Source organism: Dyella kyungheensis (assembly GCF_016905005.1).
Taxonomy (GTDB): domain Bacteria; phylum Pseudomonadota; class Gammaproteobacteria; order Xanthomonadales; family Rhodanobacteraceae; genus Dyella; species Dyella kyungheensis.
In genome coordinates this window covers 166,241-223,144 of record NZ_JADIKC010000002.1, presented here as the reverse complement: position 1 = coordinate 223,144, position 56,904 = coordinate 166,241, and the positions used below count along the sequence as shown (strand labels likewise).

At 64.6% G+C, this 56,904-nt stretch carries 50 protein-coding genes and 2 pseudogenes; 27 read left to right on the top strand and 25 right to left on the bottom strand.

Going from position 1 to position 56,904, the window contains the following annotated elements; genetic code table 11:
• Positions 1-162: 162 nt before the first annotated feature.
• Positions 163-837 (top strand): response regulator transcription factor, encoded by a 675-nt coding sequence (locus ISP20_RS04200; protein ID WP_204634821.1) that lies wholly within the window; start codon positions 163-165, stop codon positions 835-837.
• 205 nt (positions 838-1,042) lie between these two features.
• Here the strand turns inward: ISP20_RS04200 and ISP20_RS04195 are convergent, their stop codons facing one another.
• The gene (locus ISP20_RS04195) at positions 1,043-4,510 is read right to left on the bottom strand and encodes a hybrid sensor histidine kinase/response regulator (RefSeq protein ID WP_204634820.1); all 3,468 of its coding nucleotides are present in this window, start codon (positions 4,508-4,510) and stop codon (positions 1,043-1,045) included.
• Between the two features lie 114 nt (positions 4,511-4,624).
• On the opposite strand from ISP20_RS04195, the gene ISP20_RS04190 reads away from it, so the two are divergent.
• The gene (locus ISP20_RS04190; RefSeq protein WP_204634819.1) at positions 4,625-5,266 is read left to right on the top strand and encodes a 4'-phosphopantetheinyl transferase family protein; all 642 of its coding nucleotides are present in this window, start codon (positions 4,625-4,627) and stop codon (positions 5,264-5,266) included.
• Positions 5,267-5,338: 72 nt separating this feature from the next.
• Positions 5,339-6,082 (top strand): pyridoxine 5'-phosphate synthase, encoded by a 744-nt coding sequence (locus tag ISP20_RS04185; RefSeq protein ID WP_204634817.1) that lies wholly within the window; start codon positions 5,339-5,341, stop codon positions 6,080-6,082.
• A gap of 183 nt (positions 6,083-6,265) precedes the next feature.
• Here the strand turns inward: ISP20_RS04185 and ISP20_RS04180 are convergent, their stop codons facing one another.
• The 9 genes from ISP20_RS04180 to dnaA form a co-directional block, all read right to left on the bottom strand.
• Complete coding sequence (locus ISP20_RS04180; protein WP_204634816.1) at positions 6,266-6,682, bottom strand: ExbD/TolR family protein; 417 nt, start codon at positions 6,680-6,682, stop codon at positions 6,266-6,268.
• A gap of 5 nt (positions 6,683-6,687) precedes the next feature.
• Positions 6,688-7,101 carry an ExbD/TolR family protein gene (locus ISP20_RS04175; RefSeq protein ID WP_204634815.1) on the bottom strand — a complete coding sequence of 138 codons (414 nt, stop codon included), beginning with the start codon at positions 7,099-7,101 and terminating at the stop codon, positions 6,688-6,690.
• An 11-nt stretch (positions 7,102-7,112) separates the two neighbouring features.
• Complete coding sequence (locus ISP20_RS04170) at positions 7,113-7,859, bottom strand: MotA/TolQ/ExbB proton channel family protein (RefSeq protein ID WP_046972825.1); 747 nt, start codon at positions 7,857-7,859, stop codon at positions 7,113-7,115.
• A 49-nt stretch (positions 7,860-7,908) separates the two neighbouring features.
• Positions 7,909-8,454, bottom strand: coding sequence for an energy transducer TonB (locus ISP20_RS04165; protein ID WP_425490766.1), 546 nt, complete (start codon positions 8,452-8,454; stop codon positions 7,909-7,911).
• A gap of 312 nt (positions 8,455-8,766) precedes the next feature.
• Complete coding sequence (locus tag ISP20_RS04160) at positions 8,767-10,056, bottom strand: tetratricopeptide repeat protein (RefSeq protein WP_204634813.1); 1,290 nt, start codon at positions 10,054-10,056, stop codon at positions 8,767-8,769.
• Between the two features lie 313 nt (positions 10,057-10,369).
• A complete protein-coding gene (gyrB, locus tag ISP20_RS04155; RefSeq protein WP_204634812.1) occupies positions 10,370-12,784 on the bottom strand; it encodes a DNA topoisomerase (ATP-hydrolyzing) subunit B in 2,415 nt (804 codons plus the stop codon).
• A 75-nt stretch (positions 12,785-12,859) separates the two neighbouring features.
• Positions 12,860-13,939, bottom strand: coding sequence for a DNA replication/repair protein RecF (gene recF, locus ISP20_RS04150; RefSeq protein ID WP_204634811.1), 1,080 nt, complete (start codon positions 13,937-13,939; stop codon positions 12,860-12,862).
• A gap of 96 nt (positions 13,940-14,035) precedes the next feature.
• A complete protein-coding gene (gene dnaN, locus ISP20_RS04145; RefSeq protein WP_204634810.1) occupies positions 14,036-15,136 on the bottom strand; it encodes a DNA polymerase III subunit beta in 1,101 nt (366 codons plus the stop codon).
• 251 nt (positions 15,137-15,387) lie between these two features.
• Positions 15,388-16,734 (bottom strand): chromosomal replication initiator protein DnaA, encoded by a 1,347-nt coding sequence (gene dnaA / locus ISP20_RS04140; protein ID WP_204634809.1) that lies wholly within the window; start codon positions 16,732-16,734, stop codon positions 15,388-15,390.
• Positions 16,735-16,946: 212 nt separating this feature from the next.
• On the opposite strand from dnaA, the gene rpmH reads away from it, so the two are divergent.
• The 7 genes and pseudogenes from rpmH to ISP20_RS21520 all read left to right on the top strand — a co-directional run.
• The gene (gene rpmH / locus ISP20_RS04135) at positions 16,947-17,084 is read left to right on the top strand and encodes a 50S ribosomal protein L34 (RefSeq protein WP_019464789.1); all 138 of its coding nucleotides are present in this window, start codon (positions 16,947-16,949) and stop codon (positions 17,082-17,084) included.
• Between the two features lie 13 nt (positions 17,085-17,097).
• A complete protein-coding gene (gene rnpA / locus ISP20_RS04130) occupies positions 17,098-17,496 on the top strand; it encodes a ribonuclease P protein component (protein WP_204634808.1) in 399 nt (132 codons plus the stop codon).
• 58 nt (positions 17,497-17,554) lie between these two features.
• Positions 17,555-19,252, top strand: a complete 1,698-nt coding sequence (gene yidC / locus ISP20_RS04125) for a membrane protein insertase YidC (RefSeq protein ID WP_204634807.1) — start codon at positions 17,555-17,557, stop codon at positions 19,250-19,252.
• Positions 19,253-19,475: 223 nt separating this feature from the next.
• Positions 19,476-20,816 carry a tRNA uridine-5-carboxymethylaminomethyl(34) synthesis GTPase MnmE gene (mnmE, locus tag ISP20_RS04120; RefSeq protein WP_239535306.1) on the top strand — a complete coding sequence of 447 codons (1,341 nt, stop codon included), beginning with the start codon at positions 19,476-19,478 and terminating at the stop codon, positions 20,814-20,816.
• Between the two features lie 136 nt (positions 20,817-20,952).
• Positions 20,953-21,297 carry a DUF805 domain-containing protein gene (locus tag ISP20_RS04115; protein ID WP_204634806.1) on the top strand — a complete coding sequence of 115 codons (345 nt, stop codon included), beginning with the start codon at positions 20,953-20,955 and terminating at the stop codon, positions 21,295-21,297.
• 151 nt (positions 21,298-21,448) lie between these two features.
• Positions 21,449-21,742 (top strand): annotated as a pseudogene (locus ISP20_RS21525) (DNA translocase FtsK 4TM domain-containing protein); the annotation flags it as partial.
• 612 nt (positions 21,743-22,354) lie between these two features.
• Positions 22,355-24,001: pseudogene (locus tag ISP20_RS21520) on the top strand (DNA translocase FtsK); the annotation flags it as partial.
• Positions 24,002-24,136: 135 nt separating this feature from the next.
• On the opposite strand, the gene rbsK reads toward ISP20_RS21520, so the two are convergent.
• Both rbsK and ISP20_RS04100 read right to left on the bottom strand, forming a co-directional pair.
• Complete coding sequence (gene rbsK / locus ISP20_RS04105; protein ID WP_204634800.1) at positions 24,137-25,018, bottom strand: ribokinase; 882 nt, start codon at positions 25,016-25,018, stop codon at positions 24,137-24,139.
• A gap of 91 nt (positions 25,019-25,109) precedes the next feature.
• The gene (locus ISP20_RS04100) at positions 25,110-25,556 is read right to left on the bottom strand and encodes a hypothetical protein (RefSeq protein ID WP_204634798.1); all 447 of its coding nucleotides are present in this window, start codon (positions 25,554-25,556) and stop codon (positions 25,110-25,112) included.
• 120 nt (positions 25,557-25,676) lie between these two features.
• On the opposite strand from ISP20_RS04100, the gene ISP20_RS04095 reads away from it, so the two are divergent.
• Together ISP20_RS04095 and ISP20_RS04090 are read left to right on the top strand one after the other, a co-directional pair.
• Positions 25,677-26,375: a glutathione binding-like protein gene (locus ISP20_RS04095; RefSeq protein ID WP_204634797.1), complete on the top strand. Its 699-nt coding sequence runs from the start codon at positions 25,677-25,679 to the stop codon at positions 26,373-26,375.
• A gap of 124 nt (positions 26,376-26,499) precedes the next feature.
• A complete protein-coding gene (locus ISP20_RS04090) occupies positions 26,500-28,770 on the top strand; it encodes a S9 family peptidase (protein WP_204634796.1) in 2,271 nt (756 codons plus the stop codon).
• A 161-nt stretch (positions 28,771-28,931) separates the two neighbouring features.
• Here ISP20_RS04090 and ISP20_RS04085 read toward each other — a convergent pair whose 3' ends face one another.
• From ISP20_RS04085 to lptM, 7 genes are all read right to left on the bottom strand, one after another.
• On the bottom strand, positions 28,932-29,546 hold the full coding sequence (locus ISP20_RS04085) for a hypothetical protein (protein WP_204634795.1): 615 nt from the start codon (positions 29,544-29,546) through the stop codon (positions 28,932-28,934).
• A gap of 36 nt (positions 29,547-29,582) precedes the next feature.
• Positions 29,583-30,920: an ATP-dependent protease ATPase subunit HslU gene (gene hslU / locus ISP20_RS04080; RefSeq protein WP_204634794.1), complete on the bottom strand. Its 1,338-nt coding sequence runs from the start codon at positions 30,918-30,920 to the stop codon at positions 29,583-29,585.
• Positions 30,921-31,000: 80 nt separating this feature from the next.
• A complete protein-coding gene (gene hslV, locus ISP20_RS04075) occupies positions 31,001-31,534 on the bottom strand; it encodes an ATP-dependent protease subunit HslV (protein ID WP_046972849.1) in 534 nt (177 codons plus the stop codon).
• A 74-nt stretch (positions 31,535-31,608) separates the two neighbouring features.
• Positions 31,609-32,496 (bottom strand): tyrosine recombinase XerC, encoded by an 888-nt coding sequence (gene xerC, locus ISP20_RS04070; protein ID WP_204634793.1) that lies wholly within the window; start codon positions 32,494-32,496, stop codon positions 31,609-31,611.
• A 4-nt stretch (positions 32,497-32,500) separates the two neighbouring features.
• Positions 32,501-33,184: a DUF484 family protein gene (locus tag ISP20_RS04065; RefSeq protein ID WP_204634792.1), complete on the bottom strand. Its 684-nt coding sequence runs from the start codon at positions 33,182-33,184 to the stop codon at positions 32,501-32,503.
• 84 nt (positions 33,185-33,268) lie between these two features.
• Complete coding sequence (dapF, locus tag ISP20_RS04060; protein WP_204634791.1) at positions 33,269-34,102, bottom strand: diaminopimelate epimerase; 834 nt, start codon at positions 34,100-34,102, stop codon at positions 33,269-33,271.
• Positions 34,102-34,473, bottom strand: coding sequence for an LPS translocon maturation chaperone LptM (gene lptM / locus ISP20_RS04055; protein ID WP_204634790.1), 372 nt, complete (start codon positions 34,471-34,473; stop codon positions 34,102-34,104). Before lptM ends, dapF begins: the two co-directional genes overlap by 1 nt.
• Positions 34,474-34,628: 155 nt before the next feature.
• Here lptM and ISP20_RS04050 point away from each other — a divergent pair, with 155 nt between their 5' ends.
• On the top strand, positions 34,629-35,312 hold the full coding sequence (locus tag ISP20_RS04050) for a hypothetical protein (protein ID WP_204634789.1): 684 nt from the start codon (positions 34,629-34,631) through the stop codon (positions 35,310-35,312).
• A 131-nt stretch (positions 35,313-35,443) separates the two neighbouring features.
• Here the strand turns inward: ISP20_RS04050 and ISP20_RS04045 are convergent, their stop codons facing one another.
• The gene (locus ISP20_RS04045) at positions 35,444-35,908 is read right to left on the bottom strand and encodes a GNAT family N-acetyltransferase (protein ID WP_425490765.1); all 465 of its coding nucleotides are present in this window, start codon (positions 35,906-35,908) and stop codon (positions 35,444-35,446) included.
• 356 nt (positions 35,909-36,264) lie between these two features.
• On the opposite strand from ISP20_RS04045, the gene ISP20_RS04040 reads away from it, so the two are divergent.
• Positions 36,265-37,749: a RimK family protein gene (locus ISP20_RS04040; RefSeq protein ID WP_204634787.1), complete on the top strand. Its 1,485-nt coding sequence runs from the start codon at positions 36,265-36,267 to the stop codon at positions 37,747-37,749.
• 308 nt (positions 37,750-38,057) lie between these two features.
• Here the strand turns inward: ISP20_RS04040 and ISP20_RS04035 are convergent, their stop codons facing one another.
• Positions 38,058-38,315, bottom strand: coding sequence for a hypothetical protein (locus ISP20_RS04035; protein WP_204634786.1), 258 nt, complete (start codon positions 38,313-38,315; stop codon positions 38,058-38,060).
• Between the two features lie 155 nt (positions 38,316-38,470).
• Here ISP20_RS04035 and aroE point away from each other — a divergent pair, with 155 nt between their 5' ends.
• The 5 genes from aroE to ISP20_RS04010 all read left to right on the top strand — a co-directional run bounded on the left by aroE (position 38,471) and on the right by ISP20_RS04010 (position 43,430).
• Positions 38,471-39,301, top strand: coding sequence for a shikimate dehydrogenase (gene aroE, locus ISP20_RS04030; RefSeq protein ID WP_204634785.1), 831 nt, complete (start codon positions 38,471-38,473; stop codon positions 39,299-39,301).
• A 138-nt stretch (positions 39,302-39,439) separates the two neighbouring features.
• Positions 39,440-41,206: a peptide-N4-asparagine amidase gene (locus tag ISP20_RS04025; RefSeq protein WP_204634784.1), complete on the top strand. Its 1,767-nt coding sequence runs from the start codon at positions 39,440-39,442 to the stop codon at positions 41,204-41,206.
• Positions 41,207-41,358: 152 nt separating this feature from the next.
• A complete protein-coding gene (locus ISP20_RS04020) occupies positions 41,359-42,399 on the top strand; it encodes an energy transducer TonB (protein WP_204634783.1) in 1,041 nt (346 codons plus the stop codon).
• Between the two features lie 58 nt (positions 42,400-42,457).
• Positions 42,458-42,748, top strand: coding sequence for a hypothetical protein (locus tag ISP20_RS04015; protein WP_204634782.1), 291 nt, complete (start codon positions 42,458-42,460; stop codon positions 42,746-42,748).
• Positions 42,749-42,881: 133 nt separating this feature from the next.
• Positions 42,882-43,430, top strand: a complete 549-nt coding sequence (locus tag ISP20_RS04010) for a hypothetical protein (RefSeq protein WP_204634781.1) — start codon at positions 42,882-42,884, stop codon at positions 43,428-43,430.
• Between the two features lie 6 nt (positions 43,431-43,436).
• On the opposite strand, the gene ISP20_RS04005 is transcribed toward ISP20_RS04010, so the two are convergent.
• The 3 genes from ISP20_RS04005 to ISP20_RS03995 form a co-directional block, all read right to left on the bottom strand.
• Entirely contained in the window at positions 43,437-43,769 is a 333-nt protein-coding gene (locus ISP20_RS04005; RefSeq protein WP_204634780.1) for a low molecular weight protein tyrosine phosphatase family protein, read from the bottom strand.
• Positions 43,766-44,302 carry a gamma carbonic anhydrase family protein gene (locus tag ISP20_RS04000; RefSeq protein WP_204634779.1) on the bottom strand — a complete coding sequence of 179 codons (537 nt, stop codon included), beginning with the start codon at positions 44,300-44,302 and terminating at the stop codon, positions 43,766-43,768. Before ISP20_RS04000 ends, ISP20_RS04005 begins: the two co-directional genes overlap by 4 nt.
• A 118-nt stretch (positions 44,303-44,420) precedes the next feature.
• A complete protein-coding gene (locus ISP20_RS03995) occupies positions 44,421-46,136 on the bottom strand; it encodes a patatin-like phospholipase family protein (RefSeq protein WP_204634778.1) in 1,716 nt (571 codons plus the stop codon).
• Between the two features lie 130 nt (positions 46,137-46,266).
• On the opposite strand from ISP20_RS03995, the gene ISP20_RS03990 reads away from it, so the two are divergent.
• From ISP20_RS03990 to ISP20_RS03955, 8 genes are all read left to right on the top strand, one after another.
• On the top strand, positions 46,267-48,309 hold the full coding sequence (locus ISP20_RS03990) for a M3 family metallopeptidase (RefSeq protein ID WP_204634777.1): 2,043 nt from the start codon (positions 46,267-46,269) through the stop codon (positions 48,307-48,309).
• Between the two features lie 59 nt (positions 48,310-48,368).
• Entirely contained in the window at positions 48,369-49,148 is a 780-nt protein-coding gene (xth, locus tag ISP20_RS03985; protein ID WP_204634776.1) for an exodeoxyribonuclease III, read from the top strand.
• Positions 49,149-49,171: 23 nt separating this feature from the next.
• On the top strand, positions 49,172-49,849 hold the full coding sequence (locus ISP20_RS03980; protein ID WP_204634775.1) for a YecA/YgfB family protein: 678 nt from the start codon (positions 49,172-49,174) through the stop codon (positions 49,847-49,849).
• Positions 49,850-49,972: 123 nt separating this feature from the next.
• Positions 49,973-50,806, top strand: coding sequence for a pirin family protein (locus ISP20_RS03975; RefSeq protein ID WP_204634774.1), 834 nt, complete (start codon positions 49,973-49,975; stop codon positions 50,804-50,806).
• A 325-nt stretch (positions 50,807-51,131) separates the two neighbouring features.
• The gene (locus tag ISP20_RS03970; RefSeq protein ID WP_204634773.1) at positions 51,132-51,590 is read left to right on the top strand and encodes an SPFH domain-containing protein; all 459 of its coding nucleotides are present in this window, start codon (positions 51,132-51,134) and stop codon (positions 51,588-51,590) included.
• Positions 51,591-51,797: 207 nt separating this feature from the next.
• The gene (gene rsmG / locus ISP20_RS03965; protein WP_204634772.1) at positions 51,798-52,433 is read left to right on the top strand and encodes a 16S rRNA (guanine(527)-N(7))-methyltransferase RsmG; all 636 of its coding nucleotides are present in this window, start codon (positions 51,798-51,800) and stop codon (positions 52,431-52,433) included.
• A 52-nt stretch (positions 52,434-52,485) separates the two neighbouring features.
• Positions 52,486-53,349 (top strand): ParA family protein, encoded by an 864-nt coding sequence (locus ISP20_RS03960; protein WP_204634771.1) that lies wholly within the window; start codon positions 52,486-52,488, stop codon positions 53,347-53,349.
• A 2-nt stretch (positions 53,350-53,351) separates the two neighbouring features.
• On the top strand, positions 53,352-54,224 hold the full coding sequence (locus ISP20_RS03955) for a ParB/RepB/Spo0J family partition protein (RefSeq protein WP_204634770.1): 873 nt from the start codon (positions 53,352-53,354) through the stop codon (positions 54,222-54,224).
• A gap of 163 nt (positions 54,225-54,387) precedes the next feature.
• Here ISP20_RS03955 and ISP20_RS03950 read toward each other — a convergent pair whose 3' ends face one another.
• Positions 54,388-56,823, bottom strand: coding sequence for a S9 family peptidase (locus ISP20_RS03950; protein ID WP_204634769.1), 2,436 nt, complete (start codon positions 56,821-56,823; stop codon positions 54,388-54,390).
• Positions 56,824-56,904: the final 81 nt, after the last annotated feature.

Below are 56,904 nucleotides of genomic sequence, written 5' to 3'. Positions count from 1 at the left end.
CAGTAAATGGAAAAGGGTGAATGGTGAATAGATCGCTTTGTTGGATGTTCTCCATTTCTCGGATCTCCTGCTTTGTTGGACGGATCGCCGGCAGGGACACGGCATCACGTCTTACCTCGCGCGGCCCTCTCTATTCACCATTCACTACTAACTGACTCTCCAATGCCCGATGTATTGATCGCTGACGATCACCCGCTGTTCCGCGACGCGCTGCAACGCGCCGTGGTCGCCGCCATTCCCGATGCCAGCGTGCACAGCGCGGACAGCGTGTATTCCCTGCTGGGCCTGATCGAGCAGTACCCCGATGCCGAACTGTTGCTGCTCGACCTGCACATGCCGGGTGCGCGCGGCTATTCGGCGCTGGCGCATATCCGCGGTCAGTTCCCGGGCTTGCCGACCATCGTTGTCTCGGGCCACGAAGACGTGCAGGTGGCGCGCCGCGCGCTCGCGCACGGCGCCTCGGCTTATATTCCCAAGTCGACGCCCGGCGAAGACATCATCACCGCCATCCGCAAAGTGCTCGATGGCGATGTGTGGCTGCCGCACCAACTGGTCGGTGGCGGCGTGTCCCTTAAGCCCGACGAGGCAGCCGTGGCCCATCGCATCGCCACCCTGACTCCGCAGCAATTCCGCGTGCTCACCATGATTGCCGAAGGCCTGCTCAACAAGCAGATTGCCTATGACCTGGGCGTCTCGGAAGCCACCGTCAAGGCGCACATGACGGCCATCATGCGCAAGCTCGGGGTGAACAACCGCACGCAAGTTGCGCTCGCCGCCAGTCATCTGGCCATCGATCAGGAAGCGATGCCGTCGTTGCCTGCGGATGAAGAGAGCTAAAACGCCTCCGGCAGCGACGGCGTGCTTCGAACAGCGGATGGGCCGCATCGGGGTGAGAAACTACTGTGGGAGCGCACTTGTGCGCGACAAGCCGACGAAGCGACACATCCCAGCGTGACTGTCGCGCCCAAGGGCGCTCCCACAAGGAAAACGCAAGGGTGAATTCACCGCGCTGACAACAAGCGATGCGCAGCAGGCGACGTTTTCAGGCCGTTGTCTGCCTGCGCACAAGCGCACTCAACAATGCCCTCAGCGCCGCCGGCCTGACCGGCTTATGCAAAATCGGATACCCCAACACGCGCGCCCGCTGCTTCAACTCACTGCTGCCGTCCGCGGTAATCATCGCAATCGGCGGCAGTTCGCCCAGCACACTGCGCAACGCTTCAAGCGCCTGCAGGCCATCCATGTCGTCGGTGAGATGGTAGTCGGCAAGGATCAAGTCCACGCCGCCGCGTCGCAACTCCTGCTCCGCCTGCGCCACATCGATGGCCGTGCGGCAATCCACGCCCCAGCGCTGCAACAACGCGCACATGCCGTCGAGAATCGCCGTGTCGTTGTCCAGGCACAGCACCGTGAGCGGCAGTTGTTCGTTCGACACCGGATGAACATTGGTCCGGCGCCTCGGTACGGCACTCTCCGCGCGCGGCACGCGGATCGCGAAACGGCTTCCCTTGGCCTCGCGCGAAACCAGCTCCAGCTTGTGGTTGAGAATGCCGGCAATGCGCTCGCAAATCGAGAGGCCGAGACCCAGTCCCTTCTCGCCCCAGGGCGACGGGCGGTCCAGCCGCTGGAATTCGCCGAAGATGCGCGCCCGTTGCTCCGCGGCGATGCCGGGCCCGGTATCCCACACCTCGAGGCGAACCTCGTCGCCCATGCGGCGCGCACCGAGCAGGACGCCACCCTCGCGGGTATAGCGAAGCGCGTTGGAGATGAAGTTCTGCAGCACGCGGCGCAGCAACTGGGGATCGCTTCGCACGGCGAGTTTCGTAGGCACCACGCATAGCCGCAATCCGCGCTGTTGCGCAATCACGGCAAACTGCGCCTTCAGCGATTCGAACAGGTCCGACAGTGCGACATTGCTGATATCGGCCCGATAGCTGCCGGCGTCGAGGCGCGACGTATCCAGCAATGCATCCAGCAGGTCTTCCGCCGCACGGAACGATGCGTCGATACGTTCCGCCAGCAAGCTCGCTTCGCCGTCGAGCCCCGGATGTTGACGCAAGGCTGCCGTGAACAGGCGCGCCGCGTTCAAGGGCTGCAGCAGGTCATGGCTTGCTGCAGCAAGGAAGCGTGTCTTCGATGCGTTGGCCATTTCCGCTTCGCGGCGTGCATGCGCCGCGGAGTTGAGCGCCTCGCTCAACTCCGACGTGCGCTGGTCGACGCGCTGCTCCAGGTTCTCGTTCGCTTCGATCAGTGCCTGCTCGGCATTCTTGTACGCGGTCACGTCGGTATAGGTGGTCACGTAGCCGCCACCCGGCAGCGCGCGGCCACGCATTTCGATCACCGAGCCGTCGGGGCGGATGCGTTGGAATACATGCGGCGAACCGGCATGCATGTGCGCGATGCGCTTGGCCACGTGTGCCTCGACTTCACCGGGCCCGAGTTCGCCATGATCCGCATTCCAGCGGATCAGGTCCGCCACGGGCACGCCGACATAGACCATGCCGTCCGGATAATCGAACAACTCCAGGTAGCGGCGATTCCACGCCACCAGGCGCATGTTGGCATCGACCACGCTGATGCCTTGCGACACGTTCTCCAGCGTCGTCGACAGCAGTTCGCGATTGAAGCGCAGCTCCTGCGAGGCCTCGTCCATCAACGCCATGGCTTCGGCGATGTCCAGGCCCGAGCCGGACAGCGCACCCATCAGGATGCGGCGCGCACTGGCGGCGCCCACAGCCGAGGCGAGCAAGCGTTCGGTGTACTGGATCAGCGCGCGATCGGCCGCTTCGGTCGGTTGCAGCGGTTTGCCGCGACGCTCGGCATAGTCCTCGAACGCGCGCTGGCTGCTGCGTTCGCCCACGATGCGTTCGGCAATGGTGCGAAGGTCCGCCACTGCAACGCGACCGCGCCAGTCGCCTGCACCGCGGCTGTCGATCGCATAGGGATCGATGAACATCGCCGCGTGCAGACGCTCTTCCAGATTGGGCCGGAAGCGCAACGAGACGAAGATGAGGCACGACACATTCACCAGCAGCGACCAGAACGTGCCGTGCATCACCGGGTCCCAGCCGCTCAGATGGAACAGCGCTTGCGGCTGCAGCCAGCTCAGCTGCATCGGGCCGGTATCCAGCCAGTCGGCCGTGCGGTTCATCCCAGGCAGCAGCATGGTATAGGCCCACACCAGGAAGCCCGCGGCAAGACCCGTGGCAACGCCCTTGCGGCTCGCACCTCGCCAATACAGCGCGGCGACGATACCCGGCGCAAATTGCGCCACCGCGGCGAAAGCCAGCAAACCCGTGGCTGCCAGGTTGGTGCTGTCTGCCGCCACGCGATAGTAGACGTAGGCCATCGCGGCGAGCGCGATGATCGCGATGCGTCGAACCAGCAGCACCAGCTGCGAGAGATCGGCGCGCTGTTCGAGCTTGAATGCGTGGATACGCAACAGCATCGGCATCACGATGTCGTTGCTGATCATGGTGGACAACGCCACGCAGGCCACGATCACCATACCGGTCGCGGCGGAAAAGCCGCCGATGAAGGCGAGCAAGGCCATACCGCGATCGCCGTATGCCATCGGCAGCGTAAGTACCCAAGCGTCCTTGTTGCCGCCCTGCAGTTGCGGCAGGTGCAAGCCCGCGGCCACGATGGGCAGCACGGCGAGGCTCACGATCACCATGTAGATCGGGAACAACCAGCGCGCACGCGACACATCGGCCGGGTCTTCGCATTCAACCACGCCGATCTGGAATTGGCGCGGCAGGCAGAACATCGCGCAGAACGCGAGCAGGGTCTGCGCGAGGAAACCGGGCGAGACGCCTTCGGTCAGTTCATTGACCGGCAATTGCGCGGTCACGGCAAGGCCCGGGCCGCGCCACAGCGCGTAACCCGCCAACACGATGAATACCACGAGCTTGATCAGCGACTCCACCGCGATGGCGAGCATCATGCCGTGATGATGCTCGGTCGCATCGATGGTGCGCGTGCCGAACAGGATCGAGAACGTCGCCAGCAGGATGGCGCACCACAATGCGCTATCGCTGAACTGCGAGGTGCCTGGCGGCGACGGGCTGCCGAGCACGGCATACGACATCGCCACGGCCTTGAACTGCAGGGCGAGGTACGGCACCACGGCGATCACCGCGATCACCGCCACCAGCGCAGCCAGTCCGTGCGATTTGCCGAAGCGGGCACCGATGAAGTCGGCGATCGAAGTGATGTTGCGCTGGCGCGCAAGCAGCACCAACCGGCGCAGCAGGCCGAAGCCGAACACGAACAGAAGGATCGGGCCGAGATAGATCGGCAGATAGCTCAGGCCTTCGCGTGCGGCCGTACCTACCGCACCGTAGAACGTCCACGACGAGCAGTACACGGCAAGCGCAAGGCTATAGACCAGCGGGCGCAGCCGCGGCTGGCGCGGATAGAGCGGCCGGCGATCGCCCGCATAAGCGACGACGAACAGCAGTCCGACGTATAGCAGCGAAACCAGCAGCAGTAGCCATCCGGCAATCAAGCGGTGCTCTCCGACGTGTAGGCATGCCTACGGTGGCCGCGATCGGCGGTGCGCGCCAGTCCACTGCATCCGCCATGCTTGTAAGTATCGCCTCTTGGGCGGCAACATGCGCGGATGATCACGACTGACGGCCAGACGCCGGCGGCTTTGGCGGCGGAGCTGGGCGAGGACATCCACGTCTGGCGGCTCGCCTACGACCATCACCAGGGGCGTGCGCCACTGCTCGCCATGCTAGGTGCCTATCTGGGCGTGCCGGCGGTTGAGGTGCACTTGGAGGTGTCCGAGTTCGGCCGTCCCGCCCTGGCGGGCAGCCAGACCGGAGCGTTCTCGTTCAATTGGTCGCACAGCCATGACCAGGCATTGATAGCGATTGCGCGCGGGGCGTTGCCGGGGATCGACCTCGAACGGCTGCGCCCGCATCCGAAAGCGATACCCATTGCGCGCCGATATTTCAATCCGGACGAGACGGCCGCACTGGAGGCGCTCCCCGCCGACCAGCGCGATCGCGCATTCCTCGAGCTGTGGACCGCCAAGGAAGCCGTGCTCAAGGCGCTGGGCCGCGGCCTGGCGTTCGGTCTGCATCGCCTGACGATTGCCGGGCCGTCCGATCTTCCCGTGCTGCACCGGCTGGAGGGCTACGAAGCCGAGCAATGGCAGCTGCACCGCCTGATCCTGGACGACGCCCACGTCGGCACGCTGGCATGGCAGGGCCTGCCGCGTCGCATACGTCAGTGGACACTTGCCGGTACGGATTGAACGGGGCAATGTGTTCAACCCGCCGTCATCGCGGCGCTTTGCTACGCCTTGTCAGCGCGTATTAGCCAACCTATGACCCTGCTTAGCGTCAACGTCAACAAGATCGCCGTGCTGCGCAATTCGCGCGGCGGCAGCGAACCGGACATTCTTCGCGCCGCGCATACCTGCATCGATGCCGGTTGCGGTGGCATCACCGTCCATCCGCGCCCCGATCAGCGGCATATCCGTCCCGACGATGTGCGTGCATTGGCCGCCATCACGCGCGGCCGCGTCGAATACAACATCGAAGGCAACCCGTTTGCCGGTGCGCGCGGCAGTTATCCCGGCCTGATCGAACTGGCGCGTGAGACGAAACCCACGCAGGTGACGCTGGTACCGGATGGCGATGGCCAGATCACCTCCGACCACGGCTTTGACCTGACGCGCGACATCGACACGCTGAAGCCACTGGTGGCTGCGCTGCGCGACATCGGTTGCCGGGTCAGCCTGTTCGTGGATTCCGGTGCGACCGGCTTTGAAGCGGCGGTCGCCATCGGCGTCCAGCGCATCGAGATCTATACCGGTCCCTATGCCCAGGCGTTTGAAGAAGGGCGCGTGCAGGAAGAACTCGAGCGTTGCGCCGATACGGCGCGGCGCGCGCAATACGCCGGCCTGGCGGTCAATGCGGGGCACGATCTGAGCCAGGCGAACCTGGGTACGTTCAAGGCCGCCATCCCGGGACTGGCGGAAGTGTCCATCGGGCACGCACTCATCGGTGAGGCCTTGTACGAAGGCATGGCCACCACGGTGCGAAACTACCTGCAGATCCTGCGCTGAGGCCTCGGCGAGGCCTTCGCTTTGCGCATCGCGCGTTTAGCCGTCCATACGGCTAAGCGCCTTTGCCGCGCAAGACGCCTGCACTTCTGGCGGGCACTTTTCCGAAGCCCAAAAAAAGAACCCCCGCACAAGGCGGGGGCTCAAAGGGTAGTGTTACGGTAATGCCTTGCGGTACTACTGAAATTACTGACCTTCGGTAAAGCCGATCTTGGTGAGCCCGTAGCTCTTCGCATCGGACAGCACACGAGCGACATGCTCGTAAGCCACGCCGTCATCCGCGTTGATCTGCACTTCCGGCTGCTTGGCCGGATCGCCCAGACCACCGATCACCGCGAGCTGCGCCTTGAGGCCCAGCTCATCCACCGGCGTATCGTTCCAGTACAGCGCACCGGACTGGTCGATCTTCAGGCGGACGGGTTCCGGCGGATTTTCCGGCTGAACCACGTTCGGATTGGGCTGCGGCAGGTCGATCTTCACTTTATGGGTAAGCATCGGCGCCGTGATCATGAAGATGATCAGCAGCACCAGCATCACGTCGACCAGCGGCGTGACGTTGATGTCAGCCATCGGCCCCTTACCACTTCCAGAACTGAATGCCATGACCCTTACTCCTTGCCGGTCGTCATGAAGCCGACATGCACCATGCCTGCTTCCTTGGCGTCCGCGAGGACCTTCTTCACGATCTTGTATTCCGTGGTCTTGTCCGCGCGGATCTGAAGCTCAGGCTGCGGCGTCAGCGTCGCCTTCACCGCAAACTGGGCTTTCAGTTCCGCCTCGGTAACTTCGACGTCATCGAGATACAGCGTGCCATCAGGCTTCACGGCCAAGTCCATCGGCGTCACCTGCTCGGTATCCGGAACTTTCGGATTAGCAGTCGGCAGATCGACGGTGATTCGATGGGACATCAGCGGCGCGGTGATCATGAAGATGATCAGCAGCACCAGCATTACGTCGACGAGCGGCGTAACGTTGATCTCCGACATCGGGCCGCCGGAATCGCCTCCGGTACTCATTGCCATGGGTCAGATCCTCACTTGCCTTCGACGCGAGCGCCGGTGGCGAAGAAGTCGTGCAGATCGTGCGCAAACTCGTCGAACTGGGCGTACGTCAGACGGTTGGAGCGGTTGAAGAAGTTGTAGGCGAGCACGGCCGGGATAGCGGTGAACAGACCGAAGGCGGTCATGATCAGAGCTTCACCCACCGGACCGGCCACGGCTTCCATCGAAGCATTGCCCGACGCGGAGATCTTGATCAGCGCGTGGTAGATGCCCCACACGGTACCAAGCAGACCGATGAACGGTGCCGACGAACCGACCGTGGCGAGCAGGGTCAGGCCGCCTTCCAGACGCAGGCTCTCGCGAGCCACGGCCTGGCGCAGGGCGCGATCGATGAACTCGGAGCGGCTCAGCGACTCGGCGAGGCGACCACCACCGGCCGAAGCCTGCTGGTGATGCGCGACGGCCGAAGCGGCGTCGAGAGCGATCTTCGAGAACGGTTCGCCCTTGGGCTGGGCTTCGAGTTCGCGAATGGCGTCCTGAGTGGAGCCATTGGCCCAGAAGCCGTTGATGACTTTGTCAGCGCGGCCGCGAACCATGGAGTTGCGGATGGCGTTGGCGACAATGAAGTACCAGGAAGAGAAGGACATCACCACCAGCACCACGAACACGATCCAGCCAAGCGGATCGAAGTTGTGGATAAGGTGATCGAAGCCCATCGACTTCATGGCTTCGGCGTTGGTGGTACCGCCCGCGGGGGCCGGAGAAGTTTGCAGGAACATAACGCTACCCTTGGAAAGTCAAGCGTGAACTGATTGACCGTAACCGAAGTTACAGCTGATTGAGATTGAAATTGACAGGCACGCGGACGAAAGCTTCCACCTTTTGTCCGTTCTTCGTCTGCGGATTGAAGCGCCACTTGCGTGCCGTTTCAATCGCAGCCTGATCCAGCTCGCGATACCCGCTGCTCGCTTCGACCTTGATGTCCTTCGGCGTTCCATCCACCGCGACCAGAATCATCAGCGTGACCGTGCCCTCGTGACGCTGACGGATAGCCTGCGGCGGATACTTGGGCTGGATACGGCTGTTATAGCTGACGTCCTGACTTGCAGTGATATCCGCTGGCGGAGCCGGAGGAGCAGGCGGAGCAGGCGGTTGCGCAGCTACGGCGTTTGCCGAACGCTCTTCCACAGCCGGCGGCGGAGCCGGCGGCGGCGGTGTCGGCGGCGGCTTAACCTGCTGAATGATCTTCGGCGGCGGCTGCTTCGGCGGCTCCGGCGGCGGCGGCGGCGGTGGCGGTGGCGGCGGCGGAGGCTCGATAAAGTTGACCTGGACCGTGCGTTCTTTTTCTTTCTGTACCTGCTTCGGCGGTGCCATGGGCGCCACCAGCAACAGGAACGCGAACGCATGAAGCGCAATGGCTACGGCCAGCGCCCAGGTACGCCTCCAATTGAACGGCCCTTGGCCGGTTGCATCGTTACTTGAGGCCATCTGTCACTATCTGGAGCTAATTGATCGGTGAGACGTGGTCACGAAACCCTGCGGCAAATCGATCCAAACGGATGACATTTGCCACTGGACGGGAACACGGAAGGGTTTCAACGGTACAACAGCACATGGCATTTGTATAGCACTTGTGAAGCATGCAAATGGACGTCTATCTGCTTCGCAAATGCTACACATCACCACTTACTTGCTTACGGTCGGCGACTTCAGCCAAGCCTTGGCTTTTGCTGCAGTTTCAGGGTCCTGCGCCGCTTTCTCCATGGCCGCAGTCGCGCCCTTTTGGTCTTTCAGGCCGATGCACGCCTGGGCGAGCAACAGATAGGCTGTGCCCTTCTTCTGCACGCCCTTGTCGATGCCCTGCTGGATGACGCCCTTGGCCTCGCTGTACTTGTTGTCCTGAATGAGCAACTGACCAGCGCGGATGTTGGCTTCGCCGTCCTTCGCGAGCGGGATGGCTTTCTGGTAGGCCGCCAGCGCGCCCGACATGTTCTCGGACATGATGTTGGCCGCACCGAGCAGCTGGTAGTTCTCAGCCGTCGCGGTGATCACGTTCTTGCCGAAACCTTCCTGAAGCACCGCGAGCGCCTTGGTCGCCGGTTCCTTCTGCTCGCTGCTCTGCTGGCCCGAGATCAGGTACAGCTTGGCGAGGAGGATGTAGTCCTTCTCGGTCTTGAGCTGACCGCCGGCACGCGCCTTCTCCATCAGGGCAATCGCTTCCGGATACTTCTGCGCCTGCATCAGCACGGACACGGCGTTGTTCAGCGCATTCGGATCGTTCGGGTTGGCGGCAAGCTGCTGCTGCGCCACCTGGGCGGCCTGGTCGCCCTGGCCGGACTCGGAGTAGCTGGCCATCAGGATCTGGTTCCAGCCGTCGTTCGGCTTGTCGGTCATCGACTGCGCCTTCTTGATCGCGGCAATCGCTTCCGGGTACTTCTGGAGACGGTAATAGGCGTTGCCTTCGAGACCGTACGATTCGGCGGTTTCCTTCTTGCCTTCCGCACGCCACTTCTCGATGGTGTCGATGCTCTGCTGGTACTGCTCGTCGGCCAGGTAGAACTGGGCGAGCATGTATTCCAGCGAGAAGAAGGTGTCGTTCGGCATCACGCCGTTGTCGAGCGCCTTCTTGAGCAGGTCGATGCCGCCCTTCACGTCGCCGTCGTTGTAATGCACGCTTGCCAGGCCCTGCAGGGCCAGCGCCTGTGCGTACTTGCTCTTGCTGTTGTCGACGATCGGCTGAAGCAGCTGGACCGCCTTTTCCTTGTCCTGGTTGTTGACCGCGTCGAGGCCTTCGTTGATGGCCTTCTGATCCTTCTCGCTGGTCAGGTCGAGCTTCGGTTCCTTGCGCGTCGCATTCGGGTACTGCACTTCCTTCTTGTCTTTGGAAGAGCTATCGCTCGCGATGACCGGGGTGCTCACCACGGCCAGGGCCAGCGCCGATCCGACAAGCAACTTGATCAGGGGAACACGCTTCATGGCAGTCCTCAATGTAGGTTTCACGTAACTAGGACGCGGGGGATCGCTGAGCGTACCCTGACTAGGCGCCAGATAACAAGTCGCAGCGCGACAACAAAGATTGTTAAAAATCAATAAGTTGAACCATACGCCGACGACTGGACATGATTTCGGGGCGCAAGCTCGCTCTCGCCTATGACTTTTAGGCCTGGAAACACGCTATCGGCATCAGCCTTCGCCGACTTTAGCCAATGTACTAATGCATTAGTACACGCTGTGAAAAGAAAAGGCCGAGGCGATGCGAAGACGGCTCGCATCGCCCCGGCCCGGGTCGTCAGACGTCGAGGTTGGCGACCTTCAGTGCATTGGCTTCGATGAAGTCGCGACGCGGTTCCACCGCCTCGCCCATCAGCATGGAGAACATCTGGTCCGCGGCGAAGGCATCCTCGATGCCCACCTGCAGCATGCGGCGGGTTTCCGGGTTCACGGTGGTTTCCCACAGCTGTTCCGGATTCATTTCGCCCAGGCCCTTGAAGCGCTGGATCATGCGGCCCTTCTTGCCCTCTTCCAGCAGCCAGTGGCGCGCATCGGCGAAGCTCAGTACGCCACGCGAACCGTTGCCTCGGCGAACCACCGCGTCGGCCTGCACCAGACCGGCGAGCTGCTGGCTGGCCTGCAGGATCGGGCGGAATTCCGCGCCGCTGAAGAACGGCTGCGGCAACAGCCAGGTGTGGCTGAGGCCATGCTGGTCGCGCACCACTTCGATCGCGGCGGGCTGCTCACCCACCGCCGGGCGCAGGGCCAGGCGGTAGCGGGGCTTGCCCAGGCCGCTGGCAGCGAGGCGCAATTCCACGCCGGCCAGCCAGGCCTGCATGGCGCTGGCATCGTTCCACAGCGCCGGTTCCATCGGGGTGTGCTCGAGCATCGCCCGGAACATGGCGACATCGAAGCGGTGGCCGAGGCGTTCGATCTGGTCGAGCGCCGCCTGGTAGTCGCGCAGCAGCTTCTCCAGGGCTTCGCCGGAGACGCCCGGCGCATCGGCCGAATACTGCAGCTCGGCGCCATCCAGGGCGCTGGAAACCAGGTAGGCGTTGAGGGCCGCGTCGTCCTTCAGATACAGCTCCTGCTTGCCCTGCTTGATCTTGTAGAGCGGCGGCAGGCCGATGTAGATGTGACCGCGCTCGATCAGCTCCGGCATCTGGCGATAGAAGAACGTGAGCAGCAGTGTGCGGATGTGCGAGCCGTCCACGTCCGCGTCGGTCATGATGACGATGCGGTGGTAGCGCAGCTTGTCCGGGTTGTACTCCTCCTTGCCGATGCCCGTGCCGAGCGCGGTGATCAGCGTGCCGACTTCGGCCGAGGCCAGCATCTTGTCGAAGCGGGCCTTCTCCACGTTGAGGATCTTGCCCTTCAACGGCAGCACGGCCTGGGTCTTGCGGTTGCGGCCCTGCTTGGCGGAACCGCCTGCGGAGTCACCCTCGACCAGGAACAGTTCGCACAACGCCGGATCCTTCTCCTGGCAGTCGGCCAGCTTGCCCGGCAGGCCGGCGATATCCAGGGCGCCCTTGCGGCGAGTCATCTCGCGCGCCTTGCGGGCGGCCTCGCGGGCACGCGCGGCATCGACCACCTTGGACGCGATGGCCTTGGCTTCGCTCGGGTGTTCCAGCAGGAATTCGCCCAGCTTTTCGTTGACGGCCTGCTCCACCGCGGTCTTCACCTCGGAGGAAACCAGCTTGTCCTTGGTCTGCGAGGAGAACTTCGGGTCAGGCACCTTCACCGAGAGCACGGCGATCAGGCCTTCGCGCATGTCGTCGCCGGACAGCGCGACCTTGGCGTTCTTGGCCAGTCCTTCCTTCTCGATGTAACCCTGCAGCGAGCGCGTCAGCGCGGCGCGGAAGCCCGTAAGGTGGGTGCCGCCGTCGCGCTGCGGGATGTTGTTGGTGAAGCAGAACATCGTCTCCTGGTAGGAGTCGGTCCACTGCATCGCCAATTCCACCGAGATCCCGTCCTGCTGGGCGCTGAGGCTGATCACGTTCGGGTGCAGCGCGGTCTTGAGCTGGGCCAGGTGCTGCACGAACGAACGGATACCCCCCTCATAGGCGAAACGATCGCTGCGCCCTTCGCCACGCTCATCCTTCAGGTCGATGGTGACGCCCGAATTGAGGAACGCCAGCTCACGCAGGCGCTTGGCCAGGATGTCGTAATGGAACTCGACATTGGTGAACGTGCCGGTGCTGGGCAGGAAGCGCACGGTGGTGCCGGTCTTGCTGGAATCGCCGACCGGCTTGATCGGGTACAGCGGCTCGCCATGGGCGTATTCCTGCTGGTACTCCTTGCCCTCGCGGTAGATGGTCAGCCACAGGTGCGAGCTGAGCGCATTCACCACGGACACGCCCACGCCGTGCAGGCCGCCGGAAACCTTGTAGGAATTGGCGTCGAACTTGCCGCCCGCGTGCAGCACGGTCATCACCACTTCCGCGGTGGACCGGCCTTCTTCCGGGTGGGTATCGACGGGGATGCCACGGCCGTTGTCGGTAACGCTGACCGAGCCATCATCGAGGATCGTGACCGTCACATGGTCGCAGTAGCCGGCGAGGGCTTCGTCGATCGAGTTGTCGACGACTTCGAACACCATGTGATGCAGGCCGGTGCCGTCATCGGTATCGCCGATGTACATGCCGGGGCGCTTGCGCACCGCTTCCAGACCTTTCAGAACCTTGATGTTGCTCGAATCGTAGGATGCGTTCATTCGTCGACCGTTTCCTGGGCGCCTATTCCCGCCCGGACGGCGCCTAGAGGCCGGGCTGGGGACACAATCGGGTGATTATAGCAGGGGGCTGATACTTCCCTGTTCCACGTGGAACACTTGCGCTGGACCGGCCTGGAGCGCTTCAGGAACCTCGGTTCCGGTGACAAAGACCTGGGCACCGGCTGACCTCAGCTGCTCGACCACGGCGGCCTGGTGAGGCCTGTCGAGCTCGGAAGCCAAATCGTCCAGGCAGACAATCGGCCATTCGCCCCGCCTCTCGGCGTAAAGGGCGGCTTGCGCCAGTACACACCCCAGAGCCGTCAACTTTTCCTGCCCTCGCGACAAATGTTCGCGTTGTGGCGCGTGTTCGAAGGCGATCTGCCAATCCGCCCGGTGCGAACCCATCGTCGTGTGGCCCCGAGCCAGGTCTCTGGGGCGCTGACTGGCCAGAAGCTCCCCCAAGTCGGCGTCATCCGCCCAACCCCGGCGGTACTTCATCTCCACGGCCCCCAGCTCGGGCAGCAAACCCGCCATCGCCTGTTCTATATGGGGTCGAAGGGTTGCCAAGTACAGGGCGCGGAGATGATCGATGACGGCTGCCGTCGTATCCAGTTCAGCCTCCCAGGGCAAGAAGAGCGCCTCGGGAACGGTGGATGTCGCCCTCAGGAGCGAGTTTCGCTGCTTCAGGGCGCGCTGGTAGCGCCGCCATGCCCCGATGAACTCATGTTCCACGTGGAACACGCCCCAATCCAGGTAGCGGCGTCGTTCCTCCGCGCCTCCCGCGATCAAGGCATGGGACCCGGGCTCGAAGCAAACGACAGCGCACTCCCCCACCAGCTCACTCAGGCTGACGGATTCGCCATCCATGCGGGCTTCCCAACGAGCGCCCTGGCGACCCAGGCCAAGGCGGCGAACCTGACCGTCCTCATGCCTCAGCTCGGCAAACACAGACAAAGCGTCGGCACCACGCTGCAACAGGGCGTCCTTGGCCCCGGAACGGAAGGAACGGGCGTGCGACAGCAGGAAGGCAGCCTCGAGAATGCTGGTCTTCCCTGCCCCGTTGGCGCCGGCGAATACACTGACGCCGGGTTGCAAAGGCACCACCACGTCTTCCAGGCAGCGCAAACCCCGGATGCGCAGGCTTTCCAGCCGCATCTCAGCAAATCTCCGAAGCAAGAACGCCGGAGCGTCTTTCGACGGCTCCGGCGTTCGCGTTCTGCTTGCCCGTTTCAGGCAAACGAATGATGGCCATCAGAGACGAAGTGGCATGATCACGTGGCGCGCCTGGTCGTTGTCGTCTTCCTGCACCAGGCAGCTCGACTGCGCGTCGCGCAGGTTCAAGCGGGCACGCTCGCCGCGCAAGGCCGCCAACGCATCGAGCAGGTAGCCGACGTTGAAGCCGACAGCCAGATCGGAAACCACGGTCTCCGCTTCCAGCTCTTCCACGGCCTCTTCCTGCTCCGGGTTGTGGGCCACGATGCGCAGCTTGCCCGGCGACAGTTCCAGCTTCACGCCGCGGTACTTTTCGTTGGAAAGAATCGCCGCACGCTGCAGGGCTCCACGAAGCACTTCGCGATCGAGCGTGGCGTGCTTGTCGGCGCCCAGCGGGATCACTGCTTCGTAATCCGGGAAACGGCCGTCGATCAGCTTGGACGTGAACACCACGTCGCCACGGCGAACGCGCAGGTGATTGCGACCGAACTCAAGCTCGACCTCGCCATCACCTGTTTCGAACAAACCGATCAACTCGTTCACGCCCTTGCGCGGAATGATGATCTGGCGACGCACGGAAACCTTGCTTTCCAGCTTGGTTTCCTTGAGAGCCAGGCGGTGGCCGTCGGTAGCCACGCAGCGCAGCGTGTGCTCCTGCAGGTCCAGCAACATGCCGTTCAAGTAGTAGCGCACGTCCTGATTGGCCATGGCGAAAGCCGTGCGCTCCATCAGGTCGCGCAGAACTTCTTCCGGTAGCGCTACCCGCTCAACCAGCTCTATTTCATCGATGGTCGGGAATTCGGTCGCGGGCAGCGTAGCCAGGGTGAACCGGCTCCGTCCTGCATTCATGGCCACGCGATCGCCATTGAGCTTCAACTCGATCTGGGCGCCGTCGGGCAGCGCACGAACGATGTCGAACAGCTTGCGCGCAGGAATGGTGATCTCACCGTCGACCAGCTTGTCGGCTGCCGTGGTGGCGATCATTTCCACTTCGAGATCCGTGCCGGTCATCGACACTTTGCCGTCGGCGACCTTTACCAGCAGGTTGGCCAAAACCGGCAGTGTCTGTCGGCGTTCGACGACGCCAACGACCTGCTGCAACGGTTTGAGCAGAGCTTCTCGTTGAATGCTGAATTGCATGTATGCGCTTCCCCAATCCTGCTTTTCTGTTTTTAAAAGAAGTTCTGTAGTGGTGGTAGGGGCCGTGGATAACTCAAAAATCTGAAATTACCCAAAATAATCAGTGATTTAGCTGATTATCACATTGTGTTCCCAAGTGCCGGAAGACTGTGGGCCAATTGTGGATAACTTTCCAGTCCAAATCGTCCACCTATTATCCACAGGTTGCCACCGTACTTTTCAAGCGATCCGTGCACAGCCGCCCCGATCGATCAGCCGGTGAGGATGCGGATGAGCTGTTCCCAATCCTGCCGCATGCGTGTGTCGGTCTCGCAATGCTTCTTGATGGTCCGGCAGGCGTGCAGCACCGTAGTGTGGTCGCGGCCGCCGAACGCCTCGCCGATCTCCGGCAGGCTGTGCTCGGTGAGTTCCTTGGACAGCGCCATCGCGATCTGGCGCGGGCGGGCCAGCGAACGCACGCGACGCTTGGACAGCAGGTCCTGCAGGCGCACCTGGTAGTAATCGGCCACGATCTTCTGGATGTTCGGCACCGTCACCGCCTGCGCATGCGTGGCGAGCAGGTCGCGCAGGGTCTCTTCGGCAAAGTCGATGGTGATCGGCTTGCCGTAGAAGTTCGCCCGCGCCGCCAACGTGTTGAGCGCGCCTTCGAGGTCGCGCACGTTGGAGCGGATGCGCTTGGCCAGCAACATCGCCACGTTCTCGCTCACCGCCACGCCCTTGTCGTGGGCCTTGGACAGCAAGATCGCCGCGCGCGTCTCGAAGTCCGGCGGCTCGATCGCCACCGAAAGACCCCAGCCCAGGCGCGACTTCAGCCGCGGCTCGAGCTTGTCCACTTCCTTCGGATAGCGGTCGCAGGTGAGGATGATCTGCTGCTTGGACTCGAACAACGCGTTGAAGGTGTGGAAGAACTCCTCCTGCGTGGTGTCCTTGCCGGCGAAGAACTGGATGTCGTCGATCAGCAGCGCGTCCACCGAACGGAAGCGGCGCTTGAACTCGTCCATGCTCTTGGTGCGCAGCGCTTCGATCATGGAGCCGACGAACTGCTCCGAACGCAGATACAGCACCTTGAAATCGGGGTTGCGCTCGCGCATCAGGTTGCCCGAGGCGTGCATCAAGTGCGTTTTGCCGAGACCGGTGCCGCCGTACAGCAGCAGCGGGTTGTAGGCGCGGCCCGGGTTCATGGCCACCTGCATGGCGGCCGCCTTGCCGAGCTGGTTCGACTTGCCTTCGACAAAGGTTTCGAAGGTGTAGTGCGGGTCCAGGTTGTGGTTGAAGGTCGGCGCCGGCGCTTCGATCACCGTGGGAGCCACCTTTACCGGCGCCGGCGCGGCCACCTTGCCGCTCGCCGTGGCGCGCGGCGAACTGGAGCCCACCTCGAGGCGGACCGTCAGCTCATGGCCGGTCAGCTGGCTGATCACCGTTTCGATGCGCGCCAGGTAGCGCTCGCGCACGGTTTCCAGTGTGTACGGATTGGGCGCAAACAACTGCAAACCATGGGTGTCGTCGCGTGCCTGCAGGGGCATCAGCCACGTATGCAGGTCTTCGGCGTTCAATTCGCCCTCGAGGCGCTCGAGACAGCGCCGCCACAGGTCACTCATGGGAAGTCTTCAACCACTGGAAGGAGCGCTTACGCGCGGGGTGGACCGGCAAGTCTAGCAGCACGAACCCTCCTTCATGGCGCGGATATCCACATGGATATCCACAGGAAGTAAACAGCCTTTTGTCAACCCGCAAAATACCCCTATTTGACAAGGGCCAAGATTCCCTCGCATAATTTCCAACCTTTTTACCACCTTAACCGGAGGAAGCCATGTCCAAGCGGACCTTCCAGCCCAGCAAGCTCAAGCGTGCCCGCACCCACGGCTTCCGTGCTCGTATGGCAACGGCCGATGGCCGCAAGATCCTGAACGCACGTCGCGCGAAGGGTCGCAAGCGCCTGATCCCGTAAGCGGCTCGCCACGATGCGTGCCGCCGGCCTGCCGCGCGAAGCGCGGCTTCGAAGCGCCGGTGACTTTGCAGCGTTGCGACATACCAGCGGCCGCCTCGGCGGCCGCTGTTTTTCTGTGCGCTATCGGGTCAACGAACTCGGCCACCCGCGCATGGGCCTGGCCATTTCCAAACGCGTCTCCAAGCGCGCGGTCGATCGCAACCGCATCAAGCGCCTGGTCCGCGAATCTTTCCGACGTGCCCGCCTTGACCTTCCAGCGGTCGACCTCATGGTGATGGCACGCGAGCAGGCCTGTGGCCTGCCCGGCCCGGAGTTGCTCGCCGAATTGCAGCAGCTGTGGAAGAAACTGCGTTCCGCGAAAGTCGAGGCCACATTGAAGCCGGGCGAACCGACCGGCACAATCGAGCGTTGACCTTCTCCATTCCTTTCCGCGGCACGGCGCCGCGGGCATGCACCGGATCTGCTCCGCGATGAATCAAACGCGCACGTTCCTCATCTTTGCCCTGCTGGCTGTGGCCTACCTCTTGTTCCAGGCCTGGGAGAAGGATTACGGCCCGCAACCGCCGGTGGCGGCTGCGACCGCGGCCGGTGCCAGCACCAGCACTGACAACAGCGTGCCGGGCGCCAGCTCGTCCACCGCGCCGGCCGCCGTGCCCGGCACCGTCAGCGAGGCATCCGCGCAATTGATCACGGTCAGCACCGATGTGCTGCGCCTGACCATCGATACGCGCGGCGGCAGCGTGGTGCGCTCTGAGCTGCTCAACTATCCGGCGGTGCCGCGTACCAAGAAGGATCCCGATCCGGCGCCGGTGCGCATGCTCGACGACGATCGCGCGCAGTACTTCGTGGCGCAGAGCGGCATCGTCAGCAACCAGGGCGACGCGCCCGACCATCGCGCCGTGTTCTCGGCCGCGCAGACCAGCTATGCGCTCACCCAGGGCCAGGACGATCTGAAGGTCGACCTCACCTGGCAGAACGCCGCCGGCCTCAAGGTCACCAAGACCTTCGCGCTCAAGCGCGGTAGCTACGTGGTCACGGTCGACCAGAAGATCGACAACGGCGGCAGCACCGCCTGGGCCGGCAACACCTATGAACAGCTGCAGCGCGTGGCGCCGGCGCAGCAGAAGAGCTGGTGGCAGAACTTCAGCGACCCGGCTTCGCACAGCTTCTATGGCGCTGCCTGGTACAGCCCGGAAGACAAGATGACCACCCTGCCGTTCACCGACTTCGCCAAGAAGCCGCTGAACCACGCCATCACCGGCGGCTGGGCATCGATGCTGCAGCATTACTTCTTCGTGGCGTGGATTCCGTCCGCGCAGGACGCCAGCAGCTACAGCACCAGCGTGATCAATCCGGACACCGCCCAGCCGGTGTACCTGATCCGCGCGGTGGGCCCGTCCATCAGCGTGGCGCCGGGCCAGAGCGCGACCAGTGCGGCGCGCCTGTATATCGGTCCGAAGCTGCAGGGCACGCTCGACCAGGTGGCGCCGGGTCTGGACCTCACCACCAACTACGGTTGGCTCACGGTGGTTGCGCAGCCGCTGCACTGGTTGCTCTCGCAGCTGCACGCGATCGCCGGCAACTGGGGCGTGGCGATCATCCTGCTGGTGCTGCTGCTGAAGGGCGCGCTGTGGAAGCTCACGGCCGCGCAGTTCCGCTCCGGCGCCCGCATGCGCAAGCTGCAGCCGCGCGTGAACGCTCTCAAGGAGCGTTACGGCGACGACAAGATGAAGATGCAGCAGGCCATGATGGAGCTGTACAAGAAGGAAAAGGTCAACCCGATGTCGGGCTGCCTGCCGGTGCTGATCACCATGCCGGTGTTCTTCGGCCTGTATCGCGTGCTGATGGAGAGCGTGGAGCTGCGCCACGCGCCGTTCTTCGGCTGGGTGCACGACCTTTCCGCGCCCGATCCGTTCTTCGTGCTGCCGGTGATCTACATCCTGGTGATGCTGGCCACGCAATGGCTCACGCCGGCGGCGGCGGGCATGGACCCGGCGCAGCAGAAGATGATGAAGGTGATGCCGGTGGTGTTCGGCTTCATGTTCCTGTTCTTCCCGGCGGGCCTGGTGCTGTACTGGGTGATCAACGGTCTCACCAGCCTTACCCAGCAGTGGCTGATCACGCGCAGTGTCGACCGCGCGGATGAAAAGGCCAAGGCGACGGCCTGATCAACCTGAAACGTTCAAAGAAAAGGCCGCGCGAGCGGCCTTTTTCTTGCACGACAAACCTCCCGCTCGTCATCCCGGCGCAGGCCGGGATCCAGTAGCGTCGATGGCTGGTCTTCGCGACAACCAGATGCTGTCGCCACTGGATCCCGGCCTGCGCCGGGATGACGGAGAGGATGGCTATATCGTTATCGCATTCCCCTTCGCAAACCGCATAATTCCCACCATGACTCACACCGGCACCATTGCCGCCATTGCCAGCGCTCCGGGTGCCGCCGGCGTCGGTGTGTTGCGCGTGTCGGGGCCTGCCGTTCCCGGCATCGCCGCGGAACTGTTCGGTCGCGAGCCCGAGCCGCGGCGCGCGCACTTCACCGCGTTCCGTGAGCGCGACGGCGAACTGATCGATCGCGGTCTGCTGCTCTACTTTCCCGCGCCCGCTTCCTACACCGGCGAGCACGTGCTGGAACTGCAGGGCCACGGCAGTCCCGTGTTGCTCGATGCCTTGTTGCGACGCGTGTGCGCGATGGGTGCGCGACTGGCGCGACCGGGCGAATTCACCGAGCGCGCATTTCTCAACGGCAAGCTCGATCTGGCCCAGGCAGAAGCCGTCGCCGATCTGATTGCGGCGCGTTCGCAGGCCGGCGCGCGGGCAGCGTTGCAGTCGATGGAAGGCGTGTTTTCGCGCAAGGTGCACGATCTGCTGCAATCGCTGATTGCGCTGCGTGTGCATATCGAAGCGGCGATCGATTTTCCCGAAGAGGAAATCGATTTCCTCGCCGACCCGGCGATTGCGCGCCAGTTGCATGCGTTGCGCGCCGAACTCGATGATCTCTTGCGCGAAGCGCAACGAGGCGTGCGTCTGAACGATGGCCTGCGCGTGGCCATCATCGGACGTCCAAACGCCGGCAAGTCCAGCTTGCTCAATGCACTGGCCGGCAGCGACCGCGCCATTGTCACCGACATCGCCGGTACCACCCGCGACGTGCTGCGTGAACAGCTCAATCTCGACGGCATCTCGCTGGAACTGGCTGACACGGCGGGACTGCGTGAAACCGACGATCCGGTCGAACGCGAAGGCGTGCGGCGCGCGCATGGCGAGCTGGCGCGCGCGGATGTCGCATTGCTGGTCACCGATGCGGCGCAGGCCGAGCACGATCTGGCTTTGCTGGCCGACCTCCCGGCCCGCGTCGAACGGATCGTTTTCATCAACAAGATCGACCTGGGCGAGCATGCGGCGGGAGTCGAGGTTCGCTCCAATGCGATCTGGATGTGGGCTTCCGCAAAGACCGGAGCCGGCCTGGAAACGCTGCGCAGCCATCTCAAACAGCTTGCCGGCGCAGGCGGCGGCGAAGGTGCCTTCAGCGCTCGTCGGCGCCATGTGTTGGCGCTGGAACAAGTAGCCACGCACCTGGCGCGCGCCGACGACGTGCTGCACGCGACCCGTGCCGGTGAACTGGCGGCCGAGGAGTTGCGGCAAGCACAACACGCCTTGGGCGAGATCACCGGCACCTATACCAGCGATGACCTGCTGGGTGCGATCTTCAGCTCGTTCTGCATCGGCAAGTAGCCGCCGACCGTCCGTTCGCAGTGCTTTCGGAGTCGTCCGATAGATTGCTTCGGCACGCTGCTGGCAGCATGCAAGGACCTGCCCGGAGCCCCGATGGCTCCGCGCTTCAACGTCAGCGCACAGTGGAGTGCTCGCCATGGAATGGTATTTGAAGGTCCTCAAGCAGCACTATTTTGATTTCAATGGCCGCGCACGCCGCAAGGAGTACTGGATGTACACCTTGGTGAACATCATCGTCATTGTGGCGCTGCAGATCCTCGCTCACATGGTGCCCGCGCTGGCTATCGTTGGTGGTATTTACGGACTGGCCGTGCTGCTGCCGGGTCTTGGCGTGACGGCTCGCCGCCTGCACGACGTCGGCAAATCCGGCTGGTTCATGCTGCTCGCTTTTGTTCCGATCGTTGGCCTTTACCTGATTTATCTGCTGGTGCAAGACAGCGAAGCGGGTAGCAACGCTTACGGCGCCAACCCGAAGGCTTAGTCCAGGATGCGGAAGGCGGATCGCAGCCGGCTTCCGCAGCGACGGCGGTAAGGCGTTCCAGTCCAGTGGGTTAAGGGCGCGCTTTGCTGACGGGGCCGACGGGTGGCGCTAACATGCTGAGTTTGCGCGCGGTCGTACCGAACACTCAGGCATGCTCTCTTTCTTCTTCGGCGCCTTCGGGCTCTCCACTTTCTGGTTGATTCCCCTGTTCTGGCGCGCCGGCAGCCGTCTGCTGAAGCGGCAGCGGCGTGTTGCCGGCGGTGAAGGCTCGATTCGGTTCGGCTTGGGTGCCCTGCTTGTGCTGCTGGCGAGCGCCACGCTCGAAGGCCTGCTGATCGACCAGTACACCGACGATGCAAACGCTGGTGGCACCGTGTGCCGTGCACTGTCGCATGCCATCGGCGGCCTGCTTGGCGGATGGCTGACCACGCTGGTGATGCTGGTTGCCCTGGCTGTCGCGCTGCCGTGGTATCTGGGTATCGGTTGGCGCTCGATGTTCAAACATGTGGCGGCTGGCGTGGATGTCCTTGCCGCGCTGATTCAGCGCGTGATCGAAGCGGTTGCCGCGCGTCGCGGTTCATCGACGGGCCATCGAGCTGGCGGTGCCGTGCGTCGTCCCAAACAAGCGACCACCACTGCTCGACGCGCGAAAGCGGGAGCGACCCGCCGAACACCGGCCGAGGCCTCGACAGCTCCTCCGCCGACGCTTACGCCTGCGCCCCCGACCGAAGTGCGGCCCGCATCCGTGTCCATGTCGCGCGTTCGCCAGGCCGCCCAGCACGAGAAGGTGATACGCGAGCCGTGGCTGGTGCCCAAACATGGCCAGCCTGCTTCAACTGGGCCGAGACTGGGCACGGGGCGTTCCGCGACGGTCGTGCCGCTGGGGACAAGGGCGACCGCAGCGAGCACGCGCGAGTCCGCCGATGCCGCGAATCATCAACCAGCCAATGTCGCCACCAGTTCGGCGCCGTCGTTGCCCGCCGCCGAATCGCCGATCGAAGCGGTGCTCGCCGTGCCCGAAGTACAGCCTGCACCGCTGCCGGCCGAACCGATAACCGTCGAACCTCCGGTCGAAGCCGAGATCGATCTGGCGACCGTCAGCCCGCCGCCCATGCACACACCGGCCGTATCGTCGCGCTGGTCGGCAGCCAATGACGAAGTGGCGACTCAGGCTCCCGTGCACGTCACCCCGGTGCAAACCGGCGCGTCGACGCGCCAGCGCAGCTCCGCCATGTTGCCGCCGCTGTCGCTGCTGGCCGCTCCGCGACAGGAGATCGCCTCCATCGACGAGCAGCAGCTCGCTGACACGGGCGAGTTGATCGAGCAGCGACTGCGCGAGTTCAAGGTGCCGGTCACGGTCGTCGGTGCGTCCGCCGGTCCCGTCATCACTCGCTTCGAGGTGGAACCCGCGGTCGGTGTGCGCGGCAACCAGATCGTCGCGCTGATGAAGGATCTGGCGCGCGGACTCGGCCGCTCGTCCATTCGTGTGGTCGAAACCATCCCCGGCAAGACCTGCATGGGCCTGGAGTTGCCGAACGAGCAGCGCCAGATGATCGCGTTGTCCGAAATTCTCGACTCGCCCGCCTACCGCGATGCCGATTCGTTGTTGACGCTGGCGATGGGCAAGGGCATCACGGGCGAACCGGTAGTGGCCGATCTGGCCAAGGCCCCGCACATGCTGGTGGCCGGCACCACCGGCTCGGGCAAGTCCGTGGCGGTGAACGCGATGATCCTGTCGATGTTGTACAAGGCCACGCCCGACGACGTGCGCATGATCATGATCGATCCGAAGATGCTGGAGCTTTCCGTCTACGAAGGCATCCCACATCTGCTGGCACCGGTCGTCACCGACATGAAGCTTGCTGCGAACGCGCTCGCGTGGTGCGTGGCGGAGATGGAAAACCGCTATCGCGTGATGTCGGATCTGCGAGTGCGAAATCTGGCCAGCTTCAACCAAAAAGTGCGCGAGGCGCGTGCGGTTGGCCGGCCATTGATGAATCCGTTCCCCGCGCATCCCGAAGTGCCCGAGTTGCTGGACACCTTGCCGATGATCGTGGTGGTGATCGACGAGCTGGCCGACCTGATGATGGTGGCCGGCAAGAAGATCGAAGAGCTGATCGCCAGGCTTGCACAGAAGGCACGCGCCGCCGGCATTCATTTGATTCTTGCCACGCAGCGTCCGTCGGTGGATGTGATCACCGGCCTGATCAAGGCGAACATTCCCACGCGCGTCGCTTTCCAGGTCTCGTCCAAGATCGACTCGCGCACCATCCTCGACCAGATGGGTGCGGAAAGCCTGCTCGGCCAGGGCGACATGCTGTTCCTGCCGCCGGGTTCCGGCTATCCGCAACGCATCCACGGCGCCTTCGTGGCCGACGAGGAAGTGCACCGCATCGTGGCCCACCTCAAGCTTTACGGCGAGCCCGATTACAAGGATGAAATCCTGGCCGGCCCGCCAAGCGAAGGCTCCGGCGAACTGTTCGGCGAAGAAGGTGCCGACGCCGAACTCGATCCGCTGTACGACGAAGCCGCCGCGTTCGTGTTGCGCTCGCGCCGCGCATCGATCTCGTTCGTGCAACGCCAGTTCCGTATCGGCTACAACCGCGCGGCGCGTTTGGTCGAAGCGATGGAGGCCGCGGGGCTCGTCTCGTCGATGGGCATCAACGGGCAGCGCGATGTGTTGGCGCCGGGACCGTCAGACTAAGAGTAACCACCACTGTGGGAGCGCACCCTGTGCGCGACACGTCCGAAGCGATGCATGGCATTCGCCTCATTGCAGTCATTGGCCAGCGTGCTGTCGCGCACAGGGTGCGCTCCCACCATGGTGAAGGCGCAGCACTTAGAGGAACGCTTCGAGCTCCGCCCGGGTCGGCATGCCGCCTTGCGCACCCAGCTTGGTCACCGATAGCGCCGCCGCTGCGCAGGCTTTGCGCACGGCAGGCGCGATTCCTTCATGCAGGAATACCGCCAGCGCAGCGTTGAAGGTGTCGCCAGCGCCGGTGGTATCGACCGCGTCGACCTTGAAGCCCGGCTGATGCTGCGGCTCCCCGCCATCGCGAAACCAGGCGCCATCCCCGCCACGCGTCAGCACTACCGGTGCGGGCGCGCGCTGCATCAACGCAACGAAATCCTCATCGCTATCCGCACCCAGCAGTATCGCCAGCTCATGCTGGTTGGGCGTGAGATAGCGCGCGAGCTTCAGCCATTCCGTGGGAAGCTTTTGCGCCGGCGCCGGATTGAGAATCACCGGCTTGCCGAGCTTGTGGCCAAGGCGAAGCGTGGCTTCAACGGATTCGAGTGGAATTTCCATCTGCACCAGGATGGCGTCCGCACTGGCCAGCGTGGATTGCGCTCCCTCGATCTGCGCGGGAGTGACGCGCGCATTGGCGGCGGGCACCACGATGATGTGGTTCTCGCCTTCGGCGACGGTGATCGAGGCGGTGCCGCTGCCGCAGTCGGCAATGCGCGCGACGTGATCGAGCGAGACGCCTTCGCGCACGAGGCCTTCGTGCAGTTGCGCGCCGAAGGCGTCGTCACCGACGGCGCCCACCAGCGCGACCTCGGCACCCAGGCGCGCGGCAGCCACGGCCTGGTTGGCGCCCTTGCCGCCATGCACGGTCAGGAAGCGTTCGCCAAGAATGGTTTCGCCGGGCTTGGCAAAGCGCGAGGCCAGCGTCACCAGGTCCATGTTGATGCTGCCGACCACGACGACGCGTGCCATAGCTGTTCCTTCCGACCCTCATGCGGGAGGGAAAGGATAAGCGATGGCCGCAGCGAGCGTCACAACACCCTGCTGCGCGAAGCGCCGGACATCAGCCGCCGCTGCTGCCCGCCGTCGACGGCACGTTCTGGCCGCGTTTCTCCTGCATGCGTTCCATCGCCTTTTCGCGCATGGCCTTCCATTTGTCGCGCTGGTCCTGGGTCAGCACGCCGCCGATCTGGCTTTCGCTGTCCTGCATGATCGACATGGCCTTGGCGCGCCGATCGGCCGGCTTGAGGCTGCTGTCGCCGTGCAGCGACTGCAGCTGTTGCTCGCGCTGCTGCAGCATGGGGCCGATCTTGGCCTGCTGATCCGGCGTCAACTGCAACTGCTTGCTCAGACGCTGCAGCTGGGTCTGCGCATCGAAGGCGTGCATGTTGTGGCTGCCCGCAGCCGGCGGATGGTCGCTGTCGCCGGTGGGTGCGTTCTGCTGGGCGAAGGCGTGGCCGCACAGCGTGGCGGCGAGCGCGAACGCGACGAAGGTGGGAAGACGATGCATGGGCGGTTCTCCTGGGGCGTACCAGCGGGAACGCGAGCACGCCACGGCGGTTGACGGTGCTGGCTTGAATCCCAGCCTAGCGCCCCGAACATCAACAGATCGTCCGCCCGAGGTTACGTCATGATCGAGCTGCACTACTGGCCCACCCCCAACGGCCACAAAATCACGCTGTTTCTCGAAGAAACGGGGGTCCCCTACACCATCAAGCCGGTGAACATCGGCAAGGGCGAGCAGTTCCAGCCCGCGTTCCTGGCCATCGCGCCCAACAACCGCATGCCGGCCATCGTGGATACCGCCCCCGTGGACGGCGGCGAGCCGGTCAGCGTGTTCGAGTCGGGCGCGATCCTGCAGTACCTCGCTGAGAAGACCGGCCGTTTCCTGCCCACCGATCTGCGCGGCAAATACACGGTGCTGGAATGGTTGTTCTGGCAGATGGGCGGGCTCGGCCCGATGCTCGGCCAGAACCATCATTTCAACCGCTATGCGCCGGAAAAGATTCCCTACGCCATCGACCGCTACGTCAACGAGACGCGCCGCCTGTACGGCGTGCTGGACAAGCGCCTGCACGGTCGTGCCTTCATCGCCGGCAACGACTACAGCATTGCCGACATGGCGGCGTATCCGTGGATCGTGCCGCACGAGAACCAGGGCATGACGCTGGACGATTTCCCGCATCTGAAGGCCTGGTTCGAATCGATCCGCGAACGCCCCGCCACCCAGCGGGCCTATGCCCTGGGCGAGCAGATCAAGGGCAGGTTCGACCTCAGCACGGACGAGGAAGCGCGCAAGGTCCTGTTCGGACAAGGGGCGAAGAACTGATCCATCGCGCGGCATTCGGCAACGAATGTCGCGCATTTCACGGGAAATCGCTGGCTTCCATGCGCGCTACGCGGTCTAATCGCCGCTTGTTCTTACGTACGACGCGTCGCCCAAGGAAGTATTCATGCGCGCCCTCCTTTTTGCCGCCCTGACGATGGTGGCCTTGCCGACCATGGCCGAAAAACTCACGATCGAACGCATCTTCGACGGTGGAAACCTCGCTGGTGCCGCGCCGCGCGGGCTGGAAATTTCCCCTGACGGCAGCCGCGTCACCTTCCTGCGTGCCCGCGCGGACGACCAGTTCCAGCTGGACCTGTGGGAATACCAGCTCAAGGACAATAAGACGCGCCTGCTGGTGGATTCGAAGAAACTCGAACCCAATGGCGAGCAGCTGTCGGACGCGGAAAAGGCGCGCCGCGAGCGCGAACGCACCGCCGGCCTGCACGGCATCGTGAGCTATCAGTGGTCGCCCGACGGCAAGCAGTTGCTGTTCCCGATCAACGGCAAGCTCTACGTCTATTCGCTGGCCACGCCGGACGCGACGCCGATCCCGCTCGACACCGGCGACAACGTGATCGATCCCAGGATCTCGCCCAAAGGCCGCTACGTGTCCTATGTGCGCGACCAGAACCTGTGGGTGATCGACCTGACCACGGGTGAGGCGAAGCAGCTCACCCACGATGGCGGCGGCACCGTGCACAACGGCGAAGCCGAATTCGTGGCGCAGGAGGAAATGGATCGCAGCGCCGGCTACTGGTGGGCGCCCGACGATTCGGCCATCGCGTTCGAGCGCTACGACGAAGCCAAGGTGCCGGTGACCAAGCGCACCGAGCTGTTTGCCGACCACACCGACGTGATCGACCAGCGCTATCCCGCGGCCGGTGCGCCCAATGTGGCGGTGAAGCTGGGTCTGGTGTCGCCTGCCGGCGGGCCATCGCGCTGGATCGACCTGGGCAAGGACGCGGACATCTATCTCACCCGCGTGAACTGGCTGCCGGACGGCAAGCGCCTCAGCTATCAGCGCATGCCGCGCAGCCAGCAGAAAGTGGAGTTGCGCCTGGTCGATGCGAAGACGCTGGCGCAGCGCACGTTGCTCACCGAGATCAGCGATACCTGGATCAACCTCAACAACGATCTCACCTTCCTCAAGGACGGCAAGAGCTTCCTGTGGGGCAGCGAGCGCAGCGGCTACCACCATCTCTATCTCTACGCGCTGGACGGCACGCTCAAACATGCGGTGAGCGAAGGCGACTGGCCGATCGACGGACTGCTGGCGGTGAATGAGCACACGGGCACCGTGTTCGTCGCCTCCAATAAAGATGCGGTGCCGGAAAAGCAGATCTACTCGCTGAAGCTCGATGGCAGCACCGCGAAAGCCCCCGCGCGCGTCAGCCAGGGGGCGGGCACGCATGCCGCCACGTTCGCGCCGGACGGCAGCTTCTATCTCGACAATTTTTCCAGCGTGGACACGCCGCCACAGGTCAGCCTGCACAGGGCCGACGGTAGCCTCGTCAGCTGGATCGAGCCGAACAAGTTCGATGAAAAGCATCCGTTCTGGAATTACCGCGACAGCCTGATCAAGCCGGAATTCGGCACGCTGAAGGCTGCCGATGGTCAGACGTTGTATTACCGCCTGTACAAGCCGGCCGGGTTCGATCCAACCAAGAAATACCCGGTGTTCGACACGTACTACGGTGGCCCGCACGCGCAGATGGTCAGCAATGTGTGGGGCGATTACTTCAACCAGTACATGGCCAACCAGGGCTTCGTGGTGTTCACGCTCGACAATCGCGGCATGGCCCGCCGGGGTCGCCAGTTCGAGAATGCGATCTACCAGCAGCTGGGCGCCGCCGAAGTGGACGACCAGCTGGTCGGCATCCATTGGCTGAAATCGCAGCCATGGATCGACGGCAAGCATATCGGCGTGTTCGGCTGGAGCTACGGCGGCTACATGACCACCATGCTGCTGGCGAAGGCTTCCGACGAACTGGCCGGCGGCGTGGCCGTGGCGCCGGTGACCAACTGGCGTCTCTACGACACCTTTTACACGGAGCGTTATCTCGGTCGTCCGCAGGACAACGACTCGGGCTATACGCGCAGCTCGCCGATGGCATGGCTCGATGGCCTCACCTCGAAGCTGTATCTGGTGCACGGCATGGCCGACGACAACGTGCTGTTCCTCAACTCGACCGAACTGATGGCCGAGTTGCAGAAGCGCGGCACGCAATTCCAGTTCATGGCGTATCCCGGGGCGAAACACGGGCTCAATCTGCCGGGCCAGCGCAGCCATGTGTATCACCTGATCGATAATTTCTTTCAGCAGCAGGTGAAGGGGGCGGCGGCAGTGGTGGCAAAGCCAGTGGTGCAGCCGGCTGCGGCCTCGACGGTTCGATAACTCCGCTCGTCATTCCGGCGTACGCCGGAATCCAGTGACGGTGCAGCAGGCTTTCGCGACAACCCTTCCTGCTCGCTACTGGATTCCGGCCTGCGCCGGAATGACGAGCAAAAAAAGGCCGCCCTCTAGGCGGCCTTTTCATATCCGAATCAGCAAAAACCTTACTGCGCGTGCTCCACACCCGAGTCGCCCTGCTCCAGCGGCGGCGGCGTACCGGCTACAGCCAGCAGCGACGTCGCGTAGCCGTCCTCGATGCTCACCGTGGATACCTCATCCCACGAGAAGAACGACGCCTCGCGCAGCCATTCCGCGTCGGGCGAAATCTCCTGCATGTTGAAGCCGTCTTCTTCCACGCTGATCAGCCGGCCGATGTAACAAACCTCGGCCTCATCCTCGCTGTCCACGTGCACGCCGATCACCGGCGCCTGCGCGGCAGCGGCCTGGATGACGCTGCGGATGTCGTCCAGCGGGAAGCCCCGCGGCGTGCGCGGCATCAGGTGCTTGAGCACCAGGGCCTTTTCCATGAAGGGCGCGTGTTTGTCCGGTGCTTCCAATTCGGAAACATCGCGGTGACGCATCACATACATGCCGTCATAAGTGATGCCGTCGCCGACGACCCACAGCAGAAAGAATTCACGGCCAACCCCGCCCACGTAACCACAGAAGCTGCCGTGTTCGAGTTCGCCGCGCCATAACCGGATCAGCTGATGCTGTTGCTGCGCTTCACGCAGCTGGGCTCGCTGGCCGGTGGTCTTCAGTTCAATCACATTTCCCATGGTCAAAATTTTACCAGCCCGGGGCTTTCCCCTTGTTTACAGGATGTAACGCGACAAATCTTCGTCCTGGACCAGCACGCCGAGGTTTTTATCTACATATTCGGCGTCGATCGTGTAGTTTTCGCCGGATTTGTCAGCAGCTTCGTAGGAGATCTTCTCCAAAAGGCGCTCGATCACCGTGTGCAGGCGGCGGGCGCCGATGTTCTCGGTCCGCTCATTGACCTGGAAAGCGACCTCGGCCAGTCGGTCGATGCCCTCCTCGGTGAAATGGATCGTCACGCCCTCCGTGCCCAGCAGCGCGATGTACTGCTTGGTCAAGGCGTTATGCGGCTCGCGCAGGATGCGCTTGAAGTCGCCGACCGACAGCGCCGATAGCTCCACGCGGATCGGCAGGCGGCCCTGCAGCTCCGGAATCAGGTCCGAGGGCTTGGCCAGCGAGAACGCGCCGGAGGCGATGAACAGCATGTGGTCGGTCTTGATCGGGCCGTACTTGGTCGACACGGTCGAGCCTTCCACCAGCGGCAGCAGGTCGCGCTGCACGCCTTCGCGGCTGACGCCGGCACCGCCCCACTCGGAGCGCTGGGCGATCTTGTCGATCTCGTCGATGAAGACGATGCCGTTCTGCTCGGCCGACTGCATGGCCTGGGCGCGCACTTCTTCCTCGTTGAGCAGCTTGGCGGCTTCTTCTTCCACCAGCATGGGGCGCGCGGCCTTGATCGCGACCTTGCGCTGCTGGGTCTTGGCGCCGCCCATGTTCTGGAACATCTGGCGCAGCTGCTGACCCATTTCCTCCATGCCCGGCGGCGACATGATTTCCACACCGACGTTGGTGGCGAAATCCAGCTCGATCTCGCGGTCGTCCAGGGCTCCCTCGCGCAGCTGCTTGCGCAGTTTCTGCCGCGTATCGCTCTGTTCGTTGTTGGGCGCGGCATCGTGCGACCAGTCGGAGGGCGACTGGCGGCGCGGCAGCAGTGCGTCGAGGATGCGATCTTCGGCGCGGTCTTCGGCCTGGGTGCGCACGCGCTTCATGGCCTGCTCGCGGGTGAGCTTGTAGGCCACGTCGGCGAGGTCGCGCACGATCGATTCGACATCCTTGCCCACATAGCCCACCTCGGTGAACTTGGTGGCTTCCACCTTCACGAACGGCGCATTGGCCAGCGTGGCGAGGCGGCGGGCGATTTCGGTCTTGCCCACGCCGGTGGGACCGATCATCAGGATGTTCTTGGGCGTCACTTCGTCGCGCAGGCCCGGTTCCAGCTGCATGCGGCGCCAGCGGTTGCGCAGGGCAATGGCCACGGCGCGCTTGGCGTCGTGCTGGCCGATGATGTAGCGGTCGAGTTCGTTGACGATTTCGCGGGGAGTAAGTTCGGACATGAGTTCACCGGAAAGATGAGTTTTCGCCGTCGTTCCGCATCGGCGGGAACGACCGGACCAAGAGCCGTCGCGCCGTGCGCTTACAGCTCCTCGATCGTGGTGTTGTGGTTGGTATAGATGCAGATGTCGCCGGCGATCTTCAGCGCACGCTCGACGATGGCGCGCGAATCCATCTCGGTGTTTTCCAGCAGCGCCAGTGCAGCGGATTGCGCATACGGGCCGCCCGAACCGATGGCGATCAGGCCATGTTCGGGTTCCAGCACGTCACCGTTGCCGGAGATCAGCAGCGAGGCTTCCTTGTCGGCCACGGCGAGCATGGCTTCCAGGCGGCCCAGGCGGCGGTCGGTGCGCCACTCCTTGGCCAGTTCCACCGCGGCGCGGGTGAGGTTGCCGCCGTGCTTGTCCAGCTTCTGCTCGAACAGCTCGAACAGGGTGAAGGCGTCGGCGGTGGCGCCGGCGAAACCGGCGATGACATTGCCTTTGCCGAGGCGGCGGATCTTGCGGGCGTTGGCCTTCATCACCGTGTTGCCGAGGGTGACCTGGCCGTCGCCGCCGATCACGACCTGTCCGTTGCGGCGCACCGAGACGATGGTGGTGGCGTGAAAGGATTCCATGGGGACTCCGTAAAGAGTGAATTCGCCAGAGGTGGGGCCGGGGCAGCGGAAACCAAGCCGCGGGGCCCGGTTCGTCACTTCCGCTTGGCGCGCGGGTGTGCCGCGTCGTAGACCTTGGCCAGGTACTGGAAATCCAGGTGCGTGTAGATCTGGGTGGTAGCGATGTCGGCGTGGCCCAGCAATTCCTGCACCGCACGCAGGTCGCCGGAGGATTCCAGCATGTGGCTGGCAAAGGTATGCCGCAGCAAGTGCGGATGGATGCGCTTGGCCATGCCCTGCTGCATGGCCAGCGTCTTCAGCCGCAACTGCACGGTGCGCGGATTGATCGGCGCCCCGCCCCGGCCTTTGAATACGGGCTGTTCGGGCACCACGCCTTCCGCTTCGCCCAGCGCGCGCAGCGCGGCTATCGCGTGGCGACCCACCGGCACGATGCGTGTCTTGTTGCCCTTGCCGAGTACGCGTACTTCGCCGGCATGCACATCCAGATCGATCCAGCGCAGGCAGGTCAGCTCGGACAGGCGCAGGCCCGAGGAATAGAACAGTTCCAGCATCGCGCGGTCGCGCAGGTTCAGCGCGCCTTCGCTTTGCGTTTCCACCAGCGCGGTGGCTTCATCGACGTCGAGCACCTGCGGCAGCTTGCGGTGCACCTTCGGACCGCGCACGCCGGCCAGCGGATCGTGATCGAGCAGGCCTTCGCGGGTGAGCTGGCGGAACAGGCTGCGACAGGACGACAACAGGCGCTGCAGGCTCTTCGGCGATAGACCTGCACGATGCTCGGCAGCGACGAAGCCGCGCATGCGGTTGGATTCGAGTGCACTGAAGCCGGCGATGCCCTGCGCCTCCATCCAACGCAGCAATTTGGCCAGATCGCGGCGGTAACCGTCCACCGTATGCGCCGACGCCTGCCGTTCTCCCGCGAGTCGCGAAAGCCAGGCATCGACCTGGGCCTGCGGGTTGGACATGCTGTTACATGACTTCTTGGGCGCGGCGCAGCGCAGCAGTGACGGTGCCCGCGATCATCTTCAGGAACACCGTGCCCATGCCCGGCTGGAAATGGTCGGCATCGCCGCTGCCGATGGCCAGGATGCCGAACTCGCCCAGCGGCATCATCGCGGCGGAGCGGATCTCCGGCGCGTGATCGCCGAACAGGCGGTACAGCCGCTCGGCCGAGAGACGGCCAGCCACCGGCTCGTGATGGGCCAGGAAATCCGAAAACTCCGGCACCTGCGAGCGCCCGCCCGGAATATGCACCAGCCAATCGGCCGGCGGCAGGCCAATCGGGCCGAACAGCATCAGCCGGACCTGGTCGGTCTGGAAATCCTCGGACAGTCGCGCCACCACGCTGCGCGCGGCCACGGCGGGCGTGCCGGCGCGCAGCACGGCGAGATTGAGTTCGTGCACGCGCTGCATCAACCGCTCGTTGTCGGCGGCAATGTCGATGAGTCCGGCGAGCTGCTTTTCCAGCTCCGCGTTCTTCTCGCGCAGGCTTTGCAGCTGATAGACGGCCAGCGAGGCCACCCGTCCCTGCTCGCGCGGCAGCGTGAGCTGGGCGGCGATGTCGGGATAGTCGGTCAGGAACTCCGGATGGTGCCGCAGGAAAGCCGCGACGTCGCTGGCGGAAAGCGTGTCGACAATGGCGGTTTCGGACATGACTACCTCGGAGGAGTGATGCGTTGCGGCCCGAGTGTGCGGTGTTCGGCAACCGGCTTCAACCGACGCGGACAGGAAACCGCGTCAGCCCAGCCATTCCCCTTCGAAAACGAAGGTGGCCGGTCCGGTCATCCACAGGGTGTGGCCCGGCCCCACCCACTCGATGGTCAAGGTGCCCCCGGGCAGCGTCACCTGTACTTTCTCGTCGACCTCGCCGCGCAGGCGCAGCACCGCCATCGCGGCGCAGGCGCCGGTGCCGCAGGCCAGCGTCCAGCCGCTGCCGCGTTCATGCACGCGCAGGCGCACCTGGCCGCGGTCGATCGGCTGTACGAAGCCGCTGTTGGCGCCCTTGGGGAACCGGCTGTGGCTGGTGAGCAGGGGGCCGATGCGATACAGCAAGGGTGCCTGCAGATCCGCCACCACCATCACGGCGTGCGGATTGCCCATCGACACCGCGCCGATCTCCAGCACGTCGCCGCCCACGTCGATGGAGTAACGCTCCGCCTGCGCGTCCGCGCGGAACGGAATGCGCTCGGGCTCCAGCGTCGGCACGCCCATGTCGACCGTCACTTCGCCGGGGCCGCTGAGCCGGACCGTCACCGGGCCGGACGGGCTCTCCAGCCGCACGGTGTCGCCGATCGAGAGCTCGCCGGCGCGATGCAGCCATGCCGCCACGCAGCGCACGCCGTTGCCGCATTGGCCCGACGGCGTGCCATCGGCGTTCCAGATGCCGTAGTAGAAGGCACACGAGGTGTCGCGCGGCCGCTCGATGCTGATCAGCTGGTCGAAGCCGACGCCGGTGCGGCGATCGGCAATCGCGCGGATCTGCTCTTCATTGAGCGGAAACGCGCGCTGGCGGCAATCGACCATCACGAAGTCGTTGCCGATGCCGTGCATCTTGGAGAACGAAAGCTTCATTACATGAACTTGCCGCCGGTGATCCGGCCGTTGGCGTCCAGTTCGGCGAAATAACGGCTGTTGTCGCTGCGCATCTCACGCGTGGCAATGGTGCCGGGCAGCACCAGCAGCACATCCGGATACGCCGCCTTGAACTGCTCGGGCGTGGGATGCGTGGCGATGAATGCATCGAACGCCGTCATCTCGGTGACGAAGCCGTGCACCGGCGCAGGCGCGGCGACGGCGGGTGCCGCAACGGCCGGCTTCGCCGGCGCCGGGTGCACGGTGGCCGCCGGTGTGGCCTTGGGCATATAGAGCGGGCCCTTGTTGCCGCATCCGGCGAGCAAGGCAAAAACGGTGCACAGCGGAAGCAGCAGGAGTGATCGGCGCATGTCGGGGTATCCGGCGGGAACCCCGGCAGTATAGGCAAGCCCCGAAAACGTGGCGAGCAAAGGATTTTGGGCGTTCAGCGGCCGTCGCCGCCGCGCCAGCCGTTATGATGCCGCCGTCGCCGCCCCGCGCGGTTTGAATGCCCAAGAAGTACACGATGGACTGGACCGCGCTGCTGCGCCTCCCTTCGACGATCCTGCTGATCCTGGCGGTGGTCGCCCTGATGTTCACCCTGTTTCAGCTGGTGGCCTTGCGCCAGCGTCTGGATGACCAGCAACGGCTGGCAGCGGTGGGCCGCGCCGTGCTGCTGATCGCGGGTTTTGCCATCACGCTGTTGCTGGCCGGCATGGGCGTGGCGCTGCGCGGCTATCGCCTGCTCAGCGAGGAAACGCCGGTGGTGGAGATCGACGCGCGCATTTTGTCCCCTCAGCGCTGGTCGCTGGTGCTGCACTGGCCGGACGGTGCTACCCGACGCGTGGAAGTGGCCGGCGACGCATGGCGCGTCGAGGCCGTGGTGCTGAAGTGGAAACTGCCGGCGATGCTGGCGGGCCTGCCGCCGCTGTATCGCCTCGACCGGCTGTCGGGTCGCTATGACGATCCCAACGATGAAATGCACGGTGCGCGGACGGTGATCGATTTTCGCGAAGCGGGTGGCTTCGACTTGCTCGACCTGCACAAGCAATACCCGCAATGGGTGCCGGATGTGGATGTGTTGTTCGGCAGCGGCGTGTTTCTGCCGTTGGTGGACCAGGGTCACTACACGGTGAGCCTGATGCGCACGGGGGCGCTGGTGGCGCGGCCGGATGAAGCGACGGTGCAGCGGATCGCGCAACCGTTCTAGCCTTGGCGGTGCACACCACTTCTCCTCTCCCCTCCGGCGAGAGGGCCGGGGTGAGGGGCGGGTGCCCGCAGAAAGATTTCCTCGAAGCGCGCTTCGAAAAGCGCCCAAGTACTTTTAGCGCCCCACCCGACTCAATCAAGCACCTTCTCATACCGCCACGCATCCGCCCCATCGCCGTAATAACGCGCGTAATGCCCGATGCGCCTGTACCCCAGCCGCTCGTACAGACGCATCGCGTCCTCGTTGTCGGTGCGCACTTCGAGTCGAAGCGATACGCAGCGGCGGCGGGCGGCAAGTTTTTCCGCCGCTTCGAGCAGCGCCGAACCCACGCCCTTGCCGCGGGCTTCCTTCTTGGTGGCGATGGAATACAGGCGCGCCACCTGCGTGCCTTTTCGGAAGAACACCACCGCGGTGCCGAGGAAGTGTCGATGATTGGCGCTGGCGACCAATACCTGGGCGCTTTCGCTGTCGAGATGGCGGCGGTACTGGGCCCGGCTCAGGCGATCGGTGGCGAAGCTGCTCTCTTCCAGGGCAGCGAGGTCATCGAGATCGGAGAGTTCGGCACGACGCACGCGTACGGCGGCGGTCGCGGGCATGGGTGTCATCAGGGGCGGTTCCGCGGGCGGGATGAAACAAGCGGGGCACTGTAGTCCCCGCATCCCCCGGGGGCAACGATGACTTGTGGCGGTTTTCAGAACTCGTTCAATCTCGGCACCTTGCGAGGAGCGAATGTAAGCAAAAGGTGCAGGCTTTGCCGTGCTGAAGTGATCGGCGCGGGCGCTCAGTGCGCTGCAGAGGAACCGGACCACACGCGCGAAGGTTGAACCGCCTATGAGCCAGCCCGACGACCCGCCTTGTGCCGCGCCATGCATGTGCGAAACTGCGCCCCTTGCGCTGTGCCGCCTCGTTTCCCGCGCGACGACACTCCTCGGTTCCCTTTGACAGAGGTGTCATGACTCGTCTCGTTCTGGTTGTCGAGAAGGCCTCCGACTGGAGTGTCTACTACCCCTCCGCAGACGTGGTCACGGCGATGGACTACCTGCGCGAACCCGTCGGCGTCGACGACGAGCGCACGCATGTCATCAACCTGTGCCGCAGCTACAAGTACCTGGGCACCGGCTACTACGTCTCGCTGCTGGCCGAAGCGCGCGGACACCGCGTGATGCCTTCCGTGCGCACGGTGAACGATCTGCGCCGCCGCTCGCTGTACGGCCTGGAGATCGAGGATCTGAGCGCCAAGCTCACCCATTTCCTGCCGGCGGGTGGCCGTGACACCACCGACTTCGGCATCCTGGTGTACTTCGGACAGACCGCTCACCCCGCGCTGCAGGATCTTGCGCGCCAGGTGTTCGAAATGTTCCCGTGCCCGCTGCTGCGCATCGAGTTCGAGCGCGACCGCGTGTGGCAGATCAGCGCGATCAAGCCGGTGGGCCTGCAGACCCTGGACGATGCGCAGGAAGACGCCTTCGCCGAGGAACTCGATCGCTTCAGCAAGAAGTTGTGGCGCAAGCCCAAGGCGCGCAAGCAGTTCCGCTACGACATCGCCATGCTGATCGATCCGCACGAGGCGATGCCGCCGTCGAACAAGAAGGCGCTGAAGTCGTTCATTGCCGCCGGCAAGGAACTGGGCATCGAAGTCGATCCCATCGGCAAGAACGATTACCAGCGCCTGGCCGAGTACGACGGCCTGTTCATCCGCGAAACCACCGCCAGCAACAACCACACCTACCGCTTCGCGCATCGCGCCGAGAAGGAAGGCATGGTGGTGATGGACGACCCCACCTCGATCCTGCGCTGCACGAACAAGATCTTCCTCAACGACCTGATGGTGTCGCGCAAGCTGGCCGTGCCGCGCACCGAAATTCTCTATCGCGACGATACCAAGGGCCTGAAGGAACTCTCGGAGAAACTCGGCTACCCGCTGGTGCTGAAGATTCCCGACGGTTCGTTCTCGCGCGGTGTGGTGAAGGTGGAAAACGAGGAGGCGCTCAACAAGGCCAGCGCCGAGCTGTTCCAGCACAGCGCGCTGTTGCTGGCGCAGGAATTCGTTTTCACCGAATTCGACTGGCGCATCGGCGTGCTCAACAACGAGCCGCTCTACGCGTGCAAATACTTCATGTCGCGCGGCCACTGGCAGATCTACAACCACGGCGCCAAGGGCGCCTCCAAGACCGGCGATTCGGAAACCATTCCGATCGAACGCGCACCGGCCGACGTGGTGAAGCTGGCGCTCAAGTCCACCCAGGCGGTGGGCGACGGACTTTACGGCGTCGACATCAAGCGCGTCGGCGACAAGCCGGTGGTGATCGAGGTGAACGACAACCCGTCGATCGATCACGGCGTGGAAGACGAGCACCTGGGCGAAGCGCTCTACCTTCGCATCATGCAGGAGTTCCTGCGGCGCATGGAGCGCAAGCGCGCCGGCGAGACCAACTAGGCGCAACCCAACCCTTGTGGGAGCGCGCTCACGCGCGACGGGCGGCGGGGCGCATCGCAGAAACCGGTTGTCGCGATAGCGGCGCCTGTCGCGGGCGAGCGCGCTCCCACAGAAATCTCCAGATCGCCTTTGGAGCGGGGTGATTCCGGCAGTTCGTCCCTGAACTGCCGTCACGCGGGCGCGATCCGTCGCGCCGCTCCAGCGAGGTGCCCAGCCATCCTGCTGCCCGCAGGTCCTTGCCGTCGCACGGAGCCCCACGCCACGGCGTTCCTGCCGCGGCATCCACTGCCAAGTGAATTCGTTGTCGATCAGTTCCAGATCAGCGCCGACGCCGTGCGACGGCGCGAGCGAAACAGCAGGCCGAGCAGCTGGCGCGGCAGCGACGGCTCCAGCGCCAGCAACACCACCAGCGGCGCGCCGACCAGCCAGAACGCAGGCGTCCAGCCAAGCGCGTCGGTATGTACCGGCACCAGCGTGGTCAGCAGCAGCGCCGCCCCGGCCAGCAGCCACAGCAGGGCGGCGCCAAGCAGGCGTTCGTGATGGGCGAGTCGGGTGGTCGGGCGCATGGAAGTGTTCCGTCGTCGATGTGGAAGCCAGCGTGCCCGGCGTCGATCTCAAAACCTGCGATGCCTCACCGGGCGCGGCCTGCGGCGAGTAAAATGGCGGTCCCGGCCGAGCCGGAAACCGCCGTTGGCGGCATCGACTTTCATCAGGAGCGCGCATGAGTGCAGGACAGTTCGCGGTATTCGGTCACCCCATCAGCCATTCGCTGTCGCCGCGGATCCACCAGGCGTTTGCGCGCCAGTTCGGGCTCGAGTTGAGTTACCAGACCATCGATGCCGCGCCGGCTGCATTCGCCTCGGCGGTGCGCGAGTTCTTCGCCCAGGGCGGCGCCGGCGCCAACGTCACCTTGCCGCACAAGACGGCGGCTTTCGAGATGGCCGATGTTCGCAGCGAAGCAGCCGTGCGCGCCGGCACCGCCAACGTGCTGACACCACTGCCTGGCGGCCGCATTGCCGCGCACAACACCGACGGTGCCGGCCTGGTGCGCGACATCACCGAACGCCATAGCGTGGACCTGCGTGGCCACACCGCGCTGCTGCTGGGTGCGGGTGGCGCGGCGCGCGGCGTGGCGTGGTCGCTGCTCGATGCCGGCGTGCATACGCTGACCATCGTCAACCGCACGCCGGAAACGGCAGACGCCCTCGCCGACGCCATCGGCGACCCGGCGCGCGCGCATACCCGCTACTGGGAAGACCTGGCCGATCTGGGCGCGTTCGATCTGATCGTCAACGCCACGTCCGCAGGCGTACTGGGCAAGTCGCTGGATCTGCCGTTCGCCGTCGTGGGCAACCGCGCGCTCTGCTACGACCTCTCCTACGGTGCCGCCGCCACCGGCTTTCTTGCCTGGGCCCGCACTGCTGGTGCGCGCTATGCGTTCGACGGCTTGGGCATGCTGATCGAAACGGCTGCCGATACTTTTGAGCTGTGGCATGACAAGCGGCCGGACACCGATCCGGTCTACGCCGAACTGCACCAGCAGTACGGCTGAGCGATATCGCGCGCTGCCCGGCATCCGCCGACGCATCGCAAGAATCTGCTGGCGCAGAGTGAGGACGCATCGACGTCTGACGCACGTATCACCGTGTTAGCGTGCCCGGCACAGGGGGCACATCACGGGGAGAACGTCATGGTGCCTGAGAGTTTCGTCCGCTTTGGAGCGGCAACAGCGCTGGCGGCGACGCTGGCGCTTGGTTTCGCTGCGCAAGCCGCTGCCGATCCGGTGGTGGGTTCGAACAACGTGGCTACCGCCGATCCCACCGTGCCCCGGCCACCTGGCCAGCCCTGCGTGGTGACGCTGTTCACCAACGTCGCCTTCGACGATTTCAACGCTCGCCCCTACAGCTATGCGCCGCCTGGCTCATGCACGGGCGCCTGGTCGAAAGTGGTGCTGGAAGCGGATTTCTCCGTCACTGCGGGACGCCAGTACGACCGCACGGCCACGCTGTGGCTGGGCGGCGTGAACCTCTACTTCGGCACCACGCAGGAACCGTCGGCCACGGTATCGCCCGCCTGGCACGTCGAGCGCGACCTCACCGATTACGCCGCCCTGCTGCGCAATGCGGGACAGGGCCAGGCGATCATCGGCAACCTGGTGAACGACACCTACACCGGCGTGATCCACGGCACCGCCCGCCTGCTGTTCTATCCCGCATCGGCGCGTGCGCGCGCGGCGGACGTGCCCGATGCGGTGTATGCGTTGGGCAGCGATCCGGTAGGCAGCACGGCCACGCTCAATACACCGACCGACAAGCTGGCGCGCACACTGACCTTGCCGACCAACGTGGAGCGCGCCTACCTGGACGTGTTCACGCAGAGCCAGGGCGGCGATGAGTTCTGGTACACCTGCGTGCCCGACGCGTATGCGGCGCAAGTCAACGAATGCGGCGGCGGCAATTTCCGCGAGGCGGAGATCAGCATCGACGGCCAACCGGCTGGCGTGGCGCCGGTGTATCCGTGGGTCTATACCGGCGGCATCGATCCGTACCTGTGGCGCCCCACGCCTGGCGTGCAGACCTTGAACTTCCTGCCCTACCGCGTGGACCTCACGCCGTTCGCCGGTCAGTTGAGCGATGGCGCTCCGCATGAAGTGGCCGTGCAGGTGGCCGGTGCCAACAACAACTTCGCCGCCACCGCAGCCTTGCTGGTGTATCGCGACGCGCATGCGAAGCAGGTGACCGGCAAGATCACGCGCAACACGCTGGTCGGCCAGGCCGCCACACCAATCATCGGCAGCACGCTTGCCACGGCGAGCAACGGCGACCTCGCCGGCGACATCACCACTAAGCTCGATCGCCGCTTCGTGATCGAAGGCTATGCGAACACGTCGCACGGTCGCGTCACCAGCACGGTGACGCAGGAGACGGGCTTCGACGACACGCAGACCTTCACCATCAACAGCAGCACCTATCGCCAGCAGACCGGGCAGCGCACCTGGTCGGACAGCACCAGCCAGAGCCGCCTGGGCAATTTCCTCACGGTCGAGCGTCACCAACACTTCAACTATCCGTTCTCGCTCGACTACAACCAGCAACTGGCAAGCGATGGCAGTACCAATGCGGCCTCCACCGTGCACCAGGGCTATCGGCAGCACGACGAGCTGCGCCTGCTCGGCCTCACCCTCTATGGAGCCGACGTCGACAACACGGTCGATTCGCAGGACACCCTGGTGTTCGATGCCAGCGGCAACCTGAGCAGCCACAGCGGGCAGCAGAGCGCGCAGGCATTTGCCTTCCACGACACGCTGGGCGGCTGCTATCGCGCCTCGCTCACCACGCAGGCGGGTGCGGTAGCGAGTTACAACGCGGGCAAGGGCTGCCCGGATGGAAGCAACCGCGTGTCGTGGTTCGCCCACCCCGATGGTTCGCCGGACAGCAGCCTGCTGCCGGGGCGCTGACGATCGATCGCGTGGTTCACACGTCATGACCGACGGGTCGGACGTGTGAACTGCGTCACGTCTGCCGACGCGGGGCAACATCACCGCAACATGACACGTCTAAGCTTGCGCGCCCTGCCGGCGCGCCGGCATCCATCGTCCATGTGTGGCCCATGTCCCCCGCTTCGTCGCGTCGTCGTGCCCAAGGTGTCGTCCGTTACAGCCTGCTGATCCTCATCGTGCTCATTGCGGTGGCGGGCGGTTTGATCTTCTGGCAGATCGAGCATGGGCAGGAGGTGGAGCAACCCGCGCAAGCCGTCGTTGCCGCCGCCGGCCCGGTGATGCGTGCCGGCATCGGCACTGATGAGCTGCTGCAACATGCGCGCGATGCGATGGCAGCGCAGCGCCTGCTGGCACCCGCAGGCAATAACGCCTTCGAACTCTATCTTGCCGTGCTCAAGCGCGAACCCGGCAACCGTGTGGCACAGGATGCGTTGCGCGAAATCTTTCCGTTCGCGGCGCACGCAGCGGAGCAGACCATCGACAGCGGCGACGATGCCGAAGCGCAGCGGCAGATCGACCTGCTGACCCGCGCCGATCCGCAGAACTACACGCTCACCCTGCTGCAGGCCAAGCTGCAGGCGCAGCGCACGGCGGCTGCACAGCAGGAACAGCAAGCGAATCGCCACGAGCCGCCGCCCTCGTCGACCGCCAAGGCGCCGCCCTCCACCCCGGTGACGCCGGCGGTCGTCACCGCACCGGTTCCGCCGCCCGCGGCACCACCATCCGTGCCGACCGCTCCGGCCAAGCCGGCCAATACGATGACGCCATCCGAGTTGGCCATCGCCCAGCTGCATGTCGAATCGACCCAGGTCGAGGCGGCGCCAAAGGCAACCATGCGCGCTCGAACACCGGCACCTGCCGCCGCGGTGGCCGATGCCAATGGCGCAACCACACCGGTGCTTACGCATCGCGTGGAGCCGGCTTATCCGCCGGATGCCAAGCGCACCCGGCGACAGGGTTGGGTGGACGTGACGTTCACCGTGGAGCCCGATGGCTCGGTGATCGGCGCCACCGTGGCCGATGCCGATCCCAAGTACGTCTTCGATCGAGCGGCCATCAGCGCAGTGTCGCGCTGGCAGTTCACACCGGGCACACAGGATGGCAAGCCGGTGGCGCTGCAGCTGCGCCAACGCATCGAGTTCCGCCTGTAAGGCCGGAATGAGGGCGCGCAAGCGCATAATCGATCGCGGCCCACCACGGAGTCAGATCATGCAGCGCTTCATCGCACCTGCCGTTCTCGCCGCCGCCATCGTGTTGGGCGGTTGCCAGGCCACCGCGCCGGTCGTGCCCGTGCCCGTGCATGGCTTCGTCACCGACATGAAGGCGTTCGACGCGTTCATTGCCACGCATCCCACACCCGAGCAATTCCGCACCAGCTATCCGGATGTGCAGCTGGTGATGCCGGGCACCATCACCACGATGGAACTTCGTTCCAACAACAGCCGTTACTATCCTGAGCTGGACAAGGATGGACGCATCACCGGCGGCCATTTCAGCTGAGCCGGACGTCCATACGCGGGTGAGTGGGGCAAGTCACATCGCTGACATGATGGATCGATAATGTGACACAGTTCCGCCGGGACGCCTGAAGGCAGGCGCGCCTGTGCGCGGGTCACATCGATGCAACGGTGCCATGTCTCGTCTCGCTTCCCTCGCGCCACGCCAGCGCGTGCTCGTCACCGTGTCCCTGATCGCGCTCGTTGCCGTTGGCTGCGGCGTCTACTTCTGGTCGAAGGGCGGCTCCGCCTCCGGCTCTACGACGGCCGCTTCCGGCAACCCCTCGACGTCCGGCGGCGAAGATAGCGGCGTCGGCATCCTGCTCGACCTGGCCAAGACGGCCGTCTCCGAAAAGCGCCTGGTCGCGCCGGCCGGCAGCAACGCCTATGAGTTCTACCTCAGCGTGTTGCAGCTCGATCCGCAGAACAAGGTGGCGCTCGAAGAGTTGCACGAGTCCTTCCCCGTCGCTTCGGCAGACGTGGAACGGGCGATCAACGACGACAATCTCGACGAAGCCCAGCGCGAACTGTCGCTGCTGCGCGAATTCGACAGCACCAACTACATTCTTTCCCTGCTCGGCGGCAAGCTGGACGCGCAGCGCCAGCTCCAGATCCGCCAGGACGAAGCGCGCGCTGCCGCCATGCAGGCGCAGCAGCAGTCGGCAGGCAACGGTTCGATGCTGTAAAGCGCTTCAGCGCAACAGCGGCCCCGCCTTCTCGAGCAGCAACGCAACCAGTTCGGGCTGCATGAAGTCGTAACGGTCGGGAATGTCCAGACACACTACGCGCTTGCCGCGCAGGCGGGAGGCGTGACGTGCCTGCAGCCGGCGCCGGTGCGACGATTCCATCACCACGATGAGTTGCGCCCATTCGAGTTGATCGGACGACAGCGGCGTTTCCGCGTCGTCGGCCAGTCCCGCCGAATCGACTTCAAGATGCGGCCAAGTGGCGAACACCGCAGCCGCGGTGGGACTGCGCAGCCGATGCCGGCTGCACAGGAACAGCACGCGCCGCGGTGTGGTCATTGCGTTGCGAGGTAATCGTCTTTCATGCGCACGTAATGATCGGCCGAGTAATGCAGCTGTTCGATCTGCTGGTCGCTCAGCACGCGAACTCTCTTGGCCGGATTGCCCAGCCACAGCTCACCCTCGCCCACCACCTTGCCCGGCGGAATCACGCTACCGGCGCCGACGAAGCCATGCTTTCTCACCACGGCGCCGTCCAGGATGGTGGCGTGCATGCCGATCAGGCAGTAGTCCTCGATGGTGCAGGCATGGATCACCGCGCCATGACCGACGGTGACGCCTTCGCCGATGATCGTGGGCATGCCGCCCGGCGAATACGGGCCATCGTGAGTCACATGGACCACCGCACCGTCCTGCACATTGGTGCGCGCGCCGATGCGGATGAAGTTCACGTCGCCGCGCAGCACCGCGCCGGGCCAGACGGACACATCGTCGAACAACTCCACCGCACCGATCACGGTGGCGGCGGGATCGACATACACGCGCTGGTGCAGCGTGGGCCAGATGCCTTTGTATTTGCGTAGAGGATCCATGGCGACATATTACTCCGCCACGGTGGGCACCGCTTTTTGTGGGAGCGCACTTGTGTGTGACTGGGCGGAGCCGTGCCCTGAGGCAATGTCGTCGCGCACAAGTGCGCTCCCACGGGGGTTACGACTGCTTTTCCAGCACTTCCGCGGTATATCGATAACCCGCCTCCATCGCCCTCTCCCAGTCCTTCCAGTCGAGCATGCCGATGTGTTCCAGCGGCGGCGTCAACAGCAGGTCGGCGCGTTCGCGGCGGTGCTCGCTGGGGCCTTCGCTATTGACCATGGCGGCGCGCACCAGCGTGGAAACCAGTCCCGGCCGCTGGATGTCCTGTCGCCCGAGTAGCAGCTGCCACCATGGCGGCGTGGCGAATTCTTCGGCAGTGGTGAGCAGCGAAATCTCGGCGCGGATGTCGATCGCGGTGATATGGGCGAGGCCGTCGTCGGCCATCACGTCGGTGGGCAGGTTGTCGACCAGCGCGCCATCGACAAACACTCGGCCGTGGTGCAGCACTGGCGGCAGCACGCCGGGAATGGCGCTGGAGGCGCGCAGCCACAGCCACAGCGGCCCTTCGCGGTGCACCATCATGCCGTCGCCCGACAAACAGGTGGACACGCAGAAGAACGGCAGCACCAGGTCTTCGATGTCGAGCGCGCCGAACGCGCGGCGCAGCATCAGGGCGGCGCGGCGCCCGCGGGTGAGCGCGACGATCGGCAACGTCCAGTCCGATAGCGGACGCCCCTGCACGAAGGCGCGGCGCAGGGTGTCGATGGTGACGTCGAGTTCCCATCCGGCGGCGACGCTGGCGCCGATGATTGCGCCGATGCTGGTGCCGCCCACGGCATCGAAGCGGTGCCCGGCCTCATGCAATGCACGCAGTGCCCCCAGATGCGCCACGCCGCGTGCGCCGCCGCCGGCCAGCACCAGGCCGCGCGCGTTGCCGCTGATGACGCGGGCCAGTCGCGCAATATCCGCGTGACCGCCCACGTGATGATGCTGCAGCTCGCCGCTGAATTCGGCGCGCCAGCGTTGCGCCGCACCGAGCGCCGGCTGGCGGCCCGGATGCAGCAGGATCAGGTGGCGCGGTCGATGCCCCGCGCGCGCGGGATGCATCGGCGTGGCTTCGGGCCATGCGCGGGCAGGCTGGGCGGCGAGTGTCGGCAGCAGCAGCACATCGGCCTGGCGCAGGCACCGCTGGCGCCACAGGTCGTCGCCGATGCTGTCCAGATAGATCACGAAGCGCGCTTGCGCCTCGCGCTCGGCGAACCAGTCGCTGCCGCGGCCGGCGCCATGTTCGGCGTCGATCACGGCGCAACTGCCCCAGCGCTCCAGCTCCATCGCCAGTTGCATGGCCAGCGAGCGGGCAGGGACGTCCGCGCTCGCCGGCAACAGTGCGAAGGTGCGCGCGATGCCCGGACTTTCGTCGCCGCGCATACGTTCCTGCAGGCGGGCAATGGCGACGCGCGCCACTCCCATCATGGCCTGGGGATGGCGCTGGATCAGCGCTTCGTAGCTGGCCAGGTCCAGCCGCAGCAATTCGCTGTCGCGCAATGCGCGTGCGGTGTAATGCCGGCCTTCCCCGCTGATCAACCCGATCTCGCCGATGCTGTCGCCCGCCGCCACCAGGCGCACCCGTTCAGTAGGCCCGGCAAATACGCCCAGGCTGCCGCTCACGACGAAGTAGAGCGCGTCCGCCGGATCGCCCTGCTTGAACAGCGTCCGCCCGCCCGGCAGCGAAAACCACTGGAGTTCGGGGACCAGCGCGGCCAGCGCCTCGTCGCCCAGGTGGCCGAACACATCGCTTCGACGCAGCAGGGCGGAAAAATCGGGCTTGGACATGGCGCGGGATGGTACGGGCAGGCGTGTGACAAATCGTGACGTGGGGCCGCTTGATTTCACCCTGCGGGGTCGCCACGCTGAGGGCAGCCCGCGGGCCAGCCATCGGCAGGCCGGGCGTTCAGGAGACACCATGGAAACCACCAATCCGCTGCTGGCCGACGATACCCTGCCGGCGTTTTCGCAGATCCGCCCCGAGCACGTCACCCCGGCCATCGATCGCCTGCTGGCGGACTATCGCACCGGCATCGAGGCCTTGACCGGCCCTAACGCGCCGCACGATTTCGACAGCGTGATGCTCACCCAGGAACGCCTGGAGCAGCGCCTCGCCCGCGCCTGGGCGCCGGTGGGCCACCTGCATTCGGTGGCGGACAGCGAAGCGTTGCGCGAGGTCTACGGCCCGGCAGAGGAAAAACTCACCGATCACGCGATCGAGGTGGGCCAGAACCGCGCGCTCTACCAGGCCGTGCAGGCCCTGGCCGATGCACCGGACTTCGCCAGCCTGTCGCGCCCACAGCGCGCGCTGGTGGAACATGCGCTGCGCGATTTCCGCCTGTCCGGCGTGGCGCTGGAAGAGCCCGCGCGTTCGCGCTATCGCGAGATCGGCGTGGAACTTAGCCGCCTCTCCACCGAATTTTCCAACGCCGTGCTCGACGCCACCGACGCGTGGCACGAACACATCACCGACGAGCGCGACCTGGCCGGCATTCCCGAATCCGGCCGGGCGGTGCTGCGCCAGTACGCCAAGGAACAGGACCTCGACGGCTACCTCGTCACGCTCAAGCAACCCAGCGTGCAGGCCGTGCTCACCTATGCCGACAATCGCGGCCTGCGCGAACGCGTCTACTGGGCGTATCAGACGCGCGCTTCCGACCAGGGTCCGCAGGCGGGCAAGCACGACAACAGCCAGCGCATCGAGCGCATCATGGCCTTGCGTCATGAAGCGGCGCGCCTGCTCGGCTTCGCCAACGCGGCCGAGGAATCGCTGGCCACCAAGATGGCCGGCTCGCCCACCGAGGTGATGGAATTCCTGCACGACCTCGCCCAGCGCGCGCGGCCGGTGGCGCGCAACGAACTCAACCGCCTGCGCGAATTCGCCACCACCGAACTGAAGCTCGACAATCTCGAATCCTGGGACGTCGGCTACGCCTCGGAAAAACTGCGCCAGCAGCAATACGACCTGGACGAAGAACAGCTCAAGCCGTATTTCCCGCTGCCGTCGGTGATCGATGGCCTGTTCGGCCTCACCCAGCGCCTGTACGGCATCACGCTGAGCGTGCGCAACGACGTCGATGTGTGGCATCCGGACGTGCGCTATTACGACGTGCGCGATGCCGATGGCCGCGTATTCGCGGGTGCCTACGTCGATCTGTATGCGCGTACCGGCAAGCGAGGCGGTGCATGGATGGACGTGTGCCGAGCGCGCTTCCGCGACGGCGACAATGAACAACTGCCGGTGGCCTTCCTCACCTGCAATTTCGCGCCGCCCACTGAAGGCCGCGCCGCGCTGCTCACGCACGACGACGTGCTCACCCTGTTCCACGAATTCGGCCATGGCCTGCACCATCTGCTGACCGAGATCGCGCTGCCTTCGATCGGCGGCATCGACGGTGTGGAGTGGGATGCGGTGGAACTGCCCAGCCAGTTCATGGAGAACTTCGGTTGGAATCGCGAGGCGCTCGACCTGTTCGCCCGCCACTACGAAACCGGCGAACGCCTGCCGGACGAACTGTTCCAGCGCATGCTGGCGGCCCGTCATTTCCACGCCGGCCTGTTCCTGGTGCGCCAGCTCGAATTCGCCATGTTCGATTTCCGCCTGCACCTGGAGTACGACCCCAGCCAGGGCGCCCGCACCATGGCAGTGCTGGAGGAAGTGCGCCATGAAGTGGCCGTGCTGCATCCGCCCGCATGGCAGCGTTTCCCGCATGCGTTCTCGCACATCTTTGCGGGTGGTTACGCGGCCGGCTATTACAGCTACCTGTGGGCCGAGTTGCTCAGCGCCGATGCCTTCGGCGAATTCGAGCAGCACGGCGTGATCGATCGGGCGACCGGCGACCGCTTTCGCCGGGAAATTCTCGCGGTGGGCGCCAGCCGCCCCGCCATCGAAAGTTTCATCGCCTTCCGCGGCCGCGCACCGGAGCCCGAGGCCTTGCTGAAGAGCCACGGCCTGGCCTGAACCCTGCCGCCGTCCGCGAGGGCGGCGGCGTCTCGCCGGTCATCGCTTACAATGCCCTCATGAAAATCGCCTCATGGAACGTGAACTCGCTGAAGGTGCGTATTCCGCACCTCACGCAGTGGCTGGCCGACGCACAACCGGACGTGGTGGCGTTGCAGGAAACCAAGCTGGAGGACCACAAGTTCCCGGTGGATGAACTGGCGGCCGCCGGTTATCGCGCCGTGTTCTCCGGCCAGAAGACCTACAACGGCGTGGCCTTGCTGGCACGAGCCGATCTCAAAGGCGAATTTGAGGATGTCCTCACCGACATCCCGAACCTGGACGACCCGCAGCGGCGCATTCTCGCGGCCACCATTGGCGGCGTGCGCGTAGTGGATCTGTACGTGGTCAACGGCAAGGCCGTGGGCGACGAGAAATACGCGTACAAGCTCGACTGGCTGGCCAAGATGCGCGAGTTCCTGGCGCGCGAAATCGAACGCCATCCGAACCTGGTGGTGCTGGGCGATTTCAACATCGCGCCGGACGATCGCGACGTGTACGACCCGGTGGCCTGGGGCGAGGACATCCTGTGTTCGCCGCCCGAGCGCGAGGCGCTCAAGCGCATCACCGATCTGGGCCTGCATGACAGCTTCCGCCTGTTCGAACCGGCGGGTGAACACTTCAGCTGGTGGGACTACCGTCAGGCCGCCTTCCGGCGCAACATGGGCCTGCGCATCGACCTGATCCTGATCGGCGACGCCCTCAAATCCGCGGCAAAAACGGCCTCCATCGACCGCACGCCGCGAACCTGGGAACGCCCTTCCGATCACACGCCGGTAACGGTTGATCTGGATATCTAAGCAACACCGCAAACAGGCGACCGATGAATACACCCAAGACCGAGTGGCCCAGTTCGCTAGGCGACGAAGAACTCGACGAACTGGATACCTATCTGCGCGGCCACGTCGGCGAGGGCGACCTGCTGCTCGACGGCGTGCACGGCCTGCTCTCCGCGCTCGCGGTGGGCCCGGTGCAGGTCTTGCCGGAAGAATGGCTGCCCGAGGTGTTGCACGAGCCCTTCACCGATGAGGACGAAGGCAATCGCGTGCTGGCGCTGCTGGCCAAGCTCAACGATTCGATCACCGCCGAACTCGAGGTCGAAGCCTACGAGCCGATCCTCGGCGAAGTGGATACGGAAACCGGCCCGGTGCTTTCCGCGGCCGGCTGGTGCGAAGGCTTCAGCCGCGGCATCGACCTGCGCGCGGGCCTGTGGGAGAAGCGTCTCGCCGACGATCCGCAGCTGATGGAAATGCTGGGGCCGGTGATGGCGCTGGCAGTGGACGAAGGCATCCTCAACGCCGACGCGGAATTCGAAAAGCTCAGCGACGACGAGTACGACGAGTGCCTGACGCAGGTGCCCACCGTGCTGGGCGCGGTGAACCACTACTGGAACGAGCATCCGGTGAGCGAGGCGGAAATCGAAGCCGCCGTGCGTCCTGCCGAGGAAAAGGAGCCGTCGTCGGCACCGCCGCGCCAGCGCAGCGGACATTGGGTGCACTGAAGCGGTGAAACATCGCCACGCGGCGGTGTCGTTCCGCGCGAACAATCCGTTTCGGTTTACCCGGCTTGGGGAAGCGCCTGCGCGGGATCATGATGGTGTCAGTCCACTTTTCTGGAGACAACCATGACTGAGCGCAGCATTCTCCGCCGCATTCGCGGCGTCGACACCTCCGATGGTGCGGGTGTGAAGCTCAAGCGCGTCATCGGGCAGCCGGGCCTGGACATGCTCGATCCGTTCCTGTTGTTGGACGAATTCCGTTCCGACCAGGCCGGCGATTACATCGCGGGCTTCCCCGAGCATCCGCATCGCGGTTTCGAAACCGTGACCTACATGCTCGCCGGCCACATGAAGCACCACGACAACCACGGCAACAGCGGCGACCTGGTGCCGGGCAGCGTGCAATGGATGACCGCGGGCCGCGGCATCCTGCATTCGGAAATGCCCGAACAGGAAGACGGCCTGATGTGGGGCTTCCAGCTGTGGGTGAACCTGCCCGCGAAGGACAAGATGATCGCGCCGCGCTACCAGGACATCGGCCCGGAACGCATTCCGGTCGCGCGTCCGGCCGAAGGCGTCGAAGTGAAGGTGATCGCCGGTGAGTTTGGCGGTGTCACCGGACCGGTGGCGGAGATCGTCACGCAGCCGATCTATCTCGATATCTCCGTGCAACCGGGCGCATCGATCACCATCCCGTTGCCCGAAGGCCATGCAGGCTTTGCCTATGTGTTCGAGGGCAAGGATGCCGAGGTGGCTGGCGAACCGCTCGCCCGCAGCGAGATGGCGGTGCTCTCGCGCAGCGGCGACCTGCGCATCGCCGGTCGCGACACGGCGGCACGCGTGCTGCTGGTGGCCGGTCAGCCGCTCAATGAGGCGGTGACGCGTTACGGGCCGTTCGTGATGAACACGCCTGAGGAAATTCATCAGGCGATTGCGGACTTCCGCGCCGGCAAGTTCTAAGCGCAGCGGTTCCACTGCTTACCTAGCAAGCCACCTCGGTCCGCCGAGGTGGCTTTTTTATGCCCAGCCTCAAGTCACCCAAAGGATCGCCGTTAACAACTCGTAAGGGGAAATTCGGCGGCGAGGGCCTGCTTGGCAAGATCGATGCATGACCTTCGTGCCTGCCAGCAAGTTCTCAAAATCAGCAAGTTAGCCCAAAAGTCGGGTTGTAAGCGGATGGCAGAATGTCGTTAAATAAGGATTAATCTAAGTCGGTGCAAGCGGCTGTACTATGTACTTACAGTCCTTGTGAAGAAATCACATATAACCTGTTGTATCTATTGCCATGAATGCCCTGATTACTCTCGTTGTCCTGGCCCTGATCGCGATGTTCGTCACCGCGATCAAGCGCGTGCCGGCCGACCAGGTGCATAGCCTCTATCGCCGGGGCAAGCCGTATCGCCTACTGCAGTCGGGCACCCATATGGCGCTGCCGTTGATCGACCGGGTGGAGCACCGCATCAACCTCGGCGGCCAGGTGCTGCGCTTCGAGGAGCCGCTGCCCAATGCCCACGACGTGCGCGGCACGGTCTACTGGCAGGTGCTCGAGCCGGAACGTGCCGATGCGGTGATCGACCAGGCCGACCAGCTGATCCGTGGCGGCGCCCTCGCCGCCCTGCGCGACGAGCCGGAAGCCTTCGAGGCCGATCGTCGCGACCTGGGGTCGCGCCTCAAGCAGAGCATGAATGGCGCCCTGCGCGAGCGCGGCATGATGGTGACGCGGGTGGAGCTGGAATTCGCCTGATCCGGTGTGCTGCCGGACAGGCCCTGGCGAAGGTGACCTCAGAGCACCCGCCACAGGGGAGATCCTTGAAGCCCGCTTCGGCGGGCTTTTTCTTTTGCCTCGCGAGTGAGTTTGTCTGTGGGTGCTCCCACAGGAGGGGTGCCTCAAACTGGCATCTCGCGTTGCACACCCGGATACTTGCGTGTCCCGTTTCAGCAAGGCCCCTCCATGAGCTCCCGCCAAGACCTGCAAACCCGGTTGGAACACGGCATCGCCGTGCTTGGCGTGCAGTTGCCGGCGGGCGCGGTGGAGCGTCTGCTCGACTATCAGGCGCTGCTGACGCGCTGGAACGCCACCTACAACCTCACCGCGATCCGCGATCCGCTGGAGATGGTCAGCCGCCATCTGGTCGATTCGCTGGCGATCCTGCCGTATGTGCAGGGCCAGTCGCTGGCCGACCTGGGCACCGGTCCCGGCCTGCCCGGTATTCCGCTGGCGCTGGCGCGGCCGGAGCTGCAGGTGCTGCTGGTGGACTCCAACGGCAAGAAGGTCCGCTTCCTGCGCGAGGCCATTCGCTCGCTCAAGCTTGAGAACGTGCGTGCCGTGCAGTCGCGCGTGGAAGAGGTGGAAGGCCAGTTCGATTGCATCACCGCCCGCGCCTTCGCCAGCCTGGAAGACATGCTGGCCTGGGGTGGTCACCTTTTGACCAAGGACGGCATCTGGCTCGCCATGAAGGGCAGGCACCCGGACGAGGAATTGCCCGGCGTGCCCGCTGGCTTCGAGGTAAGAGCGATCCATACGCTCGATGTGCCCGACGTGGGCGGCGAGCGGCACCTGGTGGTGCTGGGCCGTACAGCAAGTTAAGCAGGCTGCTAATCTAGCCCCCTTTTCACTCGTTCACGGTATCGACGACACCATGGCCCGCATCATCGCTGTCGCCAACCAGAAAGGTGGTGTCGGCAAGACCACCACCGCCGTCAACCTCGCCGCCGCGCTGGCTGCCGCCAAGCGCAAGGTGCTGCTGGTCGATCTCGACCCGCAGGGCAACGCGACCATGGCGTCGGGCGTGGACAAGCGCGTGGCCAAGCCGAACGGCTGCGAGGTGCTGCTGGACGAGGCGCCGATCGAGCAGGCCATCGTCAAGACCGAGGCGCATTACGACCTGCTGCCCGGCAATGGCGACCTCACCGCCGCCGAACTGAAGTTGATGGATGCGATCGCGCGCGAAAGCCGCCTCAAGGATGCGCTGAGCAAGATCGCCGACCGCTACGACATCGTGCTGATCGATTGCCCGCCGTCGCTGCACCTGCTGACGCTCAATGCGCTGACCGCGGCCACCGGTTTGTTGATTCCGGTGCAGTGCGAATACTTCGCGCTGGAAGGTCTCTCCAGCCTGCTCGACACGGTCAAGGCCGTACGCCAGCGCCTCAATCCCGCGCTGGAAATCGAAGGCCTGCTGCGCACCATGTACGACGTGCGCAACAACCTCGGCAACGAGGTGTCGGCGCAGTTGACCACGCATTTCGGCGACAAGGTGCTGCGCTCGATCATCCCGCGCAACGTGCGCCTGGCCGAAGCGCCGAGCCACGGCCAACCGATCCATCTGTACGACCGCAGTTCGCGCGGTGCCATCGCCTATATCGGGCTGGCCGGCGAGATGATCCGCCGCGATCGCAATCAGCAGTCCGCGGCGCAGGATCTGGCCAACGAGGTGATCACGCCGACGCTGCACGACACCGACGAGACGCTCGACGATATCGTCGACATCCATCAGGAGTAAGCATGTCCGCTGCGAAAAAACGGGGCCTGGGTCGTGGGCTCGATGTGCTGCTGGGTGGCAACGACGAACCCGGCAAGCCCTCGGTGCTCGAACAGGAAGGCGAGCTGCGTACGCTGCCGATCCAGCAGATCCAGCCGGGCAAGTACCAGCCGCGCCGCCATTGGAACGACGAGGCGCTGGACGAACTGGCGGCCTCCATCCGCGCGCAGGGACTGATCCAGCCGGTGGTGGTTCGCGCCATCGGCAAGAACCAGTACGAACTGATCGCCGGCGAACGCCGCTGGCGTGCCGCGCAGCGCGCGCAGCTGTCGGAACTGCCGGCGTTGGTGAAGGACGTGCCGGAAGTGGCCGTGCCGGCGATGGCGCTGATCGAGAACATCCAGCGCCAGGACCTCACGCCGCTGGAAGAAGCCGATGCGCTCAAGCGCCTGATCGACGATTTCTCGCTCACCCACCAGCAAGCGGCGGACGCGGTCGGGCGCTCGCGCGCCGCCGTCTCCAACCTGCTGCGCCTTACCGAACTGCCGGCTTCCATCAAGCGCCTGCTCGATGAAAGCAAGCTGGAAATGGGCCACGCCCGCTGCCTGATCACGCTGCCCGAAAGCATGGCCGAAGGCCTCGCGCTGGAAGCTTCCCGCCATGGCTGGAGCGTGCGCGAACTGGAAGAAGCCGCCCGTCGTGCGCAGACCGCACCCAAGGGCAAGGCCAAGCACACGCCGTCGCGCGATCCGAACGTCGATGCGCTCGAACGCGAACTGGGCGAGCGCTTTGCCACCCGGGTCGAGCTGGCGCAGGGTCGAGGCGGCAAGGGCAAGCTGGTGATCCACTATCACAGCAATGACGAGCTGGACGGGATCCTGGGCAAGATTCGCTGAGCGAAAGGCCTTTCTGTGGGAGCGCCCTTGGGCGCGACAACCTGACGGAGCGATGCACTCAGGCGCGCGCGTCGCGCCCAACGGCGCTCCCACAGTAAATGTGCGATTGCCGCGCAAAAAAAAGCCGCCCCATCGGGCGGCTTTTTCGTGAGATCGAGAAGCCTTACTGCTTCACCGGCTTCACATACGTATTGAACAACTCGTCGATGCGACGGTACTCGTCGTACCACGAGTCCGGATGCACGAAGCCGTGGCGCTCCATCGGATACAGCGACATCCAGAAATTGTTCTTGTGCAGCTCGATGAAGCGCTGGTACAGGCGAATGGTGTCGCTGGTCAGCACGTTGTCGTCGATCAGGCCGTGCTCCATCAACAGCGGATCCTGCAGCTTGTCGGCGAAGTTGATCGGCGAGCTGACCTGGTACGACTCCGGATCGAGCTGGGGATCGTTGAGGATGTTGGAGGTGTACTCGTGGTTGTAGCTGGTCCAGTCGGTGACCGGGCGCAGTGCGGAACCGGCAGCGAATTCGCCCGGTGCGCGCAGCAGCGACATCAGCGTCATGAAGCCGCCGTAGCTGCCGCCGTACATGCCGATGCGCTTGGGATCGACGCCGTGGTTCTTCACCAGCCAGGCCTTGCCGTCGAGCAGGTCTTCCAGTTCCGGATGGCCCATCTGGCGATAGATCGCCGTGCGCCAGGCGCGGCCGTAGCCGTCGGAAGCGCGGTAGTCCATGTCGAGCACCACGTAACCCTGCTGCACCAGCAGGTTGTGGAACATCTGCTCGCGGAAGTAGTTGGAATACGACAGCGTGACGTTCTGCAGGTAGCCCGCGCCATGCACGAAGATCACCGCCGGACGCGAAGCGCCGGCAGCCTCATCGGCCGGACCGTAGTACTTCGCCCAGATCGCACCGGCGCCATGCGACGACGGCACGCTGATGATCTTCGGCTGGATCCATGCGTGCGCAGTGAACGCCGGCTTCATGGTGTTGGTGAGTTCGCGCGTCGCGCCACCGTCGACGCCCTGCACCGCCAGCTGCGCCAGCGTGTACGGCGACGAATGCAGCACGGCGAGCTGGCGGCCGTCGGGCGACAGCGCGAAATCGTCCATGCCCTGTACTTGCGTGAGGCGGGCAAGTTCGCCGCCGGTGCTGGGCACGCGATAGACGTCGTAGCTGTACGGCGCCACCTGGTTGGTGCGCACGTAGAACCACTGGCCGTCTTCGCTCAGCGCCGGATGGCTCACTTCGAACTTGCCGCTGGTGAGCGCCTTCGCCTTGCCGCCCAGCGTCTTGGTGTAGAGCTGCGAGTAGCCGGTTTCTTCGCTGAGATACCACAGCGTGCGACCGTCCTTGAGCCAGCCGAAATCGTTGAAGTTCCAGTTGATCCAGGCGTTGTCGGTGAGGCGGTGCTGGGTGACCAGGGCGTGCTTGTCGAAATCGACGTTGGCGATCCAGCGGTCCTTGTTGTCGATCGCGCGCAGCTGGATGGCCACGTTCTGGCCGTCGTCGCTCCACACGATGCCGCCGCCACCGCCGTCTTCGGCGCCGGAGACGATGCGCACCGGGCGAACTTCGGGTGCCTTCAGCGCCTTGGCTTCATCGGCCTTGCCGTCTTTTTCCAGCGCGGCGACGGTCTTGGCGCGGATGTCCTTGAGCGGGTCGTCCTTGATGCCCGGCAGCGTGTCGGTCTTCAGCGGATAGAACTTGGCGGTCTTCAGATCCACCAGTACCAGCGACTGCGGCGCGGGATCGTTGCGGCCCACGTAGACACGCGTTTCCTGCTGCTCGGCGTAGCCCGAATCGGTCACGTAGTGGGTGACTTCGGGACGCTTGCCTTCCTTCGCTCCCTTGGGCTTGGTCACCACGACCATCCAGCGGCCGTCGGGCGACAGTTCGGTGTCGGCCGGCTCGCCGCCTTCGCCCAGGTAGATCGGCTTGGGCGCGCGGCTGGGATCGGCGGCGATCAGCGCGTCGTCGTTGTCGCGCGAGGCGTCCTTGTCGGACTTGTTCTCACGCAGCGAGCGGAACAGCTCCAGCTGCATGTCCTTGAGCTGGTCGGGCTTCTTCACCTGCGGATCGTCGACGAAGCGCAGCACGGCGGCCGGCGCACTCACGCCGCCGGCGAGGTCGTAGACGAACCAGTTATGGCCCTGGCGATACTGCAGGCTGCGGCCATCGCTGGAAAAGCGCGGCGCGGATTCCGCCTCGGTCGAACGGGTGACCTGCACATGGCGACCCGTGGAGAGGTCGACCATGAAGATGTCGCCGTGCATCACATAGGCGGCATGGCGGTGCGCGCGGTCGTAAACGGCCGGGCCTTCGGCCTGCGCCATGGCGGCGGGGTCGAGCTTGCTGCTCTGGCCGCTGGCGGCGTCGACCCGATACAGGTCGCGCACCTTGCTGCCGTCGCGCTTGAGCGAGTAGTACAGGCTACGGCCGTCCACGCTCCAGTAAGGCTGTTCCACCGCGGCGCCGATCCAGTCGGGATTGGCCATGATGGTTTCCAGATCCAGCTGGCCTCCGGACGCGGGGGGCGACAAGGCCGCCGCGGGCAGCGTGGCAAGGGCGGCAAGGCCGGCGAACAGCATTCGGCGCATGGATGGCTCCACAGTCAAAACGTCGCAGCATAGCCAAGCCTCCAAACCGCACAAGCGCCGTTGGTCCCGTTCAAACTGATC

Excerpts from the sequence above, each read along its gene's own strand:
- ISP20_RS04200 (WP_204634821.1), top strand. The coding sequence starts at position 163 with ATGCCCGATGTATTGATCGCTGACGATCACCCGCTGTTCCGCGACGCG.
- ISP20_RS04190 (WP_204634819.1), top strand. The coding sequence starts at position 4,625 with ATGATCACGACTGACGGCCAGACGCCGGCGGCTTTGGCGGCGGAGCTG.
- ISP20_RS04185 (WP_204634817.1), top strand. The coding sequence starts at position 5,339 with ATGACCCTGCTTAGCGTCAACGTCAACAAGATCGCCGTGCTGCGCAAT.
- ISP20_RS04180 (WP_204634816.1), bottom strand. The coding sequence starts at position 6,682 with ATGGCATTCAGTTCTGGAAGTGGTAAGGGGCCGATGGCTGACATCAAC.
- ISP20_RS04175 (WP_204634815.1), bottom strand. The coding sequence starts at position 7,101 with ATGGCAATGAGTACCGGAGGCGATTCCGGCGGCCCGATGTCGGAGATC.
- ISP20_RS04170 (WP_046972825.1), bottom strand. The coding sequence starts at position 7,859 with ATGTTCCTGCAAACTTCTCCGGCCCCCGCGGGCGGTACCACCAACGCC.
- ISP20_RS04165 (WP_425490766.1), bottom strand. The coding sequence starts at position 8,454 with ATGGCACCGCCGAAGCAGGTACAGAAAGAAAAAGAACGCACGGTCCAG.
- ISP20_RS04160 (WP_204634813.1), bottom strand. The coding sequence starts at position 10,056 with ATGAAGCGTGTTCCCCTGATCAAGTTGCTTGTCGGATCGGCGCTGGCC.
- gyrB (WP_204634812.1), bottom strand. The coding sequence starts at position 12,784 with ATGAACGCATCCTACGATTCGAGCAACATCAAGGTTCTGAAAGGTCTG.
- recF (WP_204634811.1), bottom strand. The coding sequence starts at position 13,939 with ATGCGGCTGGAAAGCCTGCGCATCCGGGGTTTGCGCTGCCTGGAAGAC.
- dnaN (WP_204634810.1), bottom strand. The coding sequence starts at position 15,136 with ATGCAATTCAGCATTCAACGAGAAGCTCTGCTCAAACCGTTGCAGCAG.
- dnaA (WP_204634809.1), bottom strand. The coding sequence starts at position 16,734 with ATGAGTGACCTGTGGCGGCGCTGTCTCGAGCGCCTCGAGGGCGAATTG.
- rpmH (WP_019464789.1), top strand. The coding sequence starts at position 16,947 with ATGTCCAAGCGGACCTTCCAGCCCAGCAAGCTCAAGCGTGCCCGCACC.
- rnpA (WP_204634808.1), top strand. The coding sequence starts at position 17,098 with ATGCGTGCCGCCGGCCTGCCGCGCGAAGCGCGGCTTCGAAGCGCCGGT.
- yidC (WP_204634807.1), top strand. The coding sequence starts at position 17,555 with ATGAATCAAACGCGCACGTTCCTCATCTTTGCCCTGCTGGCTGTGGCC.
- mnmE (WP_239535306.1), top strand. The coding sequence starts at position 19,476 with ATGACTCACACCGGCACCATTGCCGCCATTGCCAGCGCTCCGGGTGCC.
- ISP20_RS04115 (WP_204634806.1), top strand. The coding sequence starts at position 20,953 with ATGGAATGGTATTTGAAGGTCCTCAAGCAGCACTATTTTGATTTCAAT.
- rbsK (WP_204634800.1), bottom strand. The coding sequence starts at position 25,018 with ATGGCACGCGTCGTCGTGGTCGGCAGCATCAACATGGACCTGGTGACG.
- ISP20_RS04100 (WP_204634798.1), bottom strand. The coding sequence starts at position 25,556 with ATGCATCGTCTTCCCACCTTCGTCGCGTTCGCGCTCGCCGCCACGCTG.
- ISP20_RS04095 (WP_204634797.1), top strand. The coding sequence starts at position 25,677 with ATGATCGAGCTGCACTACTGGCCCACCCCCAACGGCCACAAAATCACG.
- ISP20_RS04090 (WP_204634796.1), top strand. The coding sequence starts at position 26,500 with ATGCGCGCCCTCCTTTTTGCCGCCCTGACGATGGTGGCCTTGCCGACC.
- ISP20_RS04085 (WP_204634795.1), bottom strand. The coding sequence starts at position 29,546 with ATGGGAAATGTGATTGAACTGAAGACCACCGGCCAGCGAGCCCAGCTG.
- hslU (WP_204634794.1), bottom strand. The coding sequence starts at position 30,920 with ATGTCCGAACTTACTCCCCGCGAAATCGTCAACGAACTCGACCGCTAC.
- hslV (WP_046972849.1), bottom strand. The coding sequence starts at position 31,534 with ATGGAATCCTTTCACGCCACCACCATCGTCTCGGTGCGCCGCAACGGA.
- xerC (WP_204634793.1), bottom strand. The coding sequence starts at position 32,496 with ATGTCCAACCCGCAGGCCCAGGTCGATGCCTGGCTTTCGCGACTCGCG.
- ISP20_RS04065 (WP_204634792.1), bottom strand. The coding sequence starts at position 33,184 with ATGTCCGAAACCGCCATTGTCGACACGCTTTCCGCCAGCGACGTCGCG.
- dapF (WP_204634791.1), bottom strand. The coding sequence starts at position 34,102 with ATGAAGCTTTCGTTCTCCAAGATGCACGGCATCGGCAACGACTTCGTG.
- lptM (WP_204634790.1), bottom strand. The coding sequence starts at position 34,473 with ATGCGCCGATCACTCCTGCTGCTTCCGCTGTGCACCGTTTTTGCCTTG.
- ISP20_RS04050 (WP_204634789.1), top strand. The coding sequence starts at position 34,629 with ATGGACTGGACCGCGCTGCTGCGCCTCCCTTCGACGATCCTGCTGATC.
- ISP20_RS04045 (WP_425490765.1), bottom strand. The coding sequence starts at position 35,908 with ATGCCCGCGACCGCCGCCGTACGCGTGCGTCGTGCCGAACTCTCCGAT.
- ISP20_RS04040 (WP_204634787.1), top strand. The coding sequence starts at position 36,265 with ATGACTCGTCTCGTTCTGGTTGTCGAGAAGGCCTCCGACTGGAGTGTC.
- ISP20_RS04035 (WP_204634786.1), bottom strand. The coding sequence starts at position 38,315 with ATGCGCCCGACCACCCGACTCGCCCATCACGAACGCCTGCTTGGCGCC.
- aroE (WP_204634785.1), top strand. The coding sequence starts at position 38,471 with ATGAGTGCAGGACAGTTCGCGGTATTCGGTCACCCCATCAGCCATTCG.
- ISP20_RS04025 (WP_204634784.1), top strand. The coding sequence starts at position 39,440 with ATGGTGCCTGAGAGTTTCGTCCGCTTTGGAGCGGCAACAGCGCTGGCG.
- ISP20_RS04020 (WP_204634783.1), top strand. The coding sequence starts at position 41,359 with ATGTCCCCCGCTTCGTCGCGTCGTCGTGCCCAAGGTGTCGTCCGTTAC.
- ISP20_RS04015 (WP_204634782.1), top strand. The coding sequence starts at position 42,458 with ATGCAGCGCTTCATCGCACCTGCCGTTCTCGCCGCCGCCATCGTGTTG.
- ISP20_RS04010 (WP_204634781.1), top strand. The coding sequence starts at position 42,882 with ATGTCTCGTCTCGCTTCCCTCGCGCCACGCCAGCGCGTGCTCGTCACC.
- ISP20_RS04005 (WP_204634780.1), bottom strand. The coding sequence starts at position 43,769 with ATGACCACACCGCGGCGCGTGCTGTTCCTGTGCAGCCGGCATCGGCTG.
- ISP20_RS04000 (WP_204634779.1), bottom strand. The coding sequence starts at position 44,302 with ATGGATCCTCTACGCAAATACAAAGGCATCTGGCCCACGCTGCACCAG.
- ISP20_RS03995 (WP_204634778.1), bottom strand. The coding sequence starts at position 46,136 with ATGTCCAAGCCCGATTTTTCCGCCCTGCTGCGTCGAAGCGATGTGTTC.
- ISP20_RS03990 (WP_204634777.1), top strand. The coding sequence starts at position 46,267 with ATGGAAACCACCAATCCGCTGCTGGCCGACGATACCCTGCCGGCGTTT.
- xth (WP_204634776.1), top strand. The coding sequence starts at position 48,369 with ATGAAAATCGCCTCATGGAACGTGAACTCGCTGAAGGTGCGTATTCCG.
- ISP20_RS03980 (WP_204634775.1), top strand. The coding sequence starts at position 49,172 with ATGAATACACCCAAGACCGAGTGGCCCAGTTCGCTAGGCGACGAAGAA.
- ISP20_RS03975 (WP_204634774.1), top strand. The coding sequence starts at position 49,973 with ATGACTGAGCGCAGCATTCTCCGCCGCATTCGCGGCGTCGACACCTCC.
- ISP20_RS03970 (WP_204634773.1), top strand. The coding sequence starts at position 51,132 with ATGAATGCCCTGATTACTCTCGTTGTCCTGGCCCTGATCGCGATGTTC.
- rsmG (WP_204634772.1), top strand. The coding sequence starts at position 51,798 with ATGAGCTCCCGCCAAGACCTGCAAACCCGGTTGGAACACGGCATCGCC.
- ISP20_RS03960 (WP_204634771.1), top strand. The coding sequence starts at position 52,486 with ATGGCCCGCATCATCGCTGTCGCCAACCAGAAAGGTGGTGTCGGCAAG.
- ISP20_RS03955 (WP_204634770.1), top strand. The coding sequence starts at position 53,352 with ATGTCCGCTGCGAAAAAACGGGGCCTGGGTCGTGGGCTCGATGTGCTG.
- ISP20_RS03950 (WP_204634769.1), bottom strand. The coding sequence starts at position 56,823 with ATGCGCCGAATGCTGTTCGCCGGCCTTGCCGCCCTTGCCACGCTGCCC.